Here is a 40,505-nt window from a genome sequence, read left to right on the forward strand (position 1 = left end):
GAATATCAACATCGATATTTTTTAAGTTGTTGCGATGGGCATTTTTAATGATTAAAGTGCGTCCATTTCCTTGGCGGCGTTCTGCTGGGGTATTAATTACTTTGCGTCCTGATAAATATGCACCTGTTAATGATTGTTCGGCTGTGAGTAATGCTTGAAAATCACCTTGGGCGATAATATTACCACCATGAACACCTGCACCGGGTCCAATATCAACTATGTAGTCGGCGGCGCGGATGGTTTCTTCATCGTGTTCTACAACAATTAAGGTATTACCTAAATCACGTAATTTGGTTAAAGTTTTAAGCAGTCTATTGTTATCTCTTTGATGTAAACCAATACTTGGTTCGTCTAAAACGTAGAGAACTCCTGTTAAACCAGAACCAATTTGTGTGGCTAGGCGAATACGTTGTGATTCACCACCAGAAAGGGTCATGGCGGCTCTATCTAAGCTGAGGTAATCTAAGCCGACATCTAATAAAAATTGCAATCTAGCTCTGATTTCTCTTAGCACTAAATCAGCAATTTTAATTTGCCGATCGCTCAATTTTAAATGATCAATTCTCTCCCGACAATCCCGAATTGAAACACTTGTTAAATCTAAGATGTTATATTGACCTAACCTAACTCCTAAAGCTTCCGGTTTTAATCTTTTACCGCCGCATACTTCACATGGTTGATCAACTACATACTGCTCTAATTTTTGCTTAATTAACTCAGAACCGCCTTCATATTGTCGCTGTAAAATTGGGATAGCACCTTTATATTGTGATGTCTTTTGGTTATCTGTTGTTTTTTCACCATACAGAATAACCTGCTGTTGTTCTGGTGTTAATTTGTGCCAATTTGTTTGTAATTCAAAACCATGATTGCTACCCACACTATAAAGTAATTCTAAATAATAAGAATTGTCTTTATCAGACCAAGGCGCGATCGCAGCATATACTGGTGCTTCAGGGTCGGGTACTACCAACTCTGGCGAAAATCTCCTTAAAGTCCCCAGACCGTGACAGTGAGGACAAGCACCATAGGGTGAATTAAACGAGAATAAGCGCGGTGATAATTCATCCATCACCGCGCCATGTTCAGGACAAGCAAAGTTTTCCGAGAAGACTAACTCTTGTTCTTCCTCTGGGGAGTTCTCCGTAGTAGGACTAAGCAAAATTTTGGCAATACCGCCTGATTGTTTCAGACACGTAGATAAAGAATCAAATAAACGTTCCTGAATCTCAGGCTTTTTCACCAAGCGGTCAATAACTACTTCAATATTATGGGTATAATTTTTATCTAATTCAATTGAGTCTGACAGTTCCCGGACTTCGCCATTGATGCGGACACGGACAAATCCTTGGGAAGCCAAACTAGATAATAACTTGCGATGAGTCCCCTTTTTACCCCGCACCACAGGCGCGAGAATTTGGAACTTAGTCCGGTCTGGTAGTTCCATAATGCGATCGCACATTTCGTCTATAGTTTGAGGTGCAATAGAGCGATCGCATATGGGACAATGGGGTTCACCAGCCCGACCAAACAACAGCCGCAAATAATCGTAAATTTCCGTCACCGTCCCCACCGTGGAACGGGGGTTATGAGACGTAGATTTCTGGTCAATGGAAATCGCCGGACTTAAACCTTCGATTGCTTCTACATCTGGCTTATCTAGTTGTCCCAAAAACTGGCGAGCGTAAGCACTGAGAGATTCTACATAACGCCGTTGACCTTCAGCGAAAATAGTATCAAACGCCAAAGACGACTTACCCGAACCTGATACACCAGTGAACACTATCAGGCGATCGCGCGGCAACTCCAAGTCAATATTCTTCAGATTATGCTGTCTTGCGCCGCGAATGCGAATTGTATTCTGGGGGTTAGAGTTGGGATAGGGGAGGTGTCCATTCAGGGATGCGGCTAGCTTGTGATCTGACATATTGACGGGCCAATAATGAGAGGCAGCGTGAAACAGTTCTTAATAATACTATCTTTACGAAGCTTTGTGATGACTATGCCTATAGTAGTACAATTATACTGTTATACCGCAAACGTTGAATGTTGAATGTGTAGTTATTGCAATACTTATAATTTGATTAATTTATATCAAAAGGAATATTTCTTTTAGGTAGTAGATTCAACACATTGGTGATTTTCTTAACAATACATAAAAATAATGTTAAAAATTACTCACTGAAATGTAAAGTCTGTTAACCTTACCTACAGGTCATGCCCACAATTTTTGGAGTTCTATTTTTTAGATTGATGTCAGTGTAGTCAGTGGCGAATAAACCTTAAATTTTCAGCATAAATTGGAAAAATTTGTCATGGGTAAGATGACCTTCAGACTGTAGATAACTACACTGGCATAGAGAAGAAATTCGGCACAACAACTATATGTAATGGAGAGTGATATGACCTTAGCAAGTCCTCCACAGACAAAGCCTTTAACCGATGCAGAATTGCATAAAATGAATGCCTACTGGCGCGCAGCTAACTATTTGTCAGTAGGGCAAATATATTTACTTGACAATCCTCTACTCAAAGAAAAACTCACTTTAGAACACGTCAAACCTAGACTGTTGGGGCATTGGGGAACAACACCGGGGCTGAACTTTATCTATGTTCACCTCAATAGAATCATCAAAAAGTATGACCTAGACATGATCTACATTGCTGGGCCTGGTCATGGCGGGCCTGGACTGGTAGCTAATACTTACTTAGAAGGAACTTACAGTGAGTATTACCCCAATATCTCCCAAGATGCTGAGGGGATGCAAAAACTATTCAAACAATTCTCCTTTCCTGGTGGTATTCCCAGCCACGTAGCACCGGAAACTCCCGGTTCTATCCACGAAGGCGGAGAACTAGGTTATGCCCTTGTCCATGCCTTTGGTGCTGCCTTTGATAACCCTGATTTAATTGTGGCTGCGGTTGTTGGTGATGGGGAAGCAGAAACCGGGGCATTAGCTACTAGCTGGCATTCCAACAAGTTCCTCAACCCTGCTACAGACGGGGCTGTGTTACCGATTCTGCACCTAAATGGGTATAAAATCGCTAACCCCACGGTATTGGCGCGGTTGAGTTACGAGGAATTGGAAAGCCTATTTGTAGGGTATGGTTACAAACCTTACTTTGTGGAAGGTTCTGATCCTGCGGATGTGCATCAGCAGATGGCGGCGACTTTAGACACCATCACGGCAGAAATTCATAGCATCCAAAGAGAAGCCCGTGTACATGGGTTTACCAAACGTCCCCAATGGCCGATGATTATCCTGAGAACCCCTAAAGGTTGGACAGGTCCAAAAGAAGTAGACGGGAAAAAAACAGAAGATTCTTGGCGATCGCATCAAGTACCATTTGGTGATCTAGCCGGTCAACCGCATCACATCCAACTCCTAGAAGACTGGATGAAGAGTTACAAACCCGAAGAACTCTTCGATGCTAACGGTACACTGATCCCCGAACTGGCAGAACTCGCCCCCCACGGACATCGCCGCATGGGTGACAATCCCCACGCTAACGGCGGGATATTGTTGCGGGACTTACAGATGCCCGACTTCCAAAACTATGCAGTTGATGTTCCCCAACCAGGTAGAGTCATTGCTGAAGCTACCAAAGTGACAGGTGAGTTGCTGCGGGATGTGATGAAACTCAACCAAGACAGTCGTAACTTCCGCGTCTTTGGCCCTGACGAAACAGCCTCAAATCGTCTCAATGCTGTCTTAGAAGTCACAGACCGGACTTGGGTAGCCCAAACCCTCCCAGAAGACGACCATCTTTCTCCTAATGGTCGGGTAATGGAAATGCTCAGTGAAACCAACTGCCAAGGATGGTTAGAAGGCTATCTACTTACAGGTCGTCATGGTTTCTTCTCTTGCTACGAAGCATTTATCCACATTATTGACTCCATGTTCAACCAACACGCCAAATGGTTGAAAAGTACCCGCGAAATCCCTTGGCGCAGACCGATTGCATCCCTGAATTATCTACTGACATCCCACGTTTGGCGGCAAGATCATAACGGATTCTCTCACCAAGACCCCGGTTTTATTGATCATGTAATGAACAAAAAAGCCGAGATTGTGCGCGTGTATTTACCACCCGATGCCAACACCCTCTTGTCGGTGACAGACCATTGCTTAAGAAGCCGTCAATACGTCAACGTCATCGTGGCAGGGAAACAACCAGCACTGCAATATCTGGATATGGATGCAGCGATTAAACACTGCACCAAAGGGATCAGCATTTGGGAATGGGCAAGTAATGACCAAGGTGGCGAACCAGATGTAGTCATGGCTTGCGCTGGAGATGTCCCCACCTTAGAAACCTTAGCGGCTGTGGATATTTTGCGGCAAAACTTCCCAGACTTAAAAGTGCGGGTAATCAACGTTGTGGATTTGATGACCTTGCAACCCAACACAGAACATCCCCACGGTTTAAGTCCCAAGGACTTTGATACCCTATTCACCACCGACAAACCCATCATCTTTGCCTTTCATGGTTATCCTTGGTTAATCCATCGCCTAACCTATCGCCAAACCAACCATAAAAACCTCCATGTGCGCGGTTACAAAGAAGAGGGAACTACAACCACCCCATTTGATATGGTTGTCCTGAACGATTTAGATCGCTTCCATTTAGTTATGGATGTAATCGATCGCGTCCCCAAACTAGGGTACAAAGCAGCTTATGTGAAGCAACATCTCCAAGACAAGTTGATCGAACACAAACACTACATTGAGAAACACGGCGAGGATATGCCAGATATTCGTGATTGGCAGTGGCCGTATTAAGAGGCAGGGGAGCAGGGAGCAGGGAGAAATGGGGAAACTCTTATCCCCTTTGCCCCCTGCCCCAATTCCTATACCTCTTGCAAAAGTCCGAACATGAGATGTGTCATTCTGAATGAAATGTATCATCTTTGAGATGTTTCGCTTCGCTCAACATGACACCTTAAGCATTTATCGTAAATTCAAGGGTTTAAGACCCCTACGTCTACACGTAGTATCAGTTGAGTTGGGGTTTAAATCCCCGACTCCAACTGTCTTTAATTTTGAATTTTGAATTTTGAATTTTGAATTTTGAATTGTTAAGCAAGAGGTCTCCTCTTCTCCCAATCCCCAAAACCTTAAAAGATGCCAAGTAATTGGGCTTTTGGCTTCTAGGACTGTCACGATCAGCTAAGTCATACCAAAATTCACCCGGCGAAATCCAGTGTTATAGCTAGGGTAATAAGTTCGTTCGCCTCAAATTTGAGGCGTTCCCAGATTAAGAGGAGGTTTGTTTTGACGAAGTTAAAAGTTGGCATCAACGGATTTGGTCGTATTGGGCGGCTTGTGCTTCGCGCTGGCATGAACAACCCCAATATTGAGTTTGTGGGTATTAACGACCTAGTACCACCAGATAACCTAGCTTACCTCTTAAAGTACGACTCTACTCATGGTAAGTATCAAGGTCAGGTGGAAGCCAAAGAAGACGGCATTTTGATTGATGGACACTTCATTCCTTGTATGTCAGTCAGAAATCCCGCCGAATTACCTTGGGGTAAACTTGGCACAGATTATGTCGTAGAATCGACCGGACTGTTTACAGACTATGAAGGTGCATCCAAACACCTACAAGCTGGTGCAAGGCGCGTAGTTATTTCTGCGCCTACCAAAGAACCAGAAAGAGTTAAGACACTGTTGGTAGGTGTTAACCATCAACTCTTTGATCCCAGTAAGGATGTGATTGTTTCCAATGCTAGTTGTACTACCAACTGTCTAGCCCCCATCGCCAAAGTGATTAACGATAACTTTGGTTTAGCAGAAGGGTTAATGACTACAGTTCACGCCATGACTGCTACCCAACCCACTGTAGACGGCCCCAGTAAAAAAGACTGGCGGGGTGGTCGCGGTGCAGCCCAAAATATTATTCCTTCTTCTACAGGTGCAGCTAAAGCAGTGGCACTGGTTTTACCAGAATTGAAGGGTAAGTTAACTGGGATGGCGTTCCGAGTCCCTACCCCTGATGTTTCTGTAGTGGATTTAACCTTCAAAACTAGTAAATCCACTAGTTACAAAGAAATTTGTGCAGCCATGAAAGCGGCTGCTGAAGGATCACTAGCAGGGGTTTTGGGCTATACAGACGAAGAAGTAGTATCTACAGATTTTCAAGGCGATCGCCATTCCAGTATTTTCGACGCAGGTGCTGGTATTGAATTAAACTCAAACTTCTTCAAAGTGGTCGCTTGGTATGACAACGAATGGGGCTACTCTCACCGTGTAGTTGACCTAATGCTGTCAATGGCACAGAAAGAACAACTGGTAACAGTTTAAGAGAGTGCTGAGTTTTGAGTGCTGAGTGCTGAGTGCTGTTAGCGGTAGCGCGGCGTTTAGCCGGTGCTGAGTCAGGGTAAACTCACTCATTGTTACTTGTTTTACTCCTGATGAGGGTGCTAAAGCATTACTCATTACTCATTACTCATTACTCATTACTCATTACTCATTACTCATTACTCATTACTCATTACTCATTACTCATTACTCATTCCCTAACTCCTCACACCATCACCCCTATGCGTCGAACAAAAATTATCTGTACTGTAGGGCCTGCTACCTCTGCACCAGACAGACTGCAAGCGTTGGTAGAAGCCGGGATGAATGTGGCGCGGCTGAATTTTTCCCACGGGGCTTATGAATTCCATGCCCAAACTGCTCAGTATATTAGACAAATCAGTGCTGATGAACAAAGGCCTGTAGCTTTGTTGCAAGATTTGTGTGGGCCGAAAATTCGTTTGGGAACTCTACCGCCAGAAGGGTTGACGGTAGAAGCTGGTGATGAAGTTACCTTTGTCTTAAAAGAGAAGGGTGACAACATTCACGAATTACCCTTACCATTGCCAACGTTGTTTGCAATGGTACGACCGGGAGAACCGATTTTAATTAATGATGGTCGAGTGAAGATGATTGTATGCGATCGCGATGCCGATCGTATTCATGCTCTAGTCAAAACTGGCGGGGTAATTTCCACTCGCAAAGGTGTAAACCTCCCTCTGACTCGCTTACCTGTCAGTTCTATCACCGAAAAAGACTTACATGATTTGCGCTTTGGGATGGAATTGGGGGTTGATTGGGTGGCGGTTTCCTTTGTCCAGTCACCCTACGACTTAGAACCAGCCCAGCGCATGATTGAAGCGGCGGGTTTGTCAATTCGGGTAATCGCTAAAATCGAGCGTCCAGAGGCGGTTGAGCATATTGACTCCATTATCGCCGCCGCCGATGGGATTATGATCGCCCGTGGTGATTTGGGGGTAGAAATGCCCATTCACAAAGTCCCCATGATTCAAAAAGACATTATTCGCCGTTGCAATCAAGCGGGTAAGCCAGTCATTACCGCCACCCAAATGTTAGAGTCGATGATTGGCGCACCCGATCCCACCCGTGCGGAAGCTACTGATGTGGCTAACTCTATCCTTGATGGTACAGATGCCGTCATGCTTTCTGGGGAAACGGCTGTGGGAGAGTATCCTGTGGCGGCTGTGCAGATGATGCACGATATTGCTATTGAAACGGAAAAGTCTTTGCAAGAGGGTAGTAGACATTGCTGGACAAATGATGCAGGTAGTCTCAGCGTCACTGAATCCGTAGCTGAAGCCGTCTGTCGTATCGCCTATGAAACTGGCGCACGGGCTATTTTGTGTAACACTTCATCAGGAAGTACAGCCAAACTCGTGTCTAAATACCGCCCTCAGACACCGATTTTTGCTTTAACCCCCGATGAAACCGCCTATCACCAGATGGCATTATCTTGGGGTGTCGAACCCTTGCTGATCCCACCTGTTTACAATGCTGAAGAAATGTTTACGAATTTGGTTAGCACCATTCTCAGAACAGGTCTAGTACATGAAGGGGATAAGGTAGTTATTACCTCTGGAGTCCCAATTGGTAAATCAGGAACAACTAGTTTAATTAAAGTGCATTCTATTGGACAGCCCATCACAGCCTAGCACCCCTAAAATAAAGCTGAGACTTCAGCCAATCGGCAATAGTTAAGAAAAATTGCCAAAATCAGAATTGTAAGGAATAAGAACGGGTGCGAAGAAGAGGGGAATTGTAAATCCTACATAAACAACAATCATGGAGTATTTTATGTCTAAAAATTTACTAGAACAATTGCGTGTAATGACCGTTGTGGTGGCAGACACAGGTGATATCCAAGCCATTGGCAAGTTTACACCCCAAGATGCCACCACCAATCCCTCACTGATTACGGCGGCAGCCAAGATGCCTGAATATCAGGATATTGTTGACCAAACCTTACTCCAAGCCAAAAAAGATGCCGGCGCAGGTGCTAGCCAAAGTCAAATCGTAACTTTGGCTTTTGACCGTCTAGCGGTTTCCTTTGGTCTGAAGATTCTGCAAATTATCCCCGGTCGCGTGTCTACAGAAGTAGATGCCCGTTTATCCTACGATACCGAAGCTACCGTTACTAAAGCACGGGAATTAATTGCTCAGTATAAAGCGGCTGGTATCACACCAGAGCGGGTTTTAATTAAAATTGCTGCCACCTGGGAAGGGATCAAAGCGGCGGAAATTCTAGAAAAAGAAGGGATTCACTGTAACTTAACTCTACTCTTTGGTTTGCATCAGGCGATCGCTTGCGCTGAAGGTGGCATCACTTTGATTTCTCCCTTCGTCGGTCGTATTCTCGACTGGTACAAAAAAGAAACCGGCAAAGATAGCTACCCCTCTGCGGAAGACCCTGGTGTATTGTCAGTCACTACAATCTACAACTACTACAAAAAATTTGGTTATAAAACTGAAGTTATGGGCGCAAGCTTCCGTAACATCGGCGAAATCACGGAATTAGCAGGTTGTGATTTATTGACCATTTCTCCAGCTTTGTTGGGTGAATTACAAGCCACCATCGGCGACCTACCCCGCAAACTTGACCCCGCTAAAGCTGCTACTTCCGGTGTAGAGAAGATTGCGATGGACAAGGCTACCTTCGACAAGATGCACGCTACTGACCGCATGGCTAACGACAAACTTGATGAAGGGATCAAAGGCTTTACAAAAGCACTAGAAGATTTAGAAAAACTCTTAGCAGAACGACTAACTCATCTAGAAGGAGTAGTAGCCAGCCACTAAATCAATTCGCAATTCGCAATGGGCTAACGCCCCGCTCCGCTAACGCAATTCGCAATGGTCTAATGCTCCGCTCTAAGCGCAGCTATGCCGCAGGCTTTACGCTTTTTCCGTGTTGTAACGGCGTTTGACTAGTTAGTGGCTTAGTAGTTAGTAAGACAAACAGCCACTGACTACTAAATGGCGGATCAAAAGTAATTCAACTATGAAGAAACAACTTATACCCTAGTTATTTTCAACCTTTCTCGACAGGGTATCTGCACTTGTCCGATATTCAGGGTAAGTGGGGACAGCCAGTTCACAGCGTCCCCAATTTATGCGATTGATAGTTTTCACATTATCTGAACGGAATTGATTTCAGCATTAGGCATTACTAATACCGCCGCCAATGGTATATGTATCGACCATGACGATCGCGAACTCGCTGCCATCTTCCATGACGATAATAATTTCCATGACGATTGCGTCGGCGATAATAATGCCGTCTATGCCGCGATCGCCGATAATAATGCCGTCTTCTTTGTCGGTGAGCCAGCAAAAGTTCTCCGCTTTCTCCTCCCCCAACTACATTTGTTTCTAACTCCACACCCGGCTCAATCAGTTGAGTATTAAGACCTTTTTCCACCCAGTCACCAGTCCTTATATCCTTAGCTTCAGCTATAGCAGGCGGATAGATGAAGGCTAATAACAGGAATACGATTGAGGATAGCTTCTTGAAACGGTTCACGTCTTGGCTTCTCCCTGATTATCGGTAATAAGATTAATAAATACAGGAAATTTAGAAACTATATAGTTCACACTTCACTAACCTAAAATCTACAAAAGTAATGAAAGTACTAGTTTTGAATGCAGGCTCTAGCAGCCAAAAAAGTTGCCTGTATGAAATCCCTGATCATGCTATCCCCAATGAAGCACCCCAACCTCTATGGGAAGGGAAAGTTAACTGGACTCAAGACCGGGGTGTGGCAGAAATTGAAGTGAAAACTGCCACGGGTGAAAAGTTACATGAGTCTATCTATGGTGATTCTCGACAGGCACACGTTGCCTATATGCTGTATACCCTCAGTCGCGGTTCTACCAAGGTGATTGGTGAATTATCAGAAATCAATGTGGTGGGGCATCGGGTAGTACATGGTGGGCAAAGTTACCGCCACAGTGTGATAATTACAGAAGAAGTAAAACAGGCGATCGCGAGTTTATCAAACCTTGCCCCAGCCCATAACCCAGCCGCATTAGAAGGCATAGAAGCCATAAAAAAAAGCTTAAGCAATGTTCCCCAAGTAGCAGTATTTGATACTGGATTTCATGCCACCCTACCCGATTCCGCCGCCATCTATCCTGGCCCCTATGAGTGGGTAGAACAAGGTATCCGCCGCTATGGGTTTCATGGTATCAGTCACCAATACTGTTCTCATCGTGCAGCGCAAATCCTCGGTCGAGACTTAGCATCTCTGCGAATCATTAGCTGTCATCTTGGTAATGGGTCTTCTTTAGCCGCCATAGAAAATGGTCGCAGTATTGATACTACAATGGGTTTCACACCTTTAGATGGGTTGATGATGGGTAGCCGTTGCGGTTCATTAGATCCGGGGATTATCGTTCACCTCATGCGACAACATGATTACTCTGCCGAAAGACTAGATTATGTATTAAATAAAGCTTCAGGATTACGAGGAATTTCTGGTGTATCCAGCGATTTACGCGAAGTGATGGAAGCCATTACTCAAGGTAACTACCGCGCTCAACTCGCTTGGGATATCTTTGTGCATCGCTTAAAAGCTAATATTGGTTCAATGCTGGCGAGTCTTGGAGGTTTAGACGTATTGATATTCACCGCCGGTATTGGTGAGAAATCCGCCGGAATTCGTCAAGCTGCGGCTGAAGCCTTCGGGTTTTTAGGGTTAAAAATCGACCCCCAGAAAAATCAAAGCAACCCCGTAGATGAAGATATATCTACCCCTGATTCTACAGTACGGGTATTAGTAATTCATACTCAAGAAGATTGGGCGATCGCTCAAGAATGTTGGGGTTTAATTAATTCGTAATGCCTAATTATGTCATTAAACCCCACCCCCGACCCCTCCCCGTTCACGGGGAGGGGAGACGAAGCGTAGCTTTGGCGGGGTGGGGTTATTCACAACACGCGCCGCAAAATTAGTTGAAAAATTTGCGGCCAAATTAAACTTAAACTTTGCCGAATCAGTACAGGCACAAAAGCTGATATAATTGGGAAAAATATAATATCAATTGCTTGGATTTCTTGAGTTAAAAATATAGCGATCGCAGGAATTATACAACTTATTCCCCACGCCAACCAATTGAGATATTTATAATTAATAGCAACAACTTTTTGTAGTTGTTTAAAAAGTATATACCTGCTAGTGGCAACGAATAAAGCTAATCCTAACCAAATCAAAATTAACCAAATTATCCCACTACTAGAATTAAATATATTGAGCGCATTTATTTTACTAACTAAAAATCCAGACGGAAATAGGGAAGCAAATTCCCAAACTAACATATTTAAATTATTTCTTAAGGAACTTAGTAACTGATCTACCAACCAATAATGAGCAGAAATAATTGTTATTAAATTAGCATTATTTTGTAGAAAGTCCTTTTTAACCTTCTGAATCACATCACCATAGAATAAGACAATACTTTGTAAAAGACAGTCTTTTTCTTGATAATCCTCAGTAGTTAATTCTTGTTGGCTATAGTAAGAATTAAAAGTACATCCAATCTGTAAACTTGTTTGATTTTGTAAATACTTACTCCTAAATATTCTCAAAATATTCATGAGAAAAATCAGGTAAGAGCTAGTGCTTTTATTTTTACCTTTTTTTACTCTCCTATGTGGAACAAAATTATGCTGAAAGCAAGTACAGTACCAAAGATGAATGAGCAACCTAGGCGGAATATTTAAAGAAAGTCCTGTTTTTTGAGATTGCTGAATTTGCTCTACAATCTTCTGGTTCAGGTAGAAACTACATTGAGACTGTTCAACCTTAATTTCAACACTATTACCTTCAGAAATGGGCAATAAAAAAACAAGAGTAACATCAGCAAGACTCTTTACGTGTGTCTTATCGTTGACCATTGGTAGATATATTTGCCAAACTTTTTACCAAATTAATCATGAAATCTAATATTCCCCGCCACTGTTTTTCGCCAGCTACTACTCCTTGATTATGAATTTGCAGAATCAAATTTTTTGAATCTTCTGATAAATCGAATAGGTCTTTGTGGTATCTGGTGATAATATCACCATCTAACTGCATAACAGTTTGGGCATAAATTGTATCAATTTCGGTACTAGTAACATCACCGCCATCTAAAGCCGCTTTCAGTTCAATAATTTTACGCAGTGTCCGCACAAACTTTTCATTATTTAAAAGTGCTTGAATTTCGTCACAATTGCTTTGCCATTCTTCTTCCCAGTTCCTCTGCTTTTCCTGATTGATATCATCTATTACTGGAGTAGGTGCAGGTAATATTGGTCTAGCTAATTCTACATATCTGGGATCAGATTCAACTATTTTTCCTCGCTTAAGTTCCTTTAAAAGATGTAGTCGCTGATGATATTGTTGGACTTTTTCATGTTGCAAATCATTCATTGTATGATTTACATCTTCAATAAGAAGATAGAAGTATTCTCTTTCTAATTCTGAAAATAAACTTTTATAACGATCTTGTAATTCTTCAGGAATTCCCATAACATCAAAGTAATCTTTATCATGTATGGAATATATTTCTTGGTATGCTTCCCAAGCACTAAATTTAGTACCACTAATACTATTAACAATCATTGTATTGACTTCTAATGCTGTAATATCTTCAACTAATACCTGCACCGAAGATACAAATTTATTTAATAAATTTCTAGACTTAGATTGAATTCCCTCTCTGCCTTGAGTAGTCTTTGATAAGTTAATTTTATTTTCATTTTGACTTCCAAGACTATCTCTAGCTTGAGCTTGAGTCCTATTAACCACGATGACAACCTCTTTAATTTTGGCAAAATATTGTAATAATTTGGTGTCTTTACAATCACAAGCAAATTAACCTACAAGTGCAGATAATCTACTGTAGGCATTTGGCTATATAATTCACTAATTAAACAACCCAAAAATTGTATTGATTAGTTATATTGTCCTGCGAGAATTTGCCATTTCCATCAAAATTTTATAGACTTTATGCACACTTTCTATATTCTTTTGCATGATTTCGCGGCTATCCTTGACTTGATCTAAATGAAAGCTGAGGAGTTCTGCATAAGGGCCACTACAAAGAAATGGACTACCAATCTCATTTTCGATATCGCCATCCATTATATTAATCTTGGTATAAATTCTGTTGCCTGGTTGAGCAGATTCTGTACTAGGTTGTAATTCTTCATTTAACTGAGTAGATGGTTCTACAACCCAAGTAGTAATTTTTAACTCCACAACTTCAGCTATTGCTGCCTTCATCGCATCAATAATGTTGTTACTCCCTAGGTTACTAGAGTTTAGCTGCTTGATGATTGATTGAAAATTGCCACTTTCAGCCTTGATGAGTTGACCGTTTGTACCTGACGCTTCTTTTACAGTAATTTCCATGAGCTAATTAAAGATCAAAGGTTTCAATGTAGACGAGTACAATTCTAATGGATGTGGGAAATTTGACAAGCTTTACTTAATAAAATTAAGTAAAGATGACAAGGAATAGCCGTGTATAATCTAAAATAAAACAGTATCAGAAGTATAAAAAGTAATTATCAAGCGTGGATTTACGTTAACTATCGAAAAGACTTAGGGAACACCAAAAAATAAATTATCCGCAATTGATGGTTGGGTAGGGTGCGTCAGTATGAATAATTTCTGAGTATAGTTAGGTTCTATCGCACTGACGCACCCTACAGTTTAGATATTTTTTATCTGGAAGTACCTTATTACGGGAATAATACTATACACAATGAGCAACTCTGCCGAAAAAGATAGAAAAACTATGTTGATATCGCGTCAAAGTGTCATAACACCTCTTGTAGTGATTTTATGTATCTTAGGGATTGGCTCTATGCAATCGCCTAGGCTGCAAAAATTATTAAATAGTCGGGAATATATTTCTTTAGCTACTTTAGAGAAAGAACTCCAGCAAGAGAAATTAAGGCTAAATCTACTCAAGCAAACGCCTAGTTTTGGTTATGATAATTTAGTTGCAAACTGGGCTTATCTAAATTTCTTACAATACTTTGGTGATGATGAAGTCCGTGAAAGAACTGGATATAGTCTGAGTCCTGAATATTTTGAAGTTATTTTAAAACGTGACCCCAAATTTTTAGCAGCTTATTTGAGTCTTTCTAGCAGTACATCTATCTATGCTGCTATGCCAGAACGCTCAATAGCAATAATGGAAGAGGGTTTAAAATCATTATCTCCCAAAGTTCCAGAGAAATCTTATTATATTTGGCGTTATAAAGGTATTGATGAGTTATTATTTTTAGGAAATTCTCAAGCTGCCCAGAAATCTTTTGAAACAGCAGCTAATTGGGCTAGTGAATATAAAGATGAAGAAAGTCAACTTGTAGCTTTCACCTCTCAAAAAACTGCCGAGTTTCTTAGCCGTAATCCTGATAGTAAATATGCCCAAATTGCTACTTGGTCAATGGTATTAGGTAATCCCGTTGACGAACAAACTCGTAAGAGAGCAATTACCGCTATTGAGAAATTAGGGGGAGAGGTAATTACTAACCCAGATGGTACTAATAGAATTAAATTACCACCAAAAGATTAACCCTCTTTTATGTCTATTTTGCATCCAGTACAAAGATGTGTGTACACCGTAGTCCCTAGTAGGGAAGGGGGTTAGGGGGTTAGGTTTTGTGTTAGCTAAGAAGACAGGGGCTTTCAAGTTCCCCCGCTACCTTTGGTAACTAGCAATCAATCAAATACAAATAAAAATTTCCCAGTCCCCAGTCCCCAATCTATTCCTCGTCCCACGTTTCAACATCAAGTAAATCGCCGATGGGGTCTTGCATGGTGAAACCGAAATCTAGCAGTTCCTGTTTCCAGTGCTGCCAGTCATTGCCATAAAGCAGCGCAATCTTCCAAATGCTATCATTTGTCTTGATAATATTCGATTCAAGGAGTGATTGCACGTTACGCTGCAATTTCACCATTGGGTGAATTACTTGCTGAGTCATAACCTCTATTCAATTAAAAATTTTATTGGGTAAATGCTTAATCAAAACTGCTTTCCGTCTTGCAAATGTCAACAATGCGTAGAGTGTGTTTTTGGCAAAGCTAGTCTTAACTTTCTTACTATACCATAACAAACTCTACTCATTTATGATGAAATTCGGTTTTGTACGGTAATTACTCCACAAAACTTAGATTTCACCAAGCACATTTGACATCTCCCCCGGCTAGAAGCCGGAGGATTCTAAACTGATGTTGCTACGGGGTCTAAAAGACCCACCCCGCAACGTTTGCAATATGATTTATTTAATAAGATTGAACAAATCATATTGCTGTGGCACTGTCAAAATGCCCTACCCACCTCGGCTAGATTTAATTCTAGCTGTGTGGCTACTTTTACTAAAAACATTTTTACTCTTGATGTATCCTTCTTTTAAAGATGGGTTGTTCATCAAAAAATTGTTTGAAGTTATCCTTATTTTACTACAAATTTACTGCCTAATAAATTAGGCAAATAGCTTTCATCCCCTTAGCTATTAGCCGGAGGTTCTCAGCATAGGTATGATAGTGAATGCAAGACGGAAAAATCAGTCGTCCTCAAGGTTGCAATAACATCACAAGCAGGGACGACTTGTAAAAACTTATTTTTTGTATCTACCAGAATCTGTGCAATTTTTATAAAGCCCATAAAATACTGGCTGATTGAAGATGTTCAAAGAACGGTGAGAGAATATTTCGCTCTTTAGGTTCAACCGTTATCTACAATAACGCAAACATCTAGAGTTAAATCAAACCATTGTAAATCTTAATATAAATTTAATTTTTCTCTAGAGATTAAGCAGATATATCCCGGATTTTTCACCAATGCTTGCAACCTCAGTCCAGAGTCCGTAGGGGCGGGTTTACAGATATACTCGAATCATTCACGAAGATTTCGCTCAATCCGCCCCTACTTTTTGTGAGAAATGCGGGATATGGGAATTGAAATTTTCTCCCCAATCCCCAGTCCCCAGTCCCAATTTCCCTTCAAACATGAAAAATCTTTAGTTCAGATGTTAGTTTCTGGGTGGTAATGGGTAATCTCTTATCTAGAAGATGGCTGTAACTAAGTATTTACCACAATCCAGATTAAAACATGGCTAGTTCAGGCGAAGACTATTTAGTTGTCCGTAAAAAGCAGATTGAAAGGAAAAAAAGAATCTTAACGGCAGTTTCGATTGTTTCTTTAGTTGGTTCAACAGCGTTTTCAGCTATTCCAGCAATTCAACGGGCTATCCAGAGTCCTGCACCAGTAACTACAACTACATCTGCTGAGTCTTCTTTACAAGAACAAGCCAAGGGTTACGAATTAGTTTTACAGCGCGAACCAAATAACCAAGTCGCGTTGGAGAAGCTTTCTTTAGTGCGTGTGCAGTTGAAAGATTTTAAGGGTGCGATACAACCTTTAGAAAAGTTGGTGAATCTACATCCCGATAGGCAAGATTATAAGGTTATTTTGGAGGATATGAAGAAACGCGAAAAAGAGTAATAAAGATAATCAATAGCTAATATTTAACAAGTAAACGTAATTATTTTATTTTAAATAAATAGCAATTACAAAAATATATGTCAACAAAATGTAAAGTCTGTCAATCTCAATCTATTTTTTTTGCTGAAGCAATTTTATTAGGTAAACATAAAGTTAATTATTTCCAATGCTCTAATTGTGGTTTTGTTCAAACAGAAGAGCCTTACTGGTTAGCAGAAGCCTATTCTGATGCTATAGCTAAAACTGATGTTGGTTTAGTATTCCGTAATCATCATCTTTCACAAAAAGCATCCCAAATAATTTTTCAACTTTTTGATCATAATGCAAAATTTTTGGACTATGGTGGTGGTTATGGTCTGTTTGTTAGACAGATGAGAGACTATGGTTTTAACTTTTATTGGTTTGACAAATTTTGTAATAATCTATTTGCCCAAGGATTTGAAATAGATAAAAATGAAAACAATAATTATGAATTAGTGACTGCATTTGAAGTTTTTGAGCATTTTGTTGATCCTGTTCAAGAAATAGAACATATTCTCCAATTTTCGAGAAACATTTTATTTAGCACAGAAATTTTACCAGAAAATAATCCTAAACCTAATGAATGGTGGTATTATGCAACTCATGAGGGACAGCATATATCACTGTATACATTTGCTTCTTTATCAATAATTGCGGACAGATATAATTTAAATTTTTACTCTAATGGAACATCTTTGCATCTATTGACAGAAAAGAAACTACTACCTGATATGTTTCATAATGTATGTCACAGTCAACCTCAGAGTTTAAAAAAAGAATCTTTACTGGCAAATGACTATTCACAAGCTGTTAAATCATTAATTAATAACTATTATCCTAATTTTGCAGAATGTTCAACTAAGGAAAGTGATTTAACTGAATCTGCTACTAAAAACATAACCATTTTAATAGATGGGGTGTTTTTTCAACTATATCAAACTGGTATTGCTCGTGTTTGGAAATCTTTATTAGAAGAATGGGCAAGTAACGGTTTTGCAAAGCAAATTATTGTACTTGATCGTGTGGGTACAGCACCTAAAATTGCTGGTATTAGATACTTAAATATACCCAGTTACGATTATCATGATATTGATACAGATCGAGCAATGTTACAGCAAGTATGTGAACAAGAAGGAGCAGATTTATTTATTTCTTCTTACTACACTACACCACTTACAACACCTTCTGTATTTATGGCTTATGACATGATACCAGAAGTCATGGGGTGGGATATGAATAATCCCATGTGGCAAGCTAAACATCAAGCTATCAAACAAGCACAGGCGTACATAGCAATCTCTGAGAATACCGCCCACGATTTAGCAAAATTCTTTTCTCATATTCCTCAAGAATCTGTAACTGTAGCCTATTGTGGAGTTAAGTATCCACTGTTACCAGCATCATCCTCAAAAGTTAATAGTTTTAAAACTAAATACGGTATTACAAAACCTTATTTTCTCTTGGTTGGGACAGGTAGTGGTTATAAAAACGGTATTTTGTTCTTCCAGGCATTTTCACAATTAGCGAGTGGTTCTGGATTTGATATAGTTTGTACAGGAATTGGTACTGCATTAACCTCTGAATTTCGAGCTTATACATCTGGTAGTGTTGTTCATACCTTGCAACTCAGCGATGAAGATTTAGCAATCGCTTACTCTGGTGCTGTGGCTTTAGTTTATCCTTCTAAATATGAAGGTTTTGGAATGCCGATAATTGAAGCAATGGCTTGTGGCTGTCCTGTAATTACTTGTCCTAATGCTTCAATTCCAGAGGTAGCAGGTGACGCAGCAATATATGTAAATAATGATGTAGACGGGCTAGTAAATGCACTATGTGAAGTACAAAAACCGGGAGTTCGTCAATTATTAATTACTGCGGGTTTGGCTCAAATACAAAAATTTTCTTGGTCAAAAATGGCAGAAATTGTCAGTTCTGCTTTAATTGATGCGACGCTTCTATCTTTAAATCTGAAAGAGATTAATTTAATTGTTTTCCCTGATTGGTCAGAATCAGAAGATTTAATCAGTTTGGAGTTGGCACAAGTAATTAAGACAATAGCAACTCATTCTGAAAGTAGCAAGACAACTTTACTGATTGATACTACTAATATTTTAGCTGAAGACGCTGAGTTGTTCTTATCTAGCATCACAATGAGTCTTCTAATGGAGGAAGATTTAGATATTACCAATGAATTAGAAATTACATTAGTGATAAATTTAGCTGATATTCAATGGAAAGCTTTACTACCTCGTCTTCATGGACGAATTATTTTAGAACAGGAAAATCAACAAGCACTAATACAAGCCAAAGCGGAAACTCTCACATCTTATGAACTAGAAAGCTTTCGCCAAGTACGAGATGAAGAGTTTTTTTTTGCTTAAGTAAAAAATTATTCAATGAAGGTAAATGGCAAGAAGCGATCGCCTCATATCAAAAACTGCTAGAATCACACCAAGGTAGTGCAGATTTTTACTGGGATTTAAGCCAGTGTTATAGAAATTCCAACTTGCTAGATGAGTATTTTCAGACTCTACAGCAAGGAATTGAACTTTACCCTACCGATGGTAGATTTCATTTTACCTTGATTATTGACTTGCGGCGTAATCGGCGTATTCAAGAGGCTATAAACAGTGCTGAAAAAGCTTGCCAATGTTTACCTAATGATTATACATTTAAAATTCTTAAATATCTGACAGTTCCAAGTATTTACAATAATCAAGAAGAAATACCATTTTATCGCCAGCGTTTTATTCAAGGACTCCAAGATTTAATTAATCAAACATCTCTCAATACTCTTGAAGAAAAGCAGAGTGCTTTAGCTGGTATCAGTCGGCTAACTAATTTTTATTTATCATATCAGGCACAAAATGATATAGATTTGCAACGCCAATATGGGAAGTTAGTACATGAAATTATGGCGGCTAACTTTCCTCAATGGGTTGTCCCTTTATCTGTGCCTAAACTACAACATAATCAAAAAATTCGGGTTGGTTATGTTTCTCATTATCTGCATTCTTATAGTGGTACACTATGGTTAACTGGCTGGTTAAAATACTGCGATCGCTACAATTTTGAAATTTACTGTTATTACACAGGTAATGAACCAGATGCAGTGACCGATAATTTTAGAGAATATAGTGATTTGTTCCACCATATCCCTTACAATTTGCCGGGGGTTTGTGAACAAATTATTGCGGATAATTTACAAATTTTAGTGTATCCAGAAATTGGTATGAATCCCCAAACTATGCTTATGGGTGCTTTGCGACTTGCACCAGTACAATGTGTTGCTTGGGGACATCCAGTAACAACTGGGTTATCTACTATTGATTACTTTTTATCTAGCGAGTTAATGGAAGCAGAAAATGCTCAAGAACATTACTCAGAAAAATTAATTCGCTTACCTAATATTGGTGTTTCTTACCCTAAACCTTATATTCCACAAGTGGTTAAAAGTCGTGCTGATTTTGCCTTGTCAGATGATGATATTCTCTATTTATGCTGTCAAGCACCGTTTAAATATTTACCACAATATGATTTTATTTTTGCGGAAATAGCGTGTCGTGTACCGCAAGCTAAGTTTATATTTTTGCGTGGTACGTTACTTCAAGAACGTCTACAACGAGCTTTTGATGCTTTGGGGCTAAAATTTGAAGATTATTGTGTATTTCTTAGTATTCCTGAAAGATTAGACTATTTGATGATTAACTTACTTTCAGATGTTTACTTAGATACATTTACTTGGTCTGGTGGTAATACTACCTTAGAAGCGATCGCTTGTAATCTTCCTATTGTTACTTGTCCTGGGGAATTTATGCGGGGTCGTCACTCTGATAGTTTTTTGAAAATGTTGGGAGTGACAGATACTATTGCTCAAAATGAAGCGGAATATATTGATATTGCTGTTAAATTAGGGCAGAATCCTGCTTGGCGACGGAAGATTTCAGAAAAAATGGGTCAACGTCATGACAAATTATTTGATGATAAAGTTTGTGTCGCAGGTTTGGAAGCATTTTATAAAGAGGTTGTTGAAAAAGCCTACATTCACTCAAACGAAGAAAACAAGAAAAAATAAATTATCCCAAATTTAAGTTTAGTAGAGTGCGTCAGTATGAATAATTTTTCAGTATTGCTAGATTGTTTCACACTGACCTGACTTTTCACGTTATGTGGAAAGTCAGGTCAGTGTGAAACCTAACCCCCTAACCTAGGGTGTTGACTTTGTAGGAAAAGCATTAAAAAAAGTTCATACAAATTCTGCGTCGTTATCTAAGGTCGAAAATACGATTTTTCTTTTCGAGAGCATGGACTGACCAAAAACTTGAGATGACCAATCCTTAAGGTCTATATAGCGAACATTTTCTAATGCCTGTTTAACCACAGATGTGGTCAAATTCATCGTACATAAACAAATGCTTAAAATCATCTGACCTATCTGTTTGAGAGGGCATCTAGAGGAAAAATGTTTGTATTTACCAAAAATAGATTCAATGATATCAGAAGCTGCCAAAAAAGTTTTATCCTTGGGAATCTGTTCGATTTCAGTTTTTATATATAACCAAATATTTTGTGGGAAAGTTATATCCAGAAATGTTGAATTGTTTTTTAACTGGAATTCAGCTAGAGATTCTTGATTAATACCGTTTTGTTTAAGTTGAATTTCTAAGGCTCTGGTCATCATCACCATTTGACTCCAAATCCGGATGTCTTCTTGATAATCTTTTAACCATCCAAACTTCATAATTAATTTTTGATTGAAAATGTCCGGGTCAGAAGTTTCTGCTAATTTTAATAAAGTCTCAATTGGACATTTCAACAGTTTCTCTGCCCAATTAATCAACTTCTCTACATTGAAATAACGACATTGAGAGCGTTGCGATGGTGGAGATATAAAGGCTAATTCGGTTTGTTGAAGTTGATGCCGACACTGATTACATTTTTGAATAAAAGATTGATATTTTTCGGAATTAGCTAGCTCATGTTTGAGTAATAAAGCCATTGCATGAGTTACATCATACGTATAAACTACATCTGGATATTTTTGTATGTAAAGCTTAATTCCTTTTTCAATGTCACTACCATGATCTGCTATTATTTGTACTGGGCAGCCCACTTTAGTAGTTAGTTCACAAAGCTTTTGTTCAATCAATTCTCCTCTGGTCGAATCCATGATTTCCAGTGCTAATACTTGAACATCATGGTGTTTTAATCCTCTTTTTGATGGGAAAACTTCCGATTCTAAGTATTGTTGAGATACTCCCAAAACCACCAAACACTTTTGCTTTCCTAATTCTACTGTTAGGTCTATAATAAAAACCCAATCACTTCGGTATTCTTTGGCTCGTTGTAGTTCATATAAACCAATTCTTCCTAACCAACTTCTCACACTACTGAAGCAGGGAGTTTTTACTTCCTCCGCCGATGCTTCCCACTTCAAGTTATTCTCAACTCCTCGTAAGCTACTTCCAGAATCAATGCTTTGTTGTATGGCTTTTTGTACTGTTTGAACGCTATATTGATGCCCGAACGCTGCCACCATCTCTATTTTTTCGGAATTTTCTTCCCCTTTTTTTGTCCATCAACCAAATTGGTATGAAGGATACGTAGTTCTTTTTCTGCTTTCATCGCCCGTGTTTTCCAATTCTCTCTTGAGAGCAATAAATCCCTAACTTTTACTTCTAATGCTCTGAGCTTTTTTTGTCTCTCAAGGGCTATCTCTTTCCAATTCTCTCTACTTTGTTTAAACAGACGAATTAATCGGCTGGAGGAACTTTTTAATTTATTCATTAACCACCCAACCTCAATTTGATATTTTTAGGTGTCTATCCTGTATGAAGAAATATCATCATAAGATACCCAAAGTCAACACCCTAGCTCCGCTCCACTCAGAATGACATTTAAGGGCTACAAAGCAAGTGGTGACTGGGATTTTAAGACTTGTGTGTACACCGTAGCCTTGTAGGGGAGAGGTACTCTAGCGAGAAGCCGCTCCGCGTCTTTGGAGAGGGGTTTTCCAGATCCCGTGAAAAGTCAGCACACTGACGCACCCTAAATTTTGGATATTTTTGCTCTTAAAGTTGTTAAAATTACTGCTAGGGCTGTTATACCTCATCAACAACGACTAACTCCACTCCACACCTTGTAGCCGCCTCTGCTAATCGAGCATCAAGTGTTGCTAAGGGTAATCCTAATCGCAATGCCAATTCTAAATAAGCTGCGTCATAAGCTGCTAAACCTTCTTGTCGCCCTAGGTCTAAGATTGCACCAAATACATTTGTATTTGCAGACGAATCAACTTTTATTAATAATGACTGTAACAATGTAATTGCTTCCTCAGATTGTTCCTGAGTCATGCGCTTACGCCGTTCAGCTACCAGTAGGACATTAGCAATTTCTAGTAACCAAATCCCTGGTACGAATACTTCAGCATCCGGCATTATTGCTAGTATCGCATTAGCGTAATCGTTATTTTCATCTACCAAACACCAGCTAATTCCTACAGAACAATCTAAAACAAACTGCATTAAAATCTTCGCCCCTCTTCTATCATGGAGGGAATTGCAGCTTTTTCCAACGCCACTTCTCTCCGCAGTTGTTGCATTCTAGCAATTGCATTCCTGATGGATGTTTTCGTCGTTGGTTTTCCCCAAGCGTTATATTGTGGTTTTTCTGGTGTTGTACTGGAAGTATCTGGTAACGGCTGTATAACTAGCACTACCTCAACAGATTTATCTTTAAAGTCGGTGGGAGTATGGATTTGCAATATACCATCGTCTCCAATATGCGATCGCAACTTCATTGTTTCCATGTCTGTATTGATAAACTAAGATCAATGCTATGGCTTCTATATCTCAATACTATAGCAATCCTAATTGAGTTGCGAGAAAACACGGAATCCCAGATACCTGACTTCTTGAAGAAGTCGGGTATCTGGCCTCTCATGAATGATTTAGGATTGCTATATACTCTTATCTTAAAATATCGCCGTGACTACTATTACTATTAACTTGAACAACGTAGTTAGACTCAGTGAAGACCAATTTTATCAGCTATGTCGAGATAATCCCGATATTAAGTTTGAACTCAATGCTAACGGAGAATTGATAGTTATGCCACCTACAGGGGGAGAAACTGGAAAAAGTAACGCCAAACTTACAACAAGATTTGTTTTGTGGAATGAGCAAACACAACTAGGTGAAGTTTTTGACTCTTCTACTTGTTTTCGACTCCCCAATGGTGCAAACCGTTCTCCTGATGTTTCTTGGATAGAAATTAGCCGATGGAATGCACTTTCATTAGAACAACGAGAAAAATTTCCTCCCATTGCGCCTGATTTTGTTTTAGAGTTGATGTCTCCATCCGATAGCTTGAGTGAAACACAAGCTAAAATGCAAGAATATATGAATGCGGGAGTAAAGCTAGGTTGGTTGATAGACAGAAAAACACGCCGTATAGAAATTTATCGTCAAGGGCAACCAAAAGAAGTATTAGAATCTCCTACCAACTTATCTGGAGAAGATATATTAATTGGTTTTACTTTAGATTTGCAGATTATCTGGAGTTAACCCACTGCATATTCTGTAAATTTCCTCATAAAAGGAGACTGAAAACCTAACACAATATCTTCTTTAGGTACTCCCATCGTAACTAAATTGGCTGCAATATCATCCTCTGTACCATTCCACTGAAGCCAAATTTTTTCACCCTTAATATCGATATGGATGATACAACTATGCACCCAATCCTGTCCCTCCCAGCCAACATGAACTATTTGGTAATGATCACGTTCTGTATCAAAAATATTTTCAACTTCTATATTTCCGTTAGCAGGTTTTTGCTGACTATACTCCTGTAATATTTGTTGTATCATCTGGCGATAATTGGCTATTTTTTCCATTTGACAATTACCTCTTTTTCTGCATTATAAATAATCATTTTGACTCGATTCTCTTCAATCATTTCTTGAGGGAAATCAAGTTGAAAAAATGTTTTATAGGTTGTCAAAGGTACTGCTAAATATAAAACACGCTCTGGCTGTCGTCGTTTCAGTGCGCCTCTATAGTTGATAAACTGTCCCAATGCTGTCAACTGATAATGAAATAATATCCCATAAAAAAGAGTATCAACTCTATCTTGAATGATAAAATTGATACTTATTCTTAAAAGTTTGTAGTAAGGGCTGAAGCCCTTAGTCATGTCTAATTTTGAGGGCTGAAGCCCTCACTACGAACTAATATACCTCTGCCACATTTGGGTGTAAGCATTTTCCATTTCACGGGTAAACTGCTTACCATTCCATAGAGGTGATGTTTTTCTGGACTGTCTCAACTTCCAAGCAATTTGTTGTCTTAAGGCTTCATCCTTACCCAAACGCACACCCCACTCTACATATTCTTCATCAGTCCAAGCAATACCTTCTGTAATACCAGCATTCATCATCATGGTGTAACTGTTACGTGCAGCGAATTGCTCACCTACTCGCGTCACCATAGGGATACACATCCATAGAGTTTCTAGGGTGGTTGTAGCACCGTTGTAGGGATAGGTGTCTAATACAATATCAGCAATTCCTAAATTAGCACGGTGAACCGATTCTGCAATTACACCTGGAAGAAAGCGCAATTTAGAGGTATCTACGCCCTCTTCTTCTGCTAGCCCATCAAAGAATATTTTGATCGATTCTTCATCAGATATCCCTTTAATTAAGAAGTAGCTATTGGGAACTTCTTTAAGGATTCTCAATTGCAGTCTTGCAATATCTGGATGTCGCTTAAAGCCTCGTTGGGCGCAGAGATACACAATTCCATCATGAGGAATATCTAATTGTTCACGAGTTATCGTAGGTACACTAACCTCAAAACCATCTATACCTATGTAGGTTTGAGGTAAACGCCAAATTTTTTCACTATAATATTCCTGGGCTGATTCTGGTAAGACGTAGGGGTCAGCAATGAAATAATCTATTGATGGGCTACCAGAAGCATCGAAACCTAACCAAGTAACTTGAACTGGTGCAGGTTTTAAGGATACGATTTCACAGCTAATATCTAAAGTAATACTATCCAAATCTATCAAAATATCGATTTCATCTTTGTATATTTCTTCAGCAATCTCTGAAGTATGGTTTGATTTATATGCTTTGTCTAGTTTACTAAGATACCATTCATGTAGAGGATCACACTCTGGATTAGTATTAATAAAATAAGCAGAAATTTCAAATTTGTTCCGGTCATGATACTGAAATAACCATCGCGCTAACCAACCTACAGAGTGACTTCTAAGACAATAAGATAAGTATCCTATCTTAAGTTTTTTATCTGTAAGGTTTTGTTTTTTTCTTTCTATGTGACCATGAAAATACTTTTCTACTTTTTCTTTAGCATAATTTTCTATATTGGCTTCACAAAGCTGTAATAACTGGTTTTGAATATGTTTGTTTTTCTTTGGATTATCTTCAATATATGGAGTAAAAAAATTGGCATTAAATAATCTGGCTATTCTAACTGAATCTAGTTCTTTCGGTTGGGCTTTAATTAGTGACTCTACTAATTCTTCTTGTCTTTTTTGTACTAAGCAAGATTCTTCCCAATGACCACCTGCGGTCATTAATCCCCGCAAAATTTGGCGATTTGCGAAAACTTTTTCTGGTAAATTTTCTACTAAAGAGTAGTATGATTTAGCAGTTTCTATACCTTGATCGAATTGACCCGCATTCTGATAAAATGTAGCTAGTTGACCTATGACCTCTGTATTATTAGGGCTTAACTTTAAATATATTTCGCACAATTTTACAGCTATTTTTGGTAGCCTTTTTGAGTAAGCTATTTCTAAAGCTGCTGGCAGTACAACTATCAACAAAATTTGATGATTATTTTTGCAATGTGGTAAACACGCTTCCAGAAACTCCAGGGTTGGTGGGTGTAAAGGTGCATAGTCTAAAATTAATTTTAGAACATCCATTAGCAGTTCTAAATTGACATCTCCTTTTGGTTGAGATTGGAGAACTTTGATTAGTCCTAGTTCTTCTAAATCTTGACCACTATAGGTTTCTAACTTGATAGCCAATTTAATCAAATTTAAGAGATTATGAATATCTTGAGGAAAAATTTCCTTGATGTTATTGCGAATCTTTTCAGCTACTAAATATTCTTTTAATTCTTCTCGGCGTTCAGCCTCTGTTTGCAAAATCTTAATTAATTCTGCCTGACAGGTTTCGACTTGTTCTGTATCGACTTCCATGATGGCCATAAACCAAGTTGTCTGGGCTTCTACCTCTTGCCCTTGCAACAGTAACATTAATCCTAAATGCCAATAGTGAGATTTAACATCAGGTTCTATGGTAATTGCTTCTTCGTAGAGACTTGCAGCTTGGATATAATTACCTGCAAGAAAATATTTTTCTGCACGCTGATGATATTGAACTGGAGGAGTTAATGAGAGCATAGTAATTATCAAAAATTGGTAGGATGAAACACGATAGAGATGTAGCAATTAGCTCAATGAAAAATCACACTTAGAGCAAATTGCAGAAATTGGGTAATGTTTAAAAACACTACCCAACATAAAAAAGTATGTGAAATAACAAAGAATTATAAGAAGTGAATGTTTTACACTTGCTTATCTAGCCAAAGATACAAAATCATTTTCACAAGTTGTAGTAAATGTATTGACATCACTAACTTCTTGAGAAGGACCTGGTGACTCACAAGCTATTGCTAATGTGAGTGCTTCAGAGGTAGCACTCTCTCCTACAGTTGTACCTACTAATCCATAGTAGGATTTCAACGCAGCTTTATTAGCTATTCCTTTAAATTGAGCATTACCACTTCCATCACCGGTGATGCTGTAGTCGTAATTTTCAGATTGAGTCTTGATACCTACTTGCAATTCAGATAATCCTGTAGCGAACTTTTGGTATTCTAGGTAGTAAGCTTGTTGAGAACGGTTAACTGTACCAACGTAGTTTCTCGCTTCTGACTGTTTCGCTTTGTTTACCTGACCAAGTAGTGAAGGTAACGCGATCGCAGCAAGTACACCGATAATAATTACTACAACTAGCAGTTCAATTAAGGTAAAACCTTCTTCTTCTTTCTTTTTACGGTTGCTGAGGTGGTTAAGGAATTTAGCTTGCAATTCTGGCTTGAGCATGGGTTTCTCCTGAAGTTTGGGGTAAGTAGAATGCGATCGCTCTGTTCTAAAAAAAACTTACCCAGTTGCAATCTGCGATCTATCACTCCAGTAAAAAAACTTCTTGTTTTAGCTATAATTACGTATATTTACTAATAAAATTAATCTAGTGGATGAAGAAATAAGGTTTATCTCCTGTTTTCTACTGACAATTGCTTTATTTGGTCAGCCTGTATAGAAGACACGTCAGGCGATCATCGCACCACCCCTTTCTAGGTCTTTGATATATGTGTATGTGAAGCCTGCACTAGAACCAGTAACTCACGGCGGTTTGCGTTACATAATCCACAGATTCAAAATGTACTGTACCTTGCAAAAGCTACAATGTATTGATATCAAGAAAATTGGCTATTTTATTCAAGCAATTGTATTTTACAAGTTCCCCACTCTTAGCGTAGAAGAAATTGAAGCCATGCTTGATTTCGATGAATTCAAAAATACTCGATTGTACAAAAGTATCTTAGCAAAGACAAGACCGGAAACAGAACTAGAAACAAAATTGAAATTAGTCCCAAAATGTATTCAGAGAGGTATGAGTATTCAAGAAATAGCAGAATTCTTAGAACTAGATGTTGAAACTATCAGGAAATCTCTGCAAGAGCAGTCTGAGTAAATAAATTTAACCAAACCTACATTTTTAGGTGATTTGGTGAATGTTATTCCCGACTTTTGTTATTTGCGATCGCTTGCCTGACTCATATGTTATGCTATATTAAACGTAGTCGTTATGAGTTCAGATAATTATTATGACTAATCAGACTGTAGAGAACTTAGTAATTATCGGTTCTGGGCCAGCAGGTTACACTGCGGCTATATATGCTGGACGAGCTAATTTAAAACCTGTGGTATTTGAAGGTTTCCAAGTTGGGGGATTACCTGGTGGTCAATTAATGACGACAACGGAAGTAGAGAATTTTCCGGGATTTCCCCAAGGGATAACGGGGCCGGAACTTATGGATAGGATGAAGGCGCAGGCGGAGCGTTGGGGGGCTGAGTTATATACTGAGGATGTGATTTCAGTTGATTTGAGTCAGCGTCCTTTTACTATCCGCTCAGAAGAAAGGGAAGTCAAGGCTCACACTATAATTATTGCCACTGGTGCGACAGCTAAACGTTTGGGTTTACCCAGTGAACATCAATTCTGGAGTCGGGGAATTTCTGCTTGTGCAATTTGCGATGGTGCTACGCCAATTTTCCACGGTGCAGAATTAGCGGTGGTTGGTGCTGGTGACTCGGCGGCGGAGGAGTCTATTTATTTAACTAAGTATGGCTCGAAAGTGAATTTGTTAGTGCGTTCTGATAAGATGCGGGCTTCTAAAGCCATGCAAGACCGACTGTTGAGTAATCCTAAAATCCAAGTGCATTGGAACACCGAGGCTGTAGATATATTCGGTAGCGGTCACATGGAAGGGATAACAGTCCGTAATAGAAAAACTGGGGAAGAAACCAAACTGTCAGCTAAGGGTTTATTCTACGCCATTGGTCACACGCCTAATACTGCTTTATTTAAAGGGCAATTGGAACTAGACGAAGTGGGTTACATTGTCACTAAACATGGTTCACCAGAAACTAGTGTAGAGGGTGTATTTGCTGCTGGTGACGTGCAAGACCATGAATATCGCCAAGCAATTACGGCGGCTGGTAGTGGCTGTGCGGCGGCGTTGTTGGCGGAACGTTGGTTGTCTGCTAATGCTTTGATTCACGAGTTCCATCAACAGCTGACTATTAATAATGAGTTAGAACCTCAGCCAACTGCTCAGAAAACTGAAGCCGAACAAGCGGCGGAGTTTGATTTAGCTGTAACTCGCCATGAGGGGGGTTATGCTCTAAGGAAATTATTCCACGAAAGCGATCGCCTACTCGTTGTCAAATACGTCTCCCCTGGTTGTGGCCCTTGTCACACCCTCAAGCCGATTTTAAATAAAGTAGTGGTCGAATTTGAAAGTAAAATCCACTTTGTAGAAATCGACATCGACAAAGACCGCGAAATTGCCGAAAATGCCGGCGTAACAGGAACACCAACAATACAGTTTTTCAAAAATCAAGAACTATTAAAGGAAATCAAAGGCGTTAAGCAAAAAAGTGAGTATCGCCAATTGATTGAAACTAATCTTTGATTAGGGCTTGCTTCCAACAGTCGTCATTGAACCCCACCCCCAGCCCCTCCCCGTTCACGGGGAGGGGAGACAAAGCGTAGCTATGGCGGGGTGGGGTTCTTCGGGTTTCATCAGCTGACTTGATTATTCCCTTGTCCCCTGCCCATCTTGACTATCTCCTGGTGAAATCTGACTATTAGATACACTCCGCATTCTATTCATTTGAGTAAGAGCGTATCTTGCTGTAGCCTGGACTTCAGCATCAGGGTCATCAAGGGCATGGTTTAACATTTGGCTCATTTGTCCCATCATGTCATACACACGGGTTAAGTCACGGATGGCATTTTGCCTGACTTTTGGACTGTCATCTTGCATGGAGACGGCTAAAGCCCGGTTGATGGGTTTGAGTGTGCGGATGTTAATTTCTGACAAAGAAGCCAAAATTAAACTGCGTTGTTGAGAATCAGCATCAATCAACAGGTTTACCAATGGCTGAATTGCTCGTGAATCGCCTTGCTGACCTAAATCCCAGATAGCTTTGTGTCGCTTGCTGGGGTCGGTACTACGTAAATCTCTAATTAATTCATCAACAATGCTGAGTTTGGTTATACGAGAAGTGGTTTCTACAGGCATTTCTGTTGTAGAAGAAATTGATGCGCTGGCTGTAGGTGAATTTGTGAATTGAACTGTATTTTCTTGGTTAACCGATGTTTTTTCAACTTCTTGTAAAGTCAGTGGAACTTTATTTTCTTGAGCTGGACTTAAAGCTCTTATCCCTGAGTTTTCAGGTAATTTTTCTGCTTGGTTTTGCTCATACAATCTCAGTAAGAACAGGATAGCCCCAATACTTCCTAAAGTTCCTAAAACCAATATTAACCACCAAATCAAATTGCTTTGGTCGGACTGGGGTTTGGTAGTGGATGGGATGGTTGAATTGGCGGTTTCAGTCCGAGGAGAAATCGCTAGTTGACTTTTTTTGGCTGCAAATGCTGCTTGCAGAGTCTTTTGGGTTGTCAGGTCTGCAAAACCATCTACCCTTTTTAAACCCTTGGCTGTCTGGAATTGAACTACAGCACTTTTTGTACTTTGACCGTATTTCCCATCTATCAGGTCATCATAGTACCCTAACTCCTTTAATTGAGTTTGCAGTGTTCGCACATCTGACCCTTGACTACCTGGTGTGAGAACAACCGGCTTAGTGGGTCTAGTAGAACTGACTTGTGCCAGATACCAGACTTTAGGTGTGGTTGCGCTGGCGGGATTTAAGTAAAAACCCAGGCAAGAAAAATAGGTGATGATTAAAATTGAGGAGCGGTATAGCCTCATATTAAGTTCAAAATTGCAGCATGAAAGTTCTAGGGAAGTGATAAAATCTGTCTAAATATTAACTTTTATATGGCAAATAAAGTTTGATTTTCTGTAAGAGTTATGTAAATTATCTTACCTTAACTAATTATTGATTTCTATATTTTTTCTGTTTTAACAATAGATCGTTTATACCACAATCAGGTTGAGATAAAACCATCAAATCAAGCTTGGGGCTACTGTTAATTGAAATATGGTGGTTCATACCAACAGAACTTGTAGCACCTGGAGGGATATGAGAATCTAGGTGAACATCATCCAAAATAGAATTAAGGCAGTGTTTCCGATTCAGATTTTCTTACAGATACAGTTACAGTATTTAACTGCTTTGTAGATGCTTCTGCAAGTTGTGTTTGCTGTGTATTAGCTGTTTCTCCCACCACGAGAGTTTTATTTTGCCCTCCCAAGTTATCACGCTGATTGATGAGGTAGATGCTAATTAAAGTGAGAAATACTCCTACCCACTGTAATGTACTGAGGACTTCTGAGAGTAAGAGATGACCAAATAGGAGCGCAAAGACTGGTGTGAGAAAAGTTAGGGAACTCAGACTGGTGAGGCTACCACTAGAAGCAAAGTAGAAAAATAAAGCATAGGCGATCGCACTACCAAAAACAGTAGCATAACCCAAAGCCAACCAATCAGCAGTCACAAGACTTTGCCATTGCTGAGATTCTACAACCGATGAAACGCTCCATAATGGCAAACCTCCTAAAATCATATGCCAGCCAGTAGCTGTCACTGGGTCAGTATACTTGGTCACATATCTAATTAAGACTGTTCCGACAGCCATAGACAAAGCTGCTAACAGCATCAGCCATTCACCACTAGCAAAAAGGTTTTGCCAGTTGCCTATTGTGACCTCTGAAGCCGTCCCAAATATACTGAAAATCCACTCATCGGGTAAGCCAATTAAACTAATACCCATGACTCCCAAGCTTAACCCTAGCCATCCCCACAAACCGATACGTTCTTGAAATAGCCACAACGACAGCAAAGCCACCGCCAAAGGTTGGGAATCAATCATCACTGAACCTAAACCGGCACTGGTTCTAACTAATCCTTCTGCTAAAAAGCCTTGAAATAAAGTGCCATCAACTACACCAAATAACCCAATCCACAGCCATGCTTTCCAACCTGTAGGCTGGGGTCTACCCATGAGTGCGGCGACAATTAAAATTAACACTCCCGCCGGTAGCAACCGTAACCCCGCCATAAATAAGGGGGTGGTGTGGGGAATGACTCCTTTCATCGCTACCATTGCTGTTCCCCAGAGGAAAAAGGGCGCAATGAGTAGTAGAGGTGCGAAGGGTAGTTTAGATGCACTGAGTTTCAGTTGCATGGGTTTGCTGATGCCTTTGGTTTACAGATGCAGAGATTGCTTTAACCAATTTTACCCAATTGTGTCTTTTTGTGAAGGAAATAATACTTACGGATTAGGGACTGGCGGAATTTCGTTTTGTTTTTCTGCATTGATTACATTTTGTAACCGATGAATTTCCTTCTTTGCCTCTTTAAGCAAATCATCCCAATCATTGGGAGGATGACCACTATCAAGCATTTTGTGAAAAACTTGATAAGCATCTGTATTACTGTTATATGCTCGCTTAGAGTTCTCATCGTTAACCCAAGCAAACACAATAATTTTACTTTCCTGATGATATCGAAAAAATAGGCGGTACTGCTGAAAAAATTTGGCTCTAAACCAGTGCTTGTAATCATCACCAAGAGTAGTTCCTTGACGGTAATCACTACGGGTTGGATCTTGAGGAATAACATCAAATGCCAATCGTGCGATCGCCCCTAGACGCTTGGCAGCATTTTTCTTTTTGTAGTCTTGAGGATATTTTTCCCGTAAATATTCAACTTGCATCAAAAGTTCTTCAACCTGGTTCAGGAAGAGAGCATGAGCAAATATATTCCACCCATTAATTACTAGCGGCTGATTTAAGGACAAATTTATTCATCCTCATCTACAAGTGGTACATCAAGATCAAAATCAACGTCAGCAACTAAGCACTGAATATGACTTACTAGATCAGAGCTAATGGCCTTTAAGTGCTGTGGATTTTTCTCAATATCTTCTGCCAGAAAATGTATAAACTTCCCAAGTATTGGATCACTTTGTGTCTGATCAACACGAGAAATCACTACCTGACCGTCGGGTTGAATGGTGTAGCAGATTTTATCACGCTTATTCAAGCCAAGAGCTTTGCGAATTGGATCAGGAATCGTTGTCTGATAACGATCAGTCAGGGTAGATTCTGAACATGGGGCTAGTTTTATAGCCATAGCTACTTCTCAACCTGTTGGTTAAACTCTATTATCAAGGTAATGCAATTGCATTGTCTCGTCAAGGGTGACTAGGTGCGTTAACTAAGTAACGCACCCCACTACACTATTTAGGAGAAAGTAGGAATCGCAGATGTTTCTAAATGGGCTACTAATTTCACCCCAAATTCTGCTTCAAATACTCCTTTTTTGAAGTCTAAACTCCAGAGTTCTAAGGCACAATCATCATCTGGATTGACTGGATAAATTAGCAAATTGAACTGCTGGAATTGGCGGTAATAATCACATTTGATTTGAGCGATCGCACCAATTTGTCGTCTATCTAATGCTACTGCTAATCTTAGCAGCGCACTCAACTGACTGACTATTTGGCGATGCTGTTTACTCAATAAATTACGATAATTTTCGTGTCGCTTTTTGGGTGGCGATTTGCGGTGATAACGGGCTAAATTGGCAATAATTTCGATTTCGGTTTCGTTGTAGCCGAGTAATTCACTATTCCGAATGAGATAGTAAGAGTGTTTATGGTGCGACGAATGGCTAATATGATGACCGCAATTGTGTAAAATTGCTGCCGCCCAAAGTAATTGTCGTTCATTTGTTCCCCAATGGTGGAGTTGTCCTTGGGTTTGGTCAAATAAACTTAAAGCAAAAGCAGCCACGCGATCGCTATATGCTAAATTGACTTGGTACTTACTCGCCTGCTTCAATACACTACGCTCACGCACCGAACTTTGAAAGCGTAGTCTATCTTCAATCAAGCCGTGGCTTAACATCCAGTCCACAATCACACCTTCCCGCAAGGCTCGCCCACAGGTTGAGATAGAGTCTATACCCAAAAGCATCATTGCTTCCTGCAAAACCACCGCCCCGGCTAAAATCACTTCAGAGCGTCTCTCTGGCATCCCTGGGACGACTGCTCTTTGCGCGTTGGTCATTTTCCGCAGGCGATTTACCCACTCTTGCAAGTCTGGGAGGGTGAATTTATAGCCATTGAGGGTAGAAGGGATAGTCCCCAACTTTTCCCGTGCATGAATCATGGCGATGGTTTCAATTGTGCCGGAAGTACCAATTAATTTGGGAAATTCGCCAAACTGGAGATTAGCTAAAACTTCATCTACAGAACGTTCCAACATCCCCCGCGCATAGGCTTGTAGGTACTGAAACTCAACATCTAAAATGGGGTCAGAACTGATTAACTCAGTAGTCAGGCGCACTGCACCGACTTTCGTGCTGGTGAGAGTACGCGGTTCGTCGCTATCGCCCAAAATGATTTCTGTAGAACCCCCGCCAATATCAATAATGATGTGAGCCTGGTTATGGAACTCCATCCCCGACAGCACACCTAAATAGATGCGTCGCGCTTCTTCTTGACCAGAAATCAAGTCAACGCATAAACCCAACTCTGATTCTACTTTGTGTAAAAAATCTTTACCGTTGGGAGCTTCCCGCACTGCACTAGTGGCGACAGCGATCATAGTTTCTGCATTAGCAGTTTTAGCCACCTTTTGGAAGCGTCCCAAAGCTGCGATCGCTTTATCCATTATCTCTGGTTTTAACTCCCCAGTAGCAATATCGCGATCGCCTAATCGTACAGTTTCTTTTTCTTTACCAATAATCGTAAAAGCTGGTAAAGTCGGGTCAATCCTGACTATCACCATGTGCAGGGAATTTGTTCCCATATCAATGGCCGCAATAATCCGGTGTTGCTTAACCGCTTGAGTATTGACACTCAAACAGTCAGCCGAAACTAAATTCAGCATCTAGTTTTCTCTCTCTATAAGGAAGGATCGTAAAAAAATCGCGTGTCGGGGTAGTTGGCACTGATATTGGTTGCAATCTACTTGTAATCAGGTTGACCGTATCGAGTCCACCTAATTTAAGTATATTCACCCTGTTATTTACTATTTTAGTCACAATCGCAGCGTCTTTGACGTTGCCACTAGAGATTGTGTTTTTACAAATATCAAAAAAAGATATTCTATAGATATAAAAATATATTACGAATTACGAATTACGAATTAGACCCCAATGTTAGAAAGTAACCAAGAACCAGTCTGGCTAACAATTATCCGGCTTTTGCGGTGGCATAAACCCGAAGGACGTTTGATTTTGATGATTCCTGCACTTTGGGCAGTATTTTTGGCTGCTGCGGGTAAGCCGCCTTTAGCATTGGTGGGGGTGATTGTCTTGGGTACTCTCGCCACTAGTGCGGCTGGGTGTGTGGTGAATGATTTGTGGGATAGGGATATTGATCCAGAAGTGGAAAGAACCCGCGATCGCCCCCTTGCTTCCCGTGCGTTATCTGTAAAAGTGGGGATAGGGGTGGGGATTGTCGCTTTAGCTTGTGCGGCGGTGCTGGCGTTTTATCTCAACACTTTGAGTTTTTGCTTGTCTGTGGCGGCTGTCCCTGTAATTCTCTTGTATCCTGGTGCAAAACGAGTTTTCCCAGTACCGCAATTGGTGCTGTCAATCGCCTGGGGTTTTGCGGTGTTAATTAGCTGGAGTGCAGTTACACAGAATATTTCTCAACCCACTTGGTTATTGTGGGGGGCTACTTTATTGTGGACATTAGGATTTGATACAGTTTACGCCATGAGCGATCGCGCAGATGATCGCCGCATTGGTGTTAATTCCAGTGCTTTGTTCTTCGGAGATTACGCACCTGTAGCCATTGGTATATTCTTTCTTGGTGCGATCGCTTTATTAGGGTGGCTAGGTGTTGCTATTCACCTAAAATTAGCTTTTTGGATTAGTTTAACTATTGGGACTATTGGCTGGTTTTGGCAGTTTCTCCAATTAAGAAAACCAGAATTACCTAATCCTGTTTATGGGCAAATGTTCCGTCAGAACGTTTGGATTGGTTTTATTTTACTAGGTGGAATGATTATAGGTTCTTTTTAGAGCAGGCGATGGAAAAAACCCTTCTCCAAACCTGCTCCGATGCTTTGGAGAGGCGTTTTCCAGATCCCGTGAAAAATCAGATATTGTCTCGGTCGCGGGACAGCATCTGATGCTGATGATGCAGAATCGTCCATCTTGATTCCTTCAATATTTCTCAGTTGGGAACTATTTACAGTGGCAAGTTCGCCATAAAGTCTAAAGAATAAGATAGTGCTGAAGACTTCATATCAGCCCACCAACGGGATATATATATCGTTTCGCCTTCAGGTGTATTGATATTTTCTGGCTCGGTTATTGGCTCAGATGTAGGTGATGTTTGCTGTAAAACTTCGCTAACGGGAACTGTTGGCGGGGTTCTCTCTAGGGCTAATTCCATCAGACTTACCCAATGAGATACAGCTATTTCTGCGTTGGACTGGTAGATAATCGCAATTGAAGCTGCATCAATATTGATTCGCACGTTTTTGACTACCGCATCAGTTTTCAACAACTTTTCTAATCTGCGTCCATAGGCGCGATCGCTAGTCAGTATTGGTAGGTGAAACCGAATCCTTCCAGGTATTTTATGTATAACACTATAGGTCACTTTAGCCGACCATGTTGTTAACTCTTTATCTTGTTTAACAATCGGTGTTTTATTTTCTTGGTTTGCAGATTTATCGTCGCTATCTGCTCTTTCACCGCTCATCTCACCAGCAATTAGTGGTTTTAAATAATCAATTACCCTGCGCGTTGCGTCTGCGGTAATCATATAAACGGGAATCGATGCTAAACCGCTAATTCCTAATCTACCTGTAACTGCTAACCCTGTCATCAAGGGAATGAAAGATATGGTCTGCTCTTTCCAAAAGTCAGCAGATTTCCAAGCTGCAAAGGGATCTGATATGGGTGCATCTGGGGTTATCTGAATATTTAGGGCTTGCAATATACCCAACATCTCAGACAGCGACAGTTGCTTTTCGTCAAAGTTAACTACCAAACTGCTTGTTTGCTGGTTGATAGAAACTTCTTTCACACCAGGATATTGCCGTAAATATTCGATGATAGTCTTACAGTTGGAGCTAAAACTATCATCAGTCGCTTTGATGCGTATGCGCCCATTTGTTGCGTGTACAACTTGCATACCAGTAGCAGAAAGTTTTAATTGTGCCTCTTTCACCACTTTACTGCTATTCATATTCATTTTTACTACATTGTTGTGACGCTGAGTAAAGCTTAAGTCAGAGAATCTTAGCTGATGCAGATTTTGACTTAAGCTTTCGCGACTAATAATAGTAATAGTTTGTGCCATTTATCCGATAACTGCACCTGGCTGATGAGGTTAACAATGGGTTAGGTATACATCAAAAAAATTGTTGGATCTTTTTATAAAGATATAATTTTTATTATGTATTCTTAACTACAGTTTTTTGATATTCTTCTTCAGTGATTCTATTTAGATGAGATTCTAGACGATCCACAAAAACAACACCATCTAGATGGTCATATTCGTGTTGAAATATACGAGCCACAAAGTTAGTTAACTCTTGTTTTTGTAATTTGCCATTGCGATCGATGTACTCAATTGCGATCGCTTGATATCGAGGAACTAAACCTCTAATACCAGGAACACTGAGACAACCTTCCCAATCTTTGCTCACTTCAGTCGAGTGAGCCACTATCTTGGGGTTGATCATGGCAGTTGGTTGCATTTCTGGCGCGTTGGGATACCTGGCGTTAGGACGGGAAGCCACAATAAATAAACGAACAGATTCCGCAACTTGTGGTGCAGCAATGCCGACACCATTCGCTTGAGCCGCAGTAGTGATTAAATCATCAATTAATTTTTGAATACGTGCATCATGAACATTTTCCACCCAAGCAGCTTTCTGTCGTAATATGCGATCGCCTAATTGGATGATGGATAGTGATTCACTCATTTGTAATCCTCCTTAAGAAATGTGAAGGGATTGGGGACACTTCTCTGCGAGACGCTCCGCGAACGACAAGTGATACAGTGAGCCTGTCGAACTGCTCAGTGCATCGCTGGGGACTGGGGATTGGGAAAACTTCTACCTTCCTCGTCCCCTTCCCTTATCTTTCTCTTTGCACTGGTAAAGGTGCAGGGTTGACTGCTAATTGCTCAGTTTGTCCATCACGGACTATTTCAACTTGCAAGGGAGTACCAATTTGGCTATTTTCTACTAGCTTTTGGACTTGTTCAACTGTGGTGACAGGTTGATTATTAATTTTTTGAATTACGTCTCCACTTCTGAGTCCAGCAATATCGGCGGGAGAACGACGCACAATTCTGACTAAGAGAACACCTTTATCTGCTGTAATATTGATGCGATCGCCAAATCTTTCATTAAATCTTTCTCTAAATTTTGGAGTAAGTGTTACCATCTGAACCCCCACATAAGGATGATCCACTCTCCGTTTCTCAATTAACTCCTGAGAAATTTTCTTGACAGTATTAACCGGAATAGCAAATCCTAAACCCTGTGCGCCTTGAATTATGGCTGTATTCATGCCAATTACTTGACCATTAGCATTGAGTAATGGGCCACCAGAGTTCCCCGGATTAATAGCCGCATCTGTTTGCAAAAAGTCAACACGCTTATCACTCGCACCAATATCACTACTAGAACGACCAGTAGCACTAATAATTCCCGAAGTAACAGTGTTATTCAAACCTAACGGATTCCCAATGGCAATAACAGGTTGTCCTGGTTGTAAGTTCTCTGAGTTCCCTAAAGATAATGTGGGTAAGTTCTGGTTCTGGGCATCAATTTCAATCACAGCTACATCTGTTACTGGGTCTTGACCCCATACTTTTCCCTCAAAAGGCTCACGATTTTTGACAGTGACTGTTACTTGATCAGCACCATCTACTACATGAGCATTAGTCAGAATGTAAATCTTGCCATTGCCAGAAGATTTAATAATAAATCCTGAACCGCTACCCCGTTCTACGCGCTGTCTAGGTTGTGATGGTGCAGGATCATCAAAAAAGCGACGGAACATGGGATCATTAAAGCCATCTGGAACACGAGAAGTTACAGTTCTGGCAGAATCAATCCGCACCACTGCACTTCCCACATTCTGCACTACTTTGACAACAAAGTTGGGATCTCCAGAGGATGCAATTATAGGTGGAGGTGCAACTTCTGAAATAGTATCATCTGTTGTAGTTTGAGCTGCAACTTCCGCTTGGGATTCATTCGGTCTGATTTGTAGTGTCTTAGTAGGTAAAAGAGAGCAGCCCCCCAGAGATACTAGTGCTACCCCACTAAAGAACATTAACTTTATACTGTTAATTCCCCTTTGCTGAAACCAACTGCCAATATGAATATTTTTTAAGCTAATACCATACTCTGTTGTCTTCATGTGTCTTTATTTCTCCGTGTTTATCAGGTGGTGCTAGGATTTCTTGAGTGCTGAGTTATGAGTGCTGAGTTGTAAGTGCTGAGTTATGAGTGCTGAGTTGTGAGTGTTGAGTTGTGAGTGCTGAGTTGTAAGTGCTGAGTTATGAGTGCTGAGTTGTGAGTGAGTAGACTACTCAGTGCTGTTAGCGTAGAGGGGTGTACTCTTATCGGGGAGTAAGCTACGCAATAGCATCTGTCTACGCTCGGACTATCCCCTAGGGAACGTACATAACCCCGTGCTAAGTCATGATTAGTTTACCTTTACTTCAGCACTGGCTAAACACCGCGCTACCGCTAACAGCACTCAACACTCAACACTCAGCACTCAACACTCAACACTCAACACTCAGCACTCAGCACTCAGCACTCATAACTCTATTGTGACGATTAGTGGCAAAGGTAGTAAATG

Annotated in this window: 35 protein-coding genes (1 of these 35 only partly in view); 13 read left to right on the forward strand and 22 right to left on the reverse strand. The window is 40.2% G+C overall.

The window, feature by feature from the left end:
- A protein-coding gene (gene uvrA / locus L6494_RS26985) for an excinuclease ABC subunit UvrA (RefSeq protein ID WP_237990828.1) crosses the window boundary here: on the reverse strand, positions 1 to 1,927 show its 5' portion. Its footprint begins 953 nt before the window's first position; 1,927 of the gene's 2,880 nt are visible here — the first part of the coding sequence; its start codon is at positions 1,925 to 1,927; its stop codon lies beyond the left edge, outside the window.
- A gap of 475 nt (positions 1,928 to 2,402) precedes the next feature.
- On the opposite strand from uvrA, the gene L6494_RS26990 reads away from it, so the two are divergent.
- The 4 genes from L6494_RS26990 (at position 2,403) to L6494_RS27005 (ending at position 9,122) form a co-directional block, all read left to right on the forward strand.
- Positions 2,403 to 4,784 (forward strand): phosphoketolase family protein, encoded by a 2,382-nt coding sequence (locus L6494_RS26990; RefSeq protein ID WP_237990829.1) that lies wholly within the window; start codon positions 2,403 to 2,405, stop codon positions 4,782 to 4,784.
- A 492-nt stretch (positions 4,785 to 5,276) separates the two neighbouring features.
- On the forward strand, positions 5,277 to 6,308 hold the full coding sequence (gene gap, locus L6494_RS26995; protein WP_237990830.1) for a type I glyceraldehyde-3-phosphate dehydrogenase: 1,032 nt from the start codon (positions 5,277 to 5,279) through the stop codon (positions 6,306 to 6,308).
- A gap of 239 nt (positions 6,309 to 6,547) precedes the next feature.
- A complete protein-coding gene (pyk, locus tag L6494_RS27000) occupies positions 6,548 to 7,978 on the forward strand; it encodes a pyruvate kinase (protein WP_237990831.1) in 1,431 nt (476 codons plus the stop codon).
- A gap of 142 nt (positions 7,979 to 8,120) precedes the next feature.
- Positions 8,121 to 9,122: a transaldolase gene (locus tag L6494_RS27005; RefSeq protein WP_237990832.1), complete on the forward strand. Its 1,002-nt coding sequence runs from the start codon at positions 8,121 to 8,123 to the stop codon at positions 9,120 to 9,122.
- 370 nt (positions 9,123 to 9,492) lie between these two features.
- Here the strand turns inward: L6494_RS27005 and L6494_RS27010 are convergent, their stop codons facing one another.
- Positions 9,493 to 9,846: a hypothetical protein gene (locus tag L6494_RS27010; protein ID WP_237990833.1), complete on the reverse strand. Its 354-nt coding sequence runs from the start codon at positions 9,844 to 9,846 to the stop codon at positions 9,493 to 9,495.
- A 100-nt stretch (positions 9,847 to 9,946) separates the two neighbouring features.
- Between L6494_RS27010 and L6494_RS27015 the strand changes: the two genes are divergently transcribed.
- The gene (locus L6494_RS27015; protein WP_237990834.1) at positions 9,947 to 11,164 is read left to right on the forward strand and encodes an acetate kinase; all 1,218 of its coding nucleotides are present in this window, start codon (positions 9,947 to 9,949) and stop codon (positions 11,162 to 11,164) included.
- 89 nt (positions 11,165 to 11,253) lie between these two features.
- Here L6494_RS27015 and L6494_RS27020 read toward each other — a convergent pair whose 3' ends face one another.
- The 3 genes from L6494_RS27020 to L6494_RS27030 all read right to left on the reverse strand — a co-directional run bounded on the left by L6494_RS27020 (position 11,254) and on the right by L6494_RS27030 (position 13,720).
- Positions 11,254 to 11,919, reverse strand: coding sequence for a hypothetical protein (locus tag L6494_RS27020; RefSeq protein WP_237990835.1), 666 nt, complete (start codon positions 11,917 to 11,919; stop codon positions 11,254 to 11,256).
- A gap of 286 nt (positions 11,920 to 12,205) precedes the next feature.
- Positions 12,206 to 13,114 (reverse strand): hypothetical protein, encoded by a 909-nt coding sequence (locus L6494_RS27025; protein WP_237990836.1) that lies wholly within the window; start codon positions 13,112 to 13,114, stop codon positions 12,206 to 12,208.
- A 150-nt stretch (positions 13,115 to 13,264) separates the two neighbouring features.
- Positions 13,265 to 13,720 carry a hypothetical protein gene (locus L6494_RS27030; RefSeq protein WP_237990837.1) on the reverse strand — a complete coding sequence of 152 codons (456 nt, stop codon included), beginning with the start codon at positions 13,718 to 13,720 and terminating at the stop codon, positions 13,265 to 13,267.
- A 388-nt stretch (positions 13,721 to 14,108) separates the two neighbouring features.
- On the opposite strand from L6494_RS27030, the gene L6494_RS27035 reads away from it, so the two are divergent.
- On the forward strand, positions 14,109 to 14,894 hold the full coding sequence (locus tag L6494_RS27035) for a hypothetical protein (RefSeq protein WP_237996304.1): 786 nt from the start codon (positions 14,109 to 14,111) through the stop codon (positions 14,892 to 14,894).
- Positions 14,895 to 15,084: 190 nt separating this feature from the next.
- Here the strand turns inward: L6494_RS27035 and L6494_RS27040 are convergent, their stop codons facing one another.
- Positions 15,085 to 15,303: a DUF4327 family protein gene (locus tag L6494_RS27040; RefSeq protein ID WP_237990838.1), complete on the reverse strand. Its 219-nt coding sequence runs from the start codon at positions 15,301 to 15,303 to the stop codon at positions 15,085 to 15,087.
- Between the two features lie 1,130 nt (positions 15,304 to 16,433).
- Between L6494_RS27040 and L6494_RS27045 the strand changes: the two genes are divergently transcribed.
- From L6494_RS27045 to L6494_RS27055, 3 genes are all read left to right on the forward strand, one after another.
- A complete protein-coding gene (locus L6494_RS27045) occupies positions 16,434 to 16,826 on the forward strand; it encodes a tetratricopeptide repeat protein (protein WP_237990839.1) in 393 nt (130 codons plus the stop codon).
- 77 nt (positions 16,827 to 16,903) lie between these two features.
- A complete protein-coding gene (locus L6494_RS27050) occupies positions 16,904 to 19,228 on the forward strand; it encodes a methyltransferase domain-containing protein (RefSeq protein ID WP_237990840.1) in 2,325 nt (774 codons plus the stop codon).
- A 125-nt stretch (positions 19,229 to 19,353) separates the two neighbouring features.
- Positions 19,354 to 20,922: an O-linked N-acetylglucosamine transferase, SPINDLY family protein gene (locus L6494_RS27055; RefSeq protein WP_237990841.1), complete on the forward strand. Its 1,569-nt coding sequence runs from the start codon at positions 19,354 to 19,356 to the stop codon at positions 20,920 to 20,922.
- Positions 20,923 to 21,093: 171 nt separating this feature from the next.
- Here L6494_RS27055 and L6494_RS27060 read toward each other — a convergent pair whose 3' ends face one another.
- From L6494_RS27060 to L6494_RS27075, 4 genes are all read right to left on the reverse strand, one after another.
- Positions 21,094 to 22,386, reverse strand: coding sequence for a hypothetical protein (locus L6494_RS27060; protein ID WP_237989459.1), 1,293 nt, complete (start codon positions 22,384 to 22,386; stop codon positions 21,094 to 21,096).
- 2 nt (positions 22,387 to 22,388) lie between these two features.
- Entirely contained in the window at positions 22,389 to 22,634 is a 246-nt protein-coding gene (locus L6494_RS27065) for a hypothetical protein (RefSeq protein WP_237988609.1), read from the reverse strand.
- 314 nt (positions 22,635 to 22,948) lie between these two features.
- Positions 22,949 to 23,371: a type II toxin-antitoxin system VapC family toxin gene (locus tag L6494_RS27070; RefSeq protein WP_237990842.1), complete on the reverse strand. Its 423-nt coding sequence runs from the start codon at positions 23,369 to 23,371 to the stop codon at positions 22,949 to 22,951.
- Positions 23,371 to 23,655 (reverse strand): hypothetical protein, encoded by a 285-nt coding sequence (locus L6494_RS27075; RefSeq protein ID WP_237990843.1) that lies wholly within the window; start codon positions 23,653 to 23,655, stop codon positions 23,371 to 23,373. The genes L6494_RS27070 and L6494_RS27075 overlap by 1 nt, the downstream gene beginning before the upstream one ends.
- Before the next feature lie 178 nt (positions 23,656 to 23,833).
- Between L6494_RS27075 and L6494_RS27080 the strand changes: the two genes are divergently transcribed.
- Positions 23,834 to 24,412, forward strand: coding sequence for a Uma2 family endonuclease (locus tag L6494_RS27080; RefSeq protein WP_237990844.1), 579 nt, complete (start codon positions 23,834 to 23,836; stop codon positions 24,410 to 24,412).
- On the opposite strand, the gene L6494_RS27085 is transcribed toward L6494_RS27080, so the two are convergent.
- From L6494_RS27085 to L6494_RS27100, 4 genes are all read right to left on the reverse strand, one after another.
- Positions 24,409 to 24,744, reverse strand: a complete 336-nt coding sequence (locus tag L6494_RS27085; protein ID WP_237990845.1) for a XisI protein — start codon at positions 24,742 to 24,744, stop codon at positions 24,409 to 24,411. The two genes, L6494_RS27080 and L6494_RS27085, sit on opposite strands and share 4 nt — an antisense overlap.
- The gene (locus tag L6494_RS27090; RefSeq protein ID WP_237990846.1) at positions 24,732 to 25,043 is read right to left on the reverse strand and encodes an element excision factor XisH family protein; all 312 of its coding nucleotides are present in this window, start codon (positions 25,041 to 25,043) and stop codon (positions 24,732 to 24,734) included. The genes L6494_RS27085 and L6494_RS27090 overlap by 13 nt, the downstream gene beginning before the upstream one ends.
- Positions 25,044 to 25,070: 27 nt before the next feature.
- Positions 25,071 to 27,290 (reverse strand): O-linked N-acetylglucosamine transferase, SPINDLY family protein, encoded by a 2,220-nt coding sequence (locus L6494_RS27095; protein WP_237990847.1) that lies wholly within the window; start codon positions 27,288 to 27,290, stop codon positions 25,071 to 25,073.
- Between the two features lie 174 nt (positions 27,291 to 27,464).
- Positions 27,465 to 27,995, reverse strand: a complete 531-nt coding sequence (locus L6494_RS27100) for a type IV pilin-like G/H family protein (RefSeq protein ID WP_237990848.1) — start codon at positions 27,993 to 27,995, stop codon at positions 27,465 to 27,467.
- Positions 27,996 to 28,269: 274 nt separating this feature from the next.
- Between L6494_RS27100 and L6494_RS27105 the strand changes: the two genes are divergently transcribed.
- Together L6494_RS27105 and trxB are read left to right on the forward strand one after the other, a co-directional pair.
- Complete coding sequence (locus L6494_RS27105) at positions 28,270 to 28,647, forward strand: hypothetical protein (protein WP_237990849.1); 378 nt, start codon at positions 28,270 to 28,272, stop codon at positions 28,645 to 28,647.
- Between the two features lie 133 nt (positions 28,648 to 28,780).
- Positions 28,781 to 30,151, forward strand: a complete 1,371-nt coding sequence (gene trxB / locus L6494_RS27110) for a thioredoxin-disulfide reductase (RefSeq protein WP_237990850.1) — start codon at positions 28,781 to 28,783, stop codon at positions 30,149 to 30,151.
- A 123-nt stretch (positions 30,152 to 30,274) separates the two neighbouring features.
- Here the strand turns inward: trxB and L6494_RS27115 are convergent, their stop codons facing one another.
- The 5 genes from L6494_RS27115 to L6494_RS27135 form a co-directional block, all read right to left on the reverse strand.
- On the reverse strand, positions 30,275 to 31,456 hold the full coding sequence (locus L6494_RS27115; RefSeq protein ID WP_237990851.1) for a peptidoglycan-binding protein: 1,182 nt from the start codon (positions 31,454 to 31,456) through the stop codon (positions 30,275 to 30,277).
- Between the two features lie 308 nt (positions 31,457 to 31,764).
- Positions 31,765 to 32,835: a DMT family transporter gene (locus L6494_RS27120; RefSeq protein WP_237990852.1), complete on the reverse strand. Its 1,071-nt coding sequence runs from the start codon at positions 32,833 to 32,835 to the stop codon at positions 31,765 to 31,767.
- Positions 32,836 to 32,922: 87 nt separating this feature from the next.
- A complete protein-coding gene (locus tag L6494_RS27125) occupies positions 32,923 to 33,366 on the reverse strand; it encodes a type II toxin-antitoxin system YhaV family toxin (protein WP_237990853.1) in 444 nt (147 codons plus the stop codon).
- 86 nt (positions 33,367 to 33,452) lie between these two features.
- The gene (locus L6494_RS27130) at positions 33,453 to 33,785 is read right to left on the reverse strand and encodes a type II toxin-antitoxin system PrlF family antitoxin (RefSeq protein ID WP_237990854.1); all 333 of its coding nucleotides are present in this window, start codon (positions 33,783 to 33,785) and stop codon (positions 33,453 to 33,455) included.
- A gap of 110 nt (positions 33,786 to 33,895) precedes the next feature.
- The gene (locus L6494_RS27135) at positions 33,896 to 35,548 is read right to left on the reverse strand and encodes a Ppx/GppA phosphatase family protein (RefSeq protein WP_237990855.1); all 1,653 of its coding nucleotides are present in this window, start codon (positions 35,546 to 35,548) and stop codon (positions 33,896 to 33,898) included.
- A gap of 268 nt (positions 35,549 to 35,816) precedes the next feature.
- On the opposite strand from L6494_RS27135, the gene L6494_RS27140 reads away from it, so the two are divergent.
- Positions 35,817 to 36,689 (forward strand): 4-hydroxybenzoate solanesyltransferase, encoded by an 873-nt coding sequence (locus tag L6494_RS27140; protein ID WP_237990856.1) that lies wholly within the window; start codon positions 35,817 to 35,819, stop codon positions 36,687 to 36,689.
- Positions 36,690 to 36,858: 169 nt separating this feature from the next.
- On the opposite strand, the gene L6494_RS27145 is transcribed toward L6494_RS27140, so the two are convergent.
- The 3 genes from L6494_RS27145 to L6494_RS27155 form a co-directional block, all read right to left on the reverse strand.
- Positions 36,859 to 37,980, reverse strand: coding sequence for an HMA2 domain-containing protein (locus L6494_RS27145; RefSeq protein ID WP_237990857.1), 1,122 nt, complete (start codon positions 37,978 to 37,980; stop codon positions 36,859 to 36,861).
- A gap of 94 nt (positions 37,981 to 38,074) precedes the next feature.
- A complete protein-coding gene (gene def, locus L6494_RS27150) occupies positions 38,075 to 38,608 on the reverse strand; it encodes a peptide deformylase (RefSeq protein WP_237990858.1) in 534 nt (177 codons plus the stop codon).
- Between the two features lie 154 nt (positions 38,609 to 38,762).
- Positions 38,763 to 40,058 (reverse strand): HhoA/HhoB/HtrA family serine endopeptidase, encoded by a 1,296-nt coding sequence (locus L6494_RS27155; protein WP_237990859.1) that lies wholly within the window; start codon positions 40,056 to 40,058, stop codon positions 38,763 to 38,765.
- Between the last annotated feature and the right edge of the window lie 447 nt (positions 40,059 to 40,505).

The sequence above is a fragment of the Nostoc sp. UHCC 0870 genome (assembly GCF_022063185.1).
GTDB lineage: Bacteria > Cyanobacteriota > Cyanobacteriia > Cyanobacteriales > Nostocaceae > Trichormus.

Bases quoted from the DNA above. Each gene is read 5' to 3' on its own strand.
- L6494_RS26990 (WP_237990829.1), top strand. From the start codon at position 2,403: ATGACCTTAGCAAGTCCTCCACAGACAAAGCCTTTAACCGATGCAGAA.
- pyk (WP_237990831.1), top strand. From the start codon at position 6,548: ATGCGTCGAACAAAAATTATCTGTACTGTAGGGCCTGCTACCTCTGCA.
- L6494_RS27005 (WP_237990832.1), top strand. From the start codon at position 8,121: ATGTCTAAAAATTTACTAGAACAATTGCGTGTAATGACCGTTGTGGTG.
- L6494_RS27015 (WP_237990834.1), top strand. From the start codon at position 9,947: ATGAAAGTACTAGTTTTGAATGCAGGCTCTAGCAGCCAAAAAAGTTGC.
- L6494_RS27020 (WP_237990835.1), bottom strand. From the start codon at position 11,919: ATGAATATTTTGAGAATATTTAGGAGTAAGTATTTACAAAATCAAACA.
- L6494_RS27030 (WP_237990837.1), bottom strand. From the start codon at position 13,720: ATGGAAATTACTGTAAAAGAAGCGTCAGGTACAAACGGTCAACTCATC.
- L6494_RS27035 (WP_237996304.1), top strand. From the start codon at position 14,109: ATGTTGATATCGCGTCAAAGTGTCATAACACCTCTTGTAGTGATTTTA.
- L6494_RS27040 (WP_237990838.1), bottom strand. From the start codon at position 15,303: ATGACTCAGCAAGTAATTCACCCAATGGTGAAATTGCAGCGTAACGTG.
- L6494_RS27045 (WP_237990839.1), top strand. From the start codon at position 16,434: ATGGCTAGTTCAGGCGAAGACTATTTAGTTGTCCGTAAAAAGCAGATT.
- L6494_RS27050 (WP_237990840.1), top strand. From the start codon at position 16,904: ATGTCAACAAAATGTAAAGTCTGTCAATCTCAATCTATTTTTTTTGCT.
- L6494_RS27060 (WP_237989459.1), bottom strand. From the start codon at position 22,386: ATGGTGGCAGCGTTCGGGCATCAATATAGCGTTCAAACAGTACAAAAA.
- L6494_RS27065 (WP_237988609.1), bottom strand. From the start codon at position 22,634: ATGAATAAATTAAAAAGTTCCTCCAGCCGATTAATTCGTCTGTTTAAA.
- L6494_RS27070 (WP_237990842.1), bottom strand. From the start codon at position 23,371: ATGCAGTTTGTTTTAGATTGTTCTGTAGGAATTAGCTGGTGTTTGGTA.
- L6494_RS27075 (WP_237990843.1), bottom strand. From the start codon at position 23,655: ATGGAAACAATGAAGTTGCGATCGCATATTGGAGACGATGGTATATTG.
- L6494_RS27085 (WP_237990845.1), bottom strand. From the start codon at position 24,744: ATGGAAAAAATAGCCAATTATCGCCAGATGATACAACAAATATTACAG.
- L6494_RS27090 (WP_237990846.1), bottom strand. From the start codon at position 25,043: ATGACTAAGGGCTTCAGCCCTTACTACAAACTTTTAAGAATAAGTATC.
- L6494_RS27095 (WP_237990847.1), bottom strand. From the start codon at position 27,290: ATGCTCTCATTAACTCCTCCAGTTCAATATCATCAGCGTGCAGAAAAA.
- L6494_RS27100 (WP_237990848.1), bottom strand. From the start codon at position 27,995: ATGCTCAAGCCAGAATTGCAAGCTAAATTCCTTAACCACCTCAGCAAC.
- trxB (WP_237990850.1), top strand. From the start codon at position 28,781: ATGACTAATCAGACTGTAGAGAACTTAGTAATTATCGGTTCTGGGCCA.
- L6494_RS27115 (WP_237990851.1), bottom strand. From the start codon at position 31,456: ATGAGGCTATACCGCTCCTCAATTTTAATCATCACCTATTTTTCTTGC.
- L6494_RS27120 (WP_237990852.1), bottom strand. From the start codon at position 32,835: ATGCAACTGAAACTCAGTGCATCTAAACTACCCTTCGCACCTCTACTA.
- L6494_RS27125 (WP_237990853.1), bottom strand. From the start codon at position 33,366: ATGCAAGTTGAATATTTACGGGAAAAATATCCTCAAGACTACAAAAAG.
- L6494_RS27130 (WP_237990854.1), bottom strand. From the start codon at position 33,785: ATGGCTATAAAACTAGCCCCATGTTCAGAATCTACCCTGACTGATCGT.
- L6494_RS27135 (WP_237990855.1), bottom strand. From the start codon at position 35,548: ATGCTGAATTTAGTTTCGGCTGACTGTTTGAGTGTCAATACTCAAGCG.
- L6494_RS27140 (WP_237990856.1), top strand. From the start codon at position 35,817: ATGTTAGAAAGTAACCAAGAACCAGTCTGGCTAACAATTATCCGGCTT.
- L6494_RS27145 (WP_237990857.1), bottom strand. From the start codon at position 37,980: ATGGCACAAACTATTACTATTATTAGTCGCGAAAGCTTAAGTCAAAAT.
- def (WP_237990858.1), bottom strand. From the start codon at position 38,608: ATGAGTGAATCACTATCCATCATCCAATTAGGCGATCGCATATTACGA.
- L6494_RS27155 (WP_237990859.1), bottom strand. From the start codon at position 40,058: ATGAAGACAACAGAGTATGGTATTAGCTTAAAAAATATTCATATTGGC.